The sequence below is a fragment of the Kribbella sp. CCNWLW201 genome (assembly GCF_037203805.1).
GTDB lineage: Bacteria > Actinomycetota > Actinomycetes > Propionibacteriales > Kribbellaceae > Kribbella.
Genome location: NZ_JBBCBQ010000013.1, coordinates 169,794 through 213,716, shown reverse-complemented (window position 1 = coordinate 213,716; position 43,923 = coordinate 169,794). Strand labels below are relative to the sequence as shown.

Here is a 43,923-nt window from a genome sequence, read left to right as displayed (position 1 = left end):
CTGCAATGGACCACACCCCACGGCTTCACCTTCCACGTCACCCCCACCGGCACCCACCGAGTACCGGCACCGGGCAGCCACCCAACTGCCCGACCTAGCTGAGGCTCTCCGCCAACGGTGCGAGCGAAGAGCTGCCGCCTTAGTCTGGGAAACCGGTGGTCAAGGGAGGGACGCGATGGCGGGAGTTTGGAGCCTGGGTGGTGAGGGGCGCTGGCGGCCTCTGACCTCCACCGGATTCGTGAGTGAAGCGGACCTTCATAGCCTGATCGAGGAAACACCAGCCATGCTGCCTCTCGCCGGCACACCAAGGCTCGCGGTCGTCGGCAGGGAAGTTATCTGCGGGCGGGAGCGCGCCGACCTCCTTGCGGTTGAGGTGGAGACGGGAAGACCGGTCGTCATCGAGATCAAGCTTGCATCGAACACCGATCGCCGACGGTCACTGACACAGGTGCTCGGCTATGCCGCTTACCTGCGTCGGCTCGATGGCAGCGGGCTGAACGCGCTCCTGCGAACTTACCTCGACGAACACAGCTACGGCTCCATCGCCCACGCAGCCAAGGCTGCGGCTGAGGCCGATCCCAATTTTGACGAGGCCACGTTCCAGGCTCAGTTCGAGGAGGCTCTCGCGGACGGACGGCTGCGAGCGGTGATTGTGCTCGACGAAGCACCAGCTGATCTGGTCGACCTGGTTGGCTACTTGCAGGATGTGACGAGCGATCGGTTGGCTCTCGACCTCGTTGTCGTGACTGCGTACGAAGTGGCTGGCCAGCGCATTCTCGTTCCACAGTTGATCGAGCCCGACCGCTCACAGCTGACCGCCGAACTGGCCGGTTCGAGCAAGCCAACGACCGCGAGCGAGATCGTCCGCGGATCGGACGCCTTCGCGGCAACTATCGAAACGGTGCCTCCTGACCAGCAGGCACCTTTGCGCCGACTCTTGGAGTGGGCTCGCGAACTGGAACGCGACGGTCTTGCGACGCTCTACACCTCGATCGGCAAAGGTCGATGGGTGCTGAATCCCCGATTGCCAGGGCAGTCGCGCGGGATGGTCTCGATCTGGAACGACAAGGGCCCCTACCTGTCGCCCTACCGCAGCGTTTTCGAACAGGAAGCGCCGAACACACTCGTCAAACTCGATCAGACGGCACCGAACGAGATCGGCCGAGGCAACTACATCAAAACCGCCTACGACGACAGTTTGCTCACGCTACTGCGCGAGGCCTACCTCGAGGCTAGAAACAGCCGAGCGTGATGCCCACGCGCCGCCTTGTGCTGCGGTGCGGCGGGTCCACAGCTGTCAATTACGGGCCGGCGAGTTTGGTTATTTCGGGGGTGGGGGTGGCGTGGAAGGCGCAGGCTCGGGGGTAGCCGGCCAGGCAGCCTCGGGTGGTCATGAGGGCTGTGTAGTAGTCGATGTAGCGGAAGCCGTAGGTCTCGCCTCGGGCGAAGGCCTGGTGACGGATGGCGGAGACCCAGCGGTAGAAGGCTTCGTCGGGGATCGGGACGTACATCGTTGGCTGGAAGCCTTCCATGTCTTCCCAGTTCTCGGCGTGCAGGAAGGTCCGGACCGAGTGGCGAGGTAGCTGAGGGTCCTCTGACGGATCCATCGGGAGGCCGGCCAGGAAGCGGGCGCGTTCGGACAGGCGGGCGGCGTGTTGGTGGTCGCGGTGGATGCTGTGCTTCCAGTGGGTGATCAGAGTGTCCGGTTGCTTCTCCCGGATGATGGTGGCCAGTTCCAGGGCGACCTCGTCCGTGTCGGGCAGGAAGCCGTCGCTGTGGTCGAGCACCATGAAGTCGGCGCCGATGGCGGTGGCGAAGGCCTCGCCCTCGGCGATCTTCTGCTTCTTGTACTCCGACGGCGAAAGCCGGGGGTGACCACGCTCCCCCGGCGTCAACGCGATGATGGTGGCGTTGGCCCCGTCCAGGACCAGTTTGGCCAACGTCGGACCGGCCGTCAGATCCATGTCTCCGATGTGCGCCCCGATGGCGAGCACTGTTCTGGTCACAGGCAACTCCTCACTTCACTTCAGGCCAGCCCGGAGGATGGTGAACTTGCGGGTGATGGTGAAGCCGGTCTTGAGATAGAGCTGCCCGGCCGCGGACTGCTCGCCGGTCCAGAGGAACCACGCACTGTGCGCGCCGAGCCCGGCCATCCGCTCCAGCGTCAGATGCAGCAGCACCTTGCCGAGCCCGGTGCCACGAGCGGCCGGGAGTACGCCGAAGGGTCCGAACCGATCGATCACGCCCTCGTACGCGCCGTGCATCGCCCACCCCAGCACGCGACCACCGGGATCACGCGCCAGCACGATCCGCTCCAGCGGCAGTCCGGCGACGACGGCTTCCCGGATCGCGCGTGCCCAGTCCGGGTTGAAGTCCGAGCCCGCGATCGCGATCAACGAGGTCAGCTCGTCTCCTGTCGGCGTACCGAAGCTGTAGCCCTCCAACCCGCGGATCAGCTCCCTGACCTCCGCGGGAATCTCGTACCCGACCAGACTCCGGTCCATCGCGACCGCGTCGTACTGCCGCTCGAAACCGAGAGCCGAGAGCAGCCGGAAAGCAGACGGATAGCGAGCGACGTCCAGACCGGGGAGGAAGTAGTTCGGCGTGTACGACGAGAAGAACGCAGAAGTCCTCCCCTCCGAACGGAGCCAATCGAGCGCCGAGGTCAGCAACTCGCGTCCGAGCCCACGGCCTCGGTGATCCGGATGCACGAAGAAGAACGGGATCCATCCCGTCGACGGCTCCAGGTCGTCACCGGCGGCGGCGACCAGCCGTCGTACGGCGTAGGCCGCGCCGATCACCTGGTCGCCGTCCGCGGCAATGTGAAGACCGGCGGGATCGAAGTTGCGGTCGAGCAGGAAAAGGTCACGGAACCGCGGATAACCGATGGGGTCCGCCGGCGCCGCTGCGGTCCACACCGAAGCGAGGGCGGGCCCGTCGCCAACTTCGAAGGCTCTGATCATCGCGCGGCCGACCACCACCCAGATCGTGGATCATGCAGGAACTGGGTAGAAAACTTACCTATCCATTCAGGCAGAGGTCAATGGATTACAGATCCGGTCAGGTCTGCAGTGTCGCGAAGTACTCGGAGACGCGAGCCTTGATCTCGTCCTGGGTGAACTCGCGGGTCTTCAGTTCTTCGAGCCAGCCGGCCATCACCTCGTTCGAGACGCTGAGCTCGAGGGCGATGTTGTCCGGGTCCCGGAAGTTCAGGTGGGACCCGAACTCCATGTCCCGGATCGGCGTATACGTGACCCCGAACTCGTCGAACCGGCGTTCCCACTCGACCAGTTCGTCGCGGCTCGACGCCAGCAGCCCGATGTGGTCGAGCCCGGTGGTGAGCTCGGTGAACGGAGCCGCCGTACCCGCCTGGTGCTTGGCCAGTCCCAGGATGAACCCGGTCGGCCGGTCGATCAGCGTGCGCACGGTGCCGAAGTCGAACAGCGGCATCAGCCCTAACACCTCGGTGTAGAAGCGCTCACTCCGGTCCAGATCCGTGACCGACAGGCAGAGATGGTCGATCCCCCCAAAGTTCGGCATCTCGTCCCCCTTCCCCTACCACCGACGGTAAGGGATCAACGGGAGGACAAGTAGGTCAGAACAGCCATCACCCGGCGGTTGTCGTCCTCCGACGGCGGCAGGTCGAGCTTGGCGAAGATGTTGTTGGTGTGCTTGCTGACCGCCTTCTCGGTGACGAAGAGCGCGCTCGCGATCGCCGCGTTCGAGCGCCCCTCAGCCATCAGCCCGAGCACCTCGGCCTCCCGCGGCGTGAGCCGGCCGATCGGCTCGTCCCGGGTGTTGCGGGCCAGTAGTTGGCCGATCACGTCCGGGTCCATCGCGGTCCCGCCGGCGGCAACCCGTCGTACCGAATCCAGGAACTCGGCGACGTTCGAGACCCGGTCCTTCAGCAGGTAGCCGACCGCACCTCCGCCGCCGGTCAACAGTTCGCGGGCGTACAGCTGCTCGACGTACTGCGACAGCACCAGGATCGGCAGACCGGGGACCTGGCGGCGGGCCTCGATCGCGGCCTTCAGGCCCTCGTCGGTGAACGTCGGTGGCAGGCGTACGTCGACCACGGCCACATCCGGCCGGTGTTCCACCAGGGCGGGCACCAGCCGGGGACCGTTGTCGACTGCCTCGACGACCTCGAAGTCGTGCGCCTCGAGCAGGCGGATCAGGCCGTCCCGGAGGAGGGCGTGGTCTTCAGCGATGAGGACTCGCAAGGCAGCTCCATGATCACGGTAGTCGGCCCGGCGCTCGGGCTGACCACGGTCAACGTACCGTCGAAGGCGGCCAGCCGCCGCTCGATACCGTACAGACCGCCGCCGGGCCGGATCACCGCACCGCCGATCCCGTCGTCACCGACCAGGATGTGCAGTTTCTCCTGCTCGTGGGTGATCTGGATCCAGGCGTTCGTCGCGGCCGAGTACTTCACCGCGTTCGCGAGCGCCTCGGCCACCGCGAAGTACGCCGCCGATTCGACCGGCGCGGGTGGTCGGCCGGGGATGTCGATGGTGACGTCGACCTTGAACGGGCAGGACAGCGCGAGCGCCTTGACCGCACCTTCCAAGCCGCGGTCGGCGAGCACGGGCGGGTGGATCCCGCGGACCAGGTCCCGCAGCTCGGAGAGCGCCGTACTGGCCGACTCGCGGGCCTCGGTCAGCAGGGCGGCTGCCTGGGCCGGGTCGCGGTTGACCATCTCCTCGGCCATGCCCAGGTTCATGCTGAGCGCGGCCAGCCGGGCCTGGGCGCCGTCGTGCAGGTCGCGCTCGATCCGGCGCAGCTCGGCCGCCTGGGTGTCGACGGTCTCGGCGCGGGACTCGGCCAGCTCGCGGACCCGCAGCGCCAGCTTGGCGCTCTCGGTCGGGCCGAGCAGAGAGCGGGCCATGAACGCGTTTGCCTTCAGCAACCGCTCACCGGCCGCCTGCCAGATCATGAAGGCGATCAGCGCGACCGGCGTGACCAGGAAACTGGTCCAGAAGTTGACCGTGAGCAGCCCGCCGAACGGCTCGGTGAAGACCCCTTCCGGGGTGACGCCGACCAGCAGCGGGTAGACCAGGTAGAACAGCGTGGCCAGGAACAGTACGGCGGACAGCAGGTTCAGGGTGAACCCGATGGTCGCGTTCACGATCAGCCAGACGATGTCACGCCAGGTCGCCGGGTCGGTCAGCGTGGTCCGCAGCCACATCAGGATGCCGGGCATCGGCGGCTTCTTGTACGGGCGCGGGATCGCCTCACCGGTGAGGCGGGCCAGCATGGTCCGGTGGCAGTTCGCGAACCAGCGGGTGGCCGGGACGAACACGAGCAGCATCGGGATGCCGACCCAGACCGCGATCAGCGGGACGGCCACCACGTTGAGCACGAAAAAGGCGATGCCGATCTCGGCCAGGATCGCCAGGAACAGCGCGATCCACGGCTGCGCCAGCTTGGGATAGCGCATCGGCGGCGCCTGGGTGGCGATTGTGGTCATGGATCCATCATGACCGAGGGTGAGTCCGGTCTCAGTGGTGTTAGCTCCACTGTCGCTGGGGAACTGTCTCCCCATCGAGTTCGGGTAGTAGCACTCATGTCTTCGGCTGTTAGTGCGATGAGGCTTGATGACGTACGCTGGCCGTGGCTGTACGCCTAGGCCCCCACCGCCGCTTTGAGACGAGGACCTGAATGGCTCAGCCATCGGTATCACCCCCTACTGTCACGCGCCCCGCCGCCAAGGGCAGCGACTTCGCTCCCCTCCTCCGCGAGATCAAAGCCGCCGGACTGCTGGAGCGGCGGACCGCGGCCTACGCGATGGCGATCGGGATCAACGTCTTCCTGATGGCCGCGACCTGGGCCGGGGTGGCGATCCTCGGCAGCTCGTGGTGGGTGCTGTTCCTGGCGATCCCGCTCGGCATCCTGAGCACGCGGGCCGCCTTCTTCGGGCACGACGCCGGCCATCAGCAGATCGCCGGCTCCCGCAAGCTGCACGACTGGATCGGCCTGGTCCACGGCAACCTGCTGCTCGGGATGAGCTACGGCTGGTGGAACGACAAGCACAACCGCCATCACGCGAACCCGAACCACACCGACAAGGACCCCGATGTCGGCGAGGGCATCCTGGTCTGGACGCTCGAGCAGGCCGAGGGCCGCACCGGCCTGCACGGCTGGCTGAGCCGCCATCAGGCGAAGATCTTCTTCCCGCTGCTCACCCTCGAGGGCTTCAACCTCACGGTCTCCAGCGTGCTCTACCTGCTCGGCCGCCGCCCGCGCCGCGAGGCCCGGCTGGAGCTCGGCCTGATCGCCGCCCACCTCGGCCTGTACTTCGGCGCACTCTTCGTGATCATGTCGCCGGGCCAGGCGGTGCTGTTCGCCCTGATCCACCACATGATCTTCGGCCTGCACCTGGGCAGCGTGTTCGCGCCGAACCACAAGGGCATGGAGATGCCCGATGCCGACACCCAGTGGGGTCACCTGGAGAAGCAGGTGCTGACGTCGCGCAACGTCAACGGCGGCCTGGTCACCGACTGGATGATGGGCGGCCTGAACTACCAGATCGAGCACCATCTGTTCCCGAGCATGCCGCGGGCCAACCTGCGATTCGCCCAGCCGATGGTCCGGGCGTACTGCGCCCAGATCGGCATGCCGTACGTGAGCACGACCCTGATCGAGTCGTACCGGATGGGCCTGAAGCACATGCACGAGGTCGGCAGCGAGCTCCGCGCGCAGCAATAGTCGCGGTACGGCGTCCGTCGTACCGACCGAATGCGGGATTCCCCTACCTGATCAGGAAAAATCTTCACGAAGTGCAGCGCCCCGGGTGATGGATCGGTTACGGTCTCTGCACTCGGGGCCGCCCACCTTGTGAGGAGACCTGCATGACCGAAAGATCCGGCTTGAGTCGTCGTGGACTGCTCGGCGCCGTCGCCGGAGTGACCGCCGCCACGGCTCTACCCGCCGCCCCTGCCTGGGCCGCGGACGACCTGCGGCCCGGTGCGGTGAACCGCCCGAATCTCGACCGGTACGACAAGCAGATCGTGTCGAACCTGTCGTCGGACAAGGCGCTGCGCCATCTGCAAGTTCTGTCCGAGCACATCGGACCGCGGATCGGCGGCACTCAAAGTGAGAAGCGGGCGGCTGACTACATCGCCGGCCAGTTGGACAAGTTCGGCTACAACACCAAGCTCGAGCCGTTCCCGGTGGCGGACAAGTTCATCGCCCAGATCGAGGACGTCCGCGACATCCTGCCGAACGACCTGTGCTGGCAGGCGGGTGCCGCTCCCGGCGGCAAGCTGGACGTCACCGTCGAAGGACCGGTCCGGGACGTCGGTCCGGCCACGGCGCCGGTGTGGCCGGCCGACGTCGCCGGTGCGATCGTGATCGCCGATGACACCGCGGCCGCGCGCCCGGCCTTGGTCGCGGAGGCCGCGGCGCGAGGCGCTGCCGGTGTCATCCTGTTGCCCGCCGACCTGGTGTTCCCACGCCGGGCGTCCGCGTTCCAGCCGGCCGGGCTGACCAACGCGCCGATCCCGGTGATCGGGGTGGCTCAGGTGCAGAAGCGGCTGATCCGCGAGGCACTCGCGGTGGTGAACTCGCTGCCGCTGCGGATCAGCACCAAGGCGCACCGCGGACTGATCTCGAACAACGTGATCGGCGAGCGGCGCGGCAAGGGCGGCGCGAACTCGCCGATCGTGGTGGTCAGCGGTCACTACGACTCGGTGATCGGTGCGCCGGGCGCGAACGACGACGGCTCCGGCACTGTGCTGACGTTGGAGCTGGCCCGCGTGTTCAGCCGGATCCCGACCAACGCGACCTTGCGGTTCGCGCTGTGGGGTTCGGAGGAGCAGGGCCTGATCGGGTCGCGGTACCACGTGGCTCAGTTGGCGCAGGACCAGCGGGACCGGCACGCGGCCGTGTTCCAGAACGACATGGTCGCGACCAGCTGGGACCCGGCGATCACGTACTGGCTGCTGTCCTTCACCGGCCTCGCCAACACGGCGACGGACGCGGTCCGGTCAGCTGGTCAGCGGCTCGGGTACGACCCGCAGATGGTCGGCCCGGTGCAGCGTGGCGCGTCGGACCACCAGTCCTTCCAGGAGGTCGGCATCGCGTCGGCCAACTTCTCCTGGCGGGGTGAGATCTCGCCGGCCTTCCTCGAGCCGCCGTACCACTCGCCCGAGGACACCATCGCGAAGAACGTCAGCCTGGAGCGGCTCCAGGTCTCGATGGAGCTGATCGGCACCGCGGCGTACGCCGTCGCCCGGGCCTGAAGCAGCGTGGGGCAGGTCCGGGTGACCTGCCCCACACGGCTAGCCTTGAGGCGCTATGTCGCGCCGGAAACCTTCCAAGTGGCAGCGGCCCGTCAGCGACCGGCCGCTGGTCGGCGGTACCCAGGGCCGGGAGGTTCGATCCGACGGCGACTGGATCGTCCGCCGCGTGTCCGGCTCCGGATCCTCCAAGTCGTACCGCTGCCCGGGATGCGACCAGCAGATCCCACCCGCCACCCCGCATGTCGTGGTCTGGCCGGAGAACCCCAGCCTGCTCGCCGCGATCGGCGGCGCCCAGTCCCTCGACGAGCGACGCCACTGGCACTCCGCCTGCTGGCAGCGCCGCCGGTGAGAGGTAAGAGATGAAGCTTCCGGTCACGTCGTACGGCGAAACTGGTACTCCGGTCGTGGTCATGCACGGCCTGTTCGGCTCCGGCCGGAACTGGATGACCGCGGCCCGGCGACTGTCCGGTGAGCACCGCGTGTTCGCCTTCGACCTGCGCAACCACGGCTCGTCGCCGCACACCGACACGATGAGCTACCCGGAGATGGCCGACGACGTCCGGGAGACGATCGAGTCGCTCGGCGTCGGTCCGGTCGCCCTGGTCGGTCACTCGATGGGCGGCAAGACCGCGATGCTCACGGCACTCAGGTACGCCGAGGTCGTCGAACGGCTGATCGTGGTCGACGCCGCACCGGTCGCCTATCCCCCGGCCTTTGTCGAGTACGCACAGGCGATGCGCACCGCCGACCTGTCCGCAGTCCAGCGCCGGGCCGACGTGGACGCCCAACTGGCGACCGCGGTCCAGTCCCCCGGCACCCGCGCGTTCCTCCTGCAGAACCTGATCCTCGACGACCAGGGTGCCCGTTGGCGCCCGAACCTCCCCGTGATCGAGGCCGCGCTCCCCGCGATCTCCGGCTGGCCGTCGGACGCGGAGGGCTTGCGGTACGACGGACCGACGCTCTTCATCTACGGCGGCAAGTCCGACTACGTCCAGCAGGACCACCGCGCCACCATCGCCTCGTACTTCCCCCGGGTCCAGTACGCCGAAGTCCCCGAGGCCGGCCACTGGGTCCATGCCGAGCGCCTGGACGACTTCCTCGCCGTACTGACCCCCTTCCTGCCCTAGCCGCGGCGGTACGTCCCGACCGCCGCTCGACCACGCTGTCCGAAGCCATCGGCGGTGGCCCCTGTGGCGACTACGCCGAGTCGGAGCCGTAAGTCCGGACGAGCTCGCGCAGCCAGTGCTCGGCGTGCACGGTCCAGGCCGCGCACTCGACCTCGTCGGCGTGCTCGAGCAACCGATGCCAGGACACCATCTTGTGGACCGTGTGCAGGGGCTCGGCGACCTCCAGTTCCCTGCGGAGCACGTCGAGCGGCGCCAGGTCCGACCACATCTCCAGGTACGCCGTCACGATCGCTTCGTCGACGTCCTCACGCACACTCGCCACGGTCGCGAACGGATGACCCCAGACCGAGTCACCGAAGTCGAAGAACCGGAACGGGCCGGCCGGATCGGGTCTGAACACGTTCCCCGCGTGCAGGTCGTTCTGATCGAGAGCCATCGGTACGACGCCCGGCAGCAACTTCTCCACCTCGGACACAGCGTCGGCCGCCCGTCGTACGCCGGTCAGCGTCACCGCATCCGGTCGGAGCGGATGATCGGCCGCGAGCCCGGTGAACCAGTCGGCGACGTGGTGCACGGCCCCGGACAGGTTGGACGGCGCGAGTGAGGTCAGACCGCTGCCGAGCAACGCGTCCTGCAGCGGAACGGTGTCGCGCTGGAGCCTGGCGTACTCGATCACGAGCCGGTGCCAGTCGGCGTCCCCCTGCTCACCGAGTGTCAGCCCTTGGTCCGCGGTCAGGAGCCAGCCACGCTCCGGGTCGATCGCGAGCGGCGCGACGACATGCTGCGGCAGCGCTTGCGCCATCGCTCCGACCAGTGCGGCCTCGAAGGCCTGACCGGGGTTGTTCTCCTTGAACCAGAACAAGCCTTGGTCGGTCGGATAGCACCAGACGGCGGCCCAGAACCGGATCTTGTACGGCACCGGCTCACCCGAGACCCCTATGGTGCCCAGCTGCTCTCGCACCCAGCCGTCCGCTTCGGCGAACCAGTCGTCACCGGTCCAGCGCCGTACCCACTGACCTTCGGCGTCGGGCATCAACGACCTAGGCTGCGGCGCGGGCCTCATCATCACCCGGTAAGACTAGGCCGCCGTTTCGGAACCAGCACGCAGATTATGGCGATGCCCAGCAGGACCCCGACGGCGCCGAGCAGAGTGCTGACCGGATGCGGTGGGTCGAAGTCCGGCTCGGTCGCGGCGGCGGCCAAGCACGTCAGCAACGTCAGGCCGAGCAGGCCGGTGGCCATCGCGGTCAGGCGGGCCAGGGCCGCGATCCCCGACAGGTCCAGCTTGGGGCCGCTGAAGCGAAGCCCGCGGGTGGGTTGGCCCGCGTGCTGACCCCAGTCGTCCAGCACATGACGTGGGATGGTGATCCGGTCGAGCGTGGCCAGGCCGCGGGTGAGGGATTCCGGGGTCAGCGGCTGGTCGTCGTACAGGATCAAGGCTGTGCTCGCGATCGCCAGCGAGACCGGGCGGGCGTCGAGCAAAGCCTGCATGGTGCGCGGATGCAGTACGGCAGTCAGGTAGCGGGCATCGTTGCCGATGACATCGAAGCTGCGATTGAACTCCGCACTCTCCAGCGTGATGTCGGACCTGGACAACCCACCCGGCCGAACCTCCATCGACGGCAGCGCGGCGGACAGTCTCGGCGCCACGAAGACCGACAACCGACGCCGCCGGCACAACAGCCCGTGCCACTGCAGCCAGCGCACCTCGAACGCCGTTCCGTTCGGAGTCTGTACGACGTTCCGCACGCTCCATGCCCGTCCGACCGGCAGAGGCAGCGCCGGCAACTCCAGCTCACGCGGATCGAGCAGCTGCCAGCCGTTGCGCTGGGCAACGTCCCGCAGTGCCCGCGTGGTTGCCTGCGGCCACGAGTAGACGAGGACCACGGCAGCGAGCACGAGTAGCGACAACAGCGGCAGTACGGCGATCACGACCGCCGGCCCCACGTCGTACGCGGACCAGATCAGCCGGACCAGTACGGCGCCGACCGCGGCCAACGCGATCCACCGGGCGACCGTCGCGGAGCCGGACGTGAGCCCGAGCAGCACCCAGACGACCGGTAGCACCAGGATCGCGACGAAGATCATCAACGACGACCAGCCGGGCCAATCGGCGCCGACCGCACCGGGCATCATGATCAAGCCGAGCCCGGTGACGACCAGCAGTAACGTCCCGCAGACCGCCACCAAGTCCCGCTGGTATCTCATCCTCCGCATGCCGGGGCAGTCTTCCAGCTCAGCGGTCCAGGGACTCCCCCGACGGCGACCGTCCGGAGTGTCCGCCACCCGACCCACGGACGGGCTGTGTCGACGAAGGGGGTCGCATCGTGTGCGGGGGCGCGATCCCGGAACTGGTCAGCCTCTGCAGATCGATCAGCCGCTGGTCGAGCCGGTTCTCGGGTGCCGGCTCGTGCGAGGTCGGCGCCGCGGCGGGCCGCTCGATCTGCTTGCGCATCGCGGACCGGACCATCTCGTCGACCGGAGGCTCCAGGTCGTCGCCGCGCTGACGCAGCGGGAGAGCGGTCTCGACGAAGCGCTGATGCTCGGCCGGTGTCGGCGGGCGGTTGCGCTCGGCAATGATCGTGTCGCGTGCGCCCGGCGGCTTCTCCATCGTGCCGTCGGCCTCGCGGTGGTTCTCCCACAGCACGTTGCCGTTCCGGTCGACCACGTAGATGTCGTCGACGTAGCCCTGGGACTCCAGCGCGTGGGCCGCATCGGGTACGCCGCGGTAGGCGTGATTGTGGTGTTCTTCCTTCACCCACCGGCCGACGCCGGTGTCATCCTTGGCCTGCTGGTACCGGTTCGCCACGCCGAGCGTGCTCTCGGCCTCGTTCGTCGCGACGTAGACGACCGTGACCCGGTAGCCGGCGTCCCGGAAACCGTCGATCCACGCCTTGGCCGCGTCCTCCGACTGCATCGGAGCGCTGGCGACGACGTCGTACTGCGGATCGGAGCGAAGATGGTCCAGCAGTTGGCCACGCAGCTCCGGCGGCAGGCTCCGGTCGACGATGTCGTTGCCGTTGACACCATTGGCCCGCATGATCGCGTCGTACCGAGGGTGCGCGGCGGGATCGTCGTCGAAGTCGTACGACGCCGTGCTGTCGGCACCGAGTGCGGCTTGGACGAGTTTCTGGTTGGTCGACTTGCCCGCACCCGGCTGCCCGGCGAGGAGCACCACCATCGGCGGCTGCCCGGGCGCCCTCGCGGGCAGCACCAAGGGAGTGATCTCGGCCTTCCGAAGGGCCAGGATCTCGGCGGCCTCCGCCGGGGTCAGTGCCGGATCGGCCGAGGTCATGCGTCGAGCTCGGCTCGCAACTGGCGCAGCAGCGCCGGGTACGTCTGGATCACGTCGCGCCGCTGCTGCGCCGACATCGTGGTGTGCCGGCGGAACTCGGCCTGGTAGAACGCGCGCTTCTCCGTCAGCTCGGCCTTACGCGCCGGGTCGGACTCCTGGCTGACCAGCGAGTTGTAGCACGACGCCACGCTCTGGATCAGGTTGCGGACGCGCTCCTGCTCCACCCGCTCCTCGTCACTCAACGGCGCGACATGGCGGCCGCCGAGTGCCTCGGTGATGTGCTTGCCCGGCTCGTCGGCCATGCTCGTTCCCTCCGTCGCTCCGCCAGCCCCAAGAGTAGCCGCGACTCAGGTGTAGTCGCGGAAGCCTCGGCCGGTCTTGCGGCCGAGGTACCCGGCGGTGACGAGGTGCTCGAGGAGCGGGGCCGGGGCGAAGCCGGGCTCGCGGAACTCCAGGTAGAGGGTGCGCTGGATGGCCAGCGAGACGTCCAGACCGACCACGTCGAGGAGCTCGAACGGGCCCATCGGGAGGCGGCAGCCGAGCTTCATCGCGGCGTCGATGTCGTCGACGTTCGAGTAGTGCGCCTCGAGCATCCGGACCGCGTCGTTCAGGTACGGGAACAGCAGCGCGTTGACGATGAACCCGGCCCGGTCGCCGCACCGCACCGGGTGCTTGCCGGCGGCAACGGCCAGCGCCGCGACCGTGTCGGCCACCTCGGCGGACGTGCTCACGGTGCTGACGACCTCGACCAGCTTCATCACCGGCGCCGGGTTGAAGAAGTGCAGGCCGACCACGTCGCTGGGCCGCTTGGTCGCCATCGCCAGGTCGATGACCGGTAGCGACGAGGTGGTCGTGGCCAGGATCGCGCCCGGCTTGCAGATCTCGTCGAACGTCTCGAACAGGGCCTGCTTGACGCTCAGCTCCTCGACCACGGCCTCCACGACCAGGTCGACGGTGGCCAGGTCGTCGAGTTTCGCCGTACCGACGATCCGGCGCAGGGCCGCGTCGCGCTCGTCCGACGAGAGCTTGCCGCGCTGGACGCCCTTCTCCAGCGAGCGTTCCAGGGCGGCCCGGACCCGGTCGACCTTCTCGGTGCCGCGGGCAACGTAGAGGACGTCGTACCCGGCCTTCGCGCAGACCTCGATGATGCCGACGGCCATCGTCCCGGAGCCGACCACGCCGACCTGGCGGACCGGACGGACCGGGGTGTCCTTCCCGTTCGGCTGCGGGGTGTGCTCGTCGTCCACCACGACCGGGGAGTCCGGGGACTCGTAGGTGTAGAAGCCGCGGCCGGTCTTGCGGCCGAGCAGGCCGGCGGTGACCATCTGCTTCAGGATCGGGGCCGGCGCGTGCAGGCGGTTGCGGCCCTGCTTGTACATCGTGTCGAGGATCTCGTACGCCGTGTCGAGGCCGATCAGGTCGAGCAGCGCGAGCGGGCCCATCGGGTAGCCGCAGCCGAGCCGCATCGCCGCGTCGACGTCCTCACGGGTCGCGTAGCGCGACTCCACCATCGAGACCGCGTGGTTCAGGTAACCGAACAGCAGCGCGTTGGCGATGAAGCCGGCCCGGTCGGCCGCGACCACCGGGACCTTGTCCAGCCGGCGGGCGAGCTCCTGCACCTCCTCGACCACATGCGGCTCGGTGACGACGGTCTTGATCACCTCGACGAACTCCTGCACCGGAGCCGGGTTGAAGAAGTGCATCCCGACCACGCGGCGCGGGCGCTCGGTGGCGACCGAGATCTCGGTGACCGACAGGCTCGAGGTATTGGTCGCCAGGATGGCGTCCTCGCGGACGACCTTGTCGAGCGCGGCGAAGATCTCCCGCTTCAGCTCGAGCCGCTCGATCACCGCCTCGACCACCAGGTCGCAGTCGGCGAGAGCGTCCATCGAGGTGGCGAAGGTGACCCGGTCGAACAGCGCCTGCTGCTCCTCGACCGACAGCTTGCCGCGCTTCACCGCCCGATCGGTCGAATGCTGGATGTGCCCGCGGCCGCGCTCGGCCGCCGCCTCGTCGCGCTCGACGCCGACCACGGTCAGCCCGTTGCGCGCGAACACCTCGGCGATCCCGGCGCCCATCGTGCCGAGACCGACCACACCCACCGTCTTCAAATCCCGAGCCATGGGCCGAACTATGCCAGTCCACCCAGTGGTCCGCCCATGAGCTGAGTCACCCGGGAGGCCAACCTCACACCTCCTCGAACACCACCGGCGACCCCAGCCACCCGTCCAGCAGCGTGCGCCTCCCGCCGGGCAGGACGTGGTACGTCGTCCCGTCGCGCACCCGCTCGATCGCGGCTAGTCAGCAGCACGATCCCCGCCCGCATCACGCGCGCCTCGCCAGCACGTGGAACCAGAACCCGATCTTCGACTCACCACGGCTGAGCTGCTCGACCTTCCAGCCGACGGCGGTGAGCAGGTCGCGCAGCGGTTCCTCCTGCCACATGACGAAGTGCCGCGGCAGGTCGAGGTTCCGGTTGGACCACTCCTCCCCCTTGCCCTCCCGGGTGGCGAAGGCGAGCACCGGAGCGGCCCGCGCCGCCTTCCGCAGTACCTCCGCGAGTTGGGCCCGGTCGAAGTGCAGGAACACCGCGTCGGCGAACACCGCGTCGTACGGGCCGCCGAAATCGTCGGTGATCGCGTTCAGCCGATCGGCGTCGTACCCGTCGGCGCGCATCATCTCGAGGAACGCCTGCGTCGCGTCGGTCCGCCGTACGACGAAACCGCGCCGCTCCAGCTCGATCGCGTCACGACCCGTCCCACTGCCGAGCTCGAGCACGCGTGCACCGGGCTCGAGGGCTTCGGCGAGCAGGTCGATCAGCAGCGCGTTGGGCTCGGTCGGAATCGACTCCCGGAAGCGCTCCGCGGCCTGCTCGTACGTCGCCAGCGTGACCTCGTTGTCGCTCGGCACCCGGGCCCACCCGTCGCCATTGTGCTCGACGATCGCCGGCAGCCGCAGCCCGAGATCCACCCCGAGCACGACCACGGTCTCGCCTCGATGCAGGTCCGCGATCGCCTGCAGCTCGTCGTCGGGACGCCGTACCAGCTCCGGTACGACGGTCAGCCGCACGCCGAGCCGCTCCGCCAGCCGCGCCCCGGCCGCCGCCTCGAACGGTCCCGCGTAGACCTGGGCGATCCGATCCTCGACCACCGCCTCCACCACATCGCCGGGCAACAGCAGGATCCGCGCGGGGCACATGAGGTTCATCCGCGCACGTACTCCAGTGCCTCGGCGGCATAGTCCGGCCAGACCGCGGACTGCGCCAGCGGGATCACCACCCACTCCTTCATCGGCCGGCCCATCCCCGGGTCGAACGGCTCGACACCGGGCAGCGCGAGCGCCTTCTCCCGGGGCTCGGGCGGGAGCTTGAACGTCATGGCGTCGCCGAACATCCCGGCGAGCACCTTCTTGCCGACCTTGAGACAGGGCATGCCGAACATGCTGCCCCGGATCGCTCCGGCCGACTCCAGTCCCGCCGCGACCGCGTCGTACTTCGCGACCGCCTCTTCGCTGACCTTCGGCATCATGCCGACCAGCCTGCCACTACCGACGGCCAGGCGGCATAGGTCACGGGGCGGTTGTGGACTACGGTGCTGTCTCGTGCGCTTGGTGATTGCTACCTGTTCTGTGGACTACTCCGGCCGGCTGACGGCCCATCTGCCGATGGCACCCCGGTTGCTGATGGTGAAGGCGGACGGCTCCGTGCTGATCCACGCCGACGGCGGCTCCTACAAACCGCTCAACTGGATGTCGCCGCCGTGCAAGCTGACCGAGTCCGACGGGGTCTGGAGCGTCACCAACAAAGCCGGTGAGGAGCTCCGGATCACGCTCGAGGAGGTGCACAGCGACACGGCGTACGAGCTCGGCACCGACCCCGGCCTGATCAAGGACGGCGTCGAGGCACACCTGCAGGAACTGCTCGCCGAGCACGTCCACACCTTCGGCGAGGGCTGGACCCTGGTACGGCGCGAGTACCCGACCGCGATCGGGCCCGTCGACCTCCTCTGCCGCGACGCCGACGGCGCGCATGTCGCGGTCGAGATCAAGCGCCGCGGCGAGATCGACGGCGTGGAGCAGCTGACCAGGTACGTCGAACTCCTGAACCGCGACCCGCTGCTCGCCCCGGTCCGCGGCATCTTCGCCGCTCAGCTGATCAAGCCCCAGGCCAAGGTCCTCGCCACCGACCGAGGCCTGGAGTGCCTGACCGTCGACTACGACGCCCTCCGCGGCATGGAGTCCGACGTACTCCGGTTGTTCTAGTCAGCAGGCGACCACCGCGTCCACCGTGAAGCCCTGGGCGACCACCGATCCGTCGGTGGTGAGGCGGACGGAGCCGGTCGGGGTGCTGATGCACGGTGACGTGGCGCCGTTGCGGTCCAGGCCTGTGTAGCGGGCCAGTTCGTTGCCTTCACCGTCGTACACGATGACGTAGTCGAAGTTCTTCTCCGTGTCGAGCAGGCTGAAGTGGAAGGCGAATCCGCCGGTCCCGTTGTCGTAGGTCCAGGTGCAGTCGCCGTTGTTGCCGTACGGGTGCGGCGACTCGAACGGGATCTCCGCGTCCTCGTCACCCACGCACGGTGGCGGAGGCGGTGTGGCAGGCGTACATCCGGCGTGGACACCGACGGCATCCCAGGCAGCCGCACCGGCCGCACCGCCGACCGCTGCGGTGGCGTTGCGGGCGTCGCAGAAGTTCGCGAACTCGGGCAGGCTGGTGAACGCCTGGTAGAACACCGACCTCGCGGTTGCCAGCCCCATGGCCGGCACGGTCACGTTGCAGTCCAGCGTGTGCGTGTGACCGCTGAGGCTACCGGGGGCGCAGCCCGCGTTCTTGCCGCCGTTGACGGCCAGGTAGTAGGCGTGGTTCGGGATCCCGCTGTTGGAGTGCACGCCGCCGTTGTCCGCCTCGGTGACGATGAACTCGCTGTAGTGGTCCGGATCCGCATCCTCCTGCGGGTCACCCATGTTCCGGAAGCCCGGCCTGATGTCGGGTGTCAGAATGACGTCCTCGCCGATCAGCCAGTCCGGTGACCCGGCCGGGTCCAGACCGTGCTGAGCCGCGTAGAACTCGATCGTGTTGCCCATCATGTCGCTGAAGGCCTCGTTCAGCGCACCGGACTCGTCCTCGTAGATGAGGTTCGAGGTGAACTCGGTGACGCCGTGGGTGAGCTCGTGCCCAACCACGTCGAGACCGCCGGACAGCGGGAGGCAGGTCTTGGCGTCGCCGTCGCCGTACGTCATCTGCTCGCCGTTCCAGAACGCGTTGCAGTACCGGTTGGCGAAGTGCACGGTCGAGATGATCGTCATGCCGTTGTCGTCGATGCTGTTGCGCCCGAAGACCTCGGCGTAGAAGTCGTCGGTGACGTTCGCGTAGTAGTGCGCGTCCACGCCGGGCGCCTGGCTCGGCGACCGCCACGTCGGCAGGTTGAAGTTCCAGTGGTCGTCTGCGTCGGTCATGATCGTGCCGGGCAGGACCTGCTTGTTGCCCGCGTCGTAGGTCTCCTGACGCTTGTCTTGCGAGCGCAGGAAGAACGTGCCGCCGATCCGGGTCGTGGAGAACACCTTGGTGTCGCCCTTCACACCGGTCCCATCGCCGTGCGCGACAGCGTCGTACTGCTTCTTCACCGCACCGGAGGAGGCGTCGACCCACTGCACCCAGCGCTGATCGGGTCGCTGACTGACGATCTGGTGGAAGAGCCGGCCGTCCCTGGGGTCGATCTTCAGGCTGGACGACCACTTACCGGCCGTGCCGACCCGCTTGGCCGCGATGCCGCGGGCGCTCGCGGTGGACACGGTCGCGCTGTTCTTGGCCTTCAGGCCTGGGAAGTACGCGCCGATCACGGCGTCGGTCCGGCCGGATTTGTCCTTCAGGACGGTCACCTGACCGCCGAGGACCTGCGCGGCACCGACCATCTGCTGATAGCGGGTCTGGGTACCGCCGCCGGCCCGATCGGCCGTCCAGAGCTTCACCATCCCCGACGGTACGGCGAAGGCGCGGGCGTCGGCCCCGGACAGGGCGATGGACCCGCCCCGGAGCGGTGTGGTGGCCGTCTGCCCAGCGGTCGCGGTGGCGCCGCCGGCAGTGACCAGTGCGAGGGCCGCGAGGGCGACCACGACGGTTGATCGGTGCATGACAGGGACCCTCCCCAGTCGAGCGGATATCGCCGGGGCGGCCGAACCCCAGCCCCGAGGGTCGTCCCGATACAGTGCCAGTCCTACGCTCGGCCTCCGGCACCGGCAAGACCGGGCGCGCCGAGCGAGGGATTTCCCTCGGGCTGGACGGCAGGAGTAAGGTCCACGCCCGGTACCGGTGTGATCACCTGTTGCCGAAACAGCGAAATTTGCCCGATTTCGGGCAGATCCTTTGCTTTGACCCGCGAAACGCTGCACAGTTGACGGGTGATCAGTGCGGCGGTTTCGAGACCAGAGGACGAACTCGCCGAACAGATCAGCCGGACCACCGGCCTTCCGCCGGACGACGCGCGCCGCGTGGTCGCCGACGTCCTGGCCTACTTCACCGAGACGACCGAGGAATACGTCCGGCGCCGGCACCGTGAGCTGCAGACCTACGGTGCCCGCAACGACGAGATCTTCGCCCGGCTCGGCACCGAGCTCCGGCACTGGCCGGTCCGCTCACCCGAACTCTCCGCCCGCCAGCTCCGACGGATCGTCTACGGCTGACGGGCACAGACACGTGCGTCCGCCGAGCGGCGGGCCCTCCTTCGACAACCTCCGAAAGGCATGAACACATGTGCGGAATCGTCGGGTACGTCGGCACCAAGCCGGCCGCGCCCATCCTCGTGGACGGACTGGCGCGGCTGGAGTACCGCGGCTACGACTCGGCGGGTGTCGCCGTACTCGGGTCGAGTGAGCTGAAGGTGCACAAGGACGCCGGCCGGGTCCGCGAGCTGGAGGCGTCGCTGCCGAAGCGGTTCGGCGGCAAGCTCGGTATCGGCCACACCCGGTGGGCCACCCACGGCGGCCCGAGCAAGGACAACGCGCACCCGCATGTCAGCGGCAACGAGCGGATCGCCGTCGTCCACAACGGCATCTTCGACAACGCGGCCGCGCTGCGCGCCCAACTGGAGGACGCCGGCGTCAAGCTGCGCTCCGAGACCGACACCGAGGTGCTCGCGCACCTGATCGAGCAGGCCGAGGGCGACACGCTCGAGGACAAGGTGCTGGCCAGCCTGCGCCGGATCGAGGGCACCTACGGCATCGCGGTGATCGACCTGGAGTTCCCGGACCGGATCGTGGTCGCCCGCAACGGCAGCCCGCTCATCCTCGGCATCGGCGACGGCGAGATGCACGTGGCCTCCGACGCGGCCGCGCTGATCCGCTACACCCGTCAGGTCGTGTACTTGGACGACGGCGAGCTGGCGACCGTCCGCGCCGACGGCTACCGCACCTTCACCCAGGACGCCCGGTCCACCACCAAGACCGCGAGCACGGTCGAGTGGACCGCCGACGAGTACGAGCGCGGCCTGCACGAGCACTTCATGATGAAGGAGATCCACGAGCAGCCGGACGCCGTCGGCCGGGCCATCCGCGGCCGCCTGGACGAGCGTTTCCACACCGTCCACCTGGGCGGTCTGAACATGGACGCGCGGGAGGCCCGGGAGATCAAGCGGGTCAAGATCCTCGGCTGCGGTTCGGCGTACTACGCCGGCCAGATGGGCGCGCAGTTCATCGAGGAGGTGGCCCGGATCCCCGCCGACGCCGAGCCGGCCTCGGAGTTCCGCTACCGCAACCCGGTGGTCGAGCGGGACACCCTGTACATCGCGGTGAGCCAGTCCGGCGAGACGCTGGACACCCTGGTCGCGGTCCAGGAGCTGAAGCGCAAGGGCGGCCGGGTGATCGGCCTGGTCAACGCGGTCGGCTCCAGCATCGCCCGCGAGGTGGACGGCGGCGTCTACCTGCACGCCGGCCCGGAGGTCTCGGTCGCCTCGACCAAGGCGCTGACCAACATGGCGGTCGCGTTCGCGATGCTCGGCATCCACCTCGGCCGGATCCGCGACGTCTCGCCGGCCGACGGCCGCCGGCTGATCGAGGGCCTGAAGAAGATCCCGGCGCAGATCGCCGAGATCGTCGCCCAGGAGGAGGAGCTGGCCAAGATCGCCGGCAAGCTGGCCCAGCACGAGAGCCTGTTCTTCGTCGGCCGGACCCGCGGCTACCCGGTCGCTCGCGAGGGTGCGCAGAAGCTGAAGGAGATCTCCTACCGGCACGCCGAGGCGTACCAGACGTCGGAACTGAAGCACGGCCCGCTGGCGCTGATCTCGCCGGACGTGCCGAGTGTCGCGATCGTGCCGCAGGACGAGCTGCTCGACCGCAACATCGGAGCGCTGCACGAGATCGGGGCCCGCTCCGGTCCGCTGTACGTCGTGACGCACCCGGGGGTTGAGGTGCCGGACGGGGTGGCGGCGAAGATCGTCGTACCGAAGAACGAGCCGGAGCTCGACCCGATCCTGCTCACCATCCCGCTGCAGATCATCGCGTACTACGCAGCCGTTGCCCTCGGCCACGACGTCGACAAGCCCCGCAACCTGGCCAAGTCGGTCACGGTCGAGTAGGTCCGGACCGCCAAGCCATCACAATCGCAACGCAGCAGCCCCCGCCACGCTCACCGTGGCGGGGGCTGCTGCGTTGTGATGGCCTGGCGGTCCGGCTATCCGATCTCGTTGACCTTGCGGTGCCGGCCGGTGCCCTTCGGCTCCGAGGCCGCCGGTGTCGCAGTGCTCGGGGAACCTGCGCTCTGGGCAGCACGAGACTTCGGCGCCGGTACTCCGCCGAAGGCGAGGTACGCCGGGTCGGACCGGCGCTCGAAGGGTGCCGGCCCTGCCTGCGGGCCGGACCACGTGGCACCGGCCTCCCGCCCGCGCTCGGCGCCCTGCCGCCGGTAGGGGTGCAGGTCGAAGTCGTGGACCAGCCGGCGGCAGACCTCGACGCCCCGCACGGAGTTGCCCGCCTCGTCCAACCGTGGCGAGAACACCACGACAGCGAGCCGCTTCTCCGGCACCACCATCATCACGTTGCCCGAGACGCCACTCTTGGACGGCAGGCCGACCTGATCGGCGAACTGGCCTGAGTCGTTGTACATGCCGCTGTGCTGCATCACGGACAGCACCCGCCCGACGGTGTCCGCGGAGAACACCCGCTCACCCGAGTACGGCGCGACACCACCGTTCGCCAGGGTGGCACCCGCCGCCGCCAGACGCTGTGCGTCCACCTCGAGCGAACAGATCTGGAAGTAGAAGTCGGCCGCCTTCCGGGGGCCGTCAGGGTCCTTCGGGTCCACCATCAGCATGTCCTCGGCGGCCATCAGGCTGGCCAGCGCGCGGTTCCCGTGCCCGGTGTCCCGCTCGGCCAGGAACGTCTGGTTGTCGAAGCCCGGTGGTTTGCCCATCATCTGGGCGAAGGTCTTCTTGACCCCCTCGAACCGCTGGTTCACCTCGCTCAGGGGATCGACCAGTGCGAGGGTCGCAATCGCCCCGGCGTTGATCATCGGGTTGTGCGGCTTGCGGCCCGCGCCCAGGGACAGCTTGTAGTCGTTGAAAGTCCCGCCACTCTGCTCCTGGCCCACCCACTGGTGCACGCCCTCGGGGCCGTGCTGCGTCAGCGCCATGGCGTAACTGAACGCCTTCGAGGTCGACTGGATGCTGAACCCGACGTCGGTGTCGCCGATCTGGAACACCTGGCCGTCCGCCGTGCAGATCGCGATCCCGAACTTGTCCGGGTCGGCGTCCCGAAGGGTCGGGATGTACTGGGCGACCTGGCCGTCCCGGTTGTCCAGCAGATCTCCGTAGATCTGCGTGATGCCCTGGCTGAGTTCCGCGAACTCCGAGTGCGGCAGCACCAGCCGGCCTTGCAGCGCCTTCGCGATCACGGGCTCCTGGGCGACGCTCGCGAACTGCTCCCACTCCAGCCATTCGGGCTGTCCCGGCTCGAAGGGGCGACCGGCGCTCAGTGCCTCGCTGACGGCGCGCTCGACCCGTGGATCGTCATTCGCGAGCCCGGACTCCTTCAGCTCCTCGAGCAGCTTCCACTTCCAGACCACATTCGTCCGGTCGGTGTCGAGGGAGCGGAACAGGCTCTCCATAGTGAACTCTTCGGCGGCCATGGGCTGCAGCCTTTCCGGTGGTTGTTTCCGGTGTGGATCCGCGCTGTTAACGCAGGATCAAACGCGCGTTGGCCAGTACCGGAAACTGTCCACTTCTGACCTGTCCGGGCGAGGTCGCGGCATCCCACCCTGGAGCCGACCGCCCCGCCCCAGAGAGGTCAGCCCATGCCGTATCCCCGGACCTGTTTCTCGCGGCCGTATCCGACTCGACGATCGGCCCGCTGGATCGGCATCATCGCCGGTCTGGCCCTGACCGCCGCCGTACTCGACACGCTGCCGGCCAAAGCCGCGCCAGCAGCCGAGGCCGACGCAGTGCCGGCCGCCAACGTCACCACGCAGACCCTGGGTGCGAACTTCGACACCTTCGTGCAGAACACCTTCACGAGCGACCAGTCGACGACGACCGAACTGAAGATCGGCACGTACGACGGCGGCTCCACCAAGGCAAGGTCGTACCTGCGGTTCGACAACCAGGAATGGCTGTGGGACAAGCAGATCCAGTCCGCCACCCTGAACCTGTGGGAACACCATTCCTTCTCCTGTACGGCGAAGGAGTGGCAGGCCTGGCGCACGCCCGACGTGACCAACACCGTCCGGTGGTCGAACCAGCCGACCTGGATCGAGAAGGTCGGTACGTCGACGCAGACCAAGGGGTTCTCCAGCTCGTGCGGCGACGGCTGGGTGACGATCCCGGTGACTGCCGCCTTCCAGCACACGGCGGCGAACCGGCTGTCGAAGACGACCATCGGTGTGCTGGCCGCGAACGAGACCGACAGCTACGGCTGGAAGCGGTTCAACTCCCGCGAGGCCGCGTCCAACCCGCCGTCGGTCACGATCGTCTACCAGACCAAGACGGCCGTGAACGCGCAGGCGACCGCACCCGAGACCGTGTGTGCGACCGGCGCCGACCGCCCGTACATCCGCAGCCTCAATCCACAGTTGCGCGCGCAGATCAGCGACGGCGTCGGCGCTCAGGTGTCCGCGACGTTCGAATGGAAGCCTGTCGGCGGAACCAGCAGCACTGCGACCGCTGGTCCGGGCGCGTCCGGTTCGTGGCTCGCGGCAACTGTCGGGCCATTGACCGAAGGCGGCAGCTACGCCTGGCGAGCGCAAGGATCAGACGGTACGACGGCCGGCGACTGGTCGCCGTGGTGCGAGTTCACCGTCGACACCGTCGCGCCGTCATCGGCTCCGACGGTGTCCTCGACGACCTACCCGGCGGGACAGTGGTCGGGCGGATCGGGGATCGCCGGGACGTTCAGCTTCGGCGCATCGGGGGTGTCCGACGTCGTCGCCTACGAGTACGGCGTGGACAGTAATCCACCTGATCAGGTCGTCAACGGTGGTGCAACCGCCTCGGTGTCGATCACGCCGACCGCGGATGGGCCGCACACGTTGTGGGTACGGACGCGTGACCGTGCGGGCAATCGGTCGCCGCTGACGTCGTACAACTTCTCCGTCGGTGGCGGGGCCGTGATCGCGCCGAGGAACGGTGATGTGAGTGCGGCGAAGACCTCGATCGTCGGCGTCGGTCGGTCTACAGCGACCGGGGTGACCTACCAGTGGCGTCGCGGCGACACCGACGCGTGGACGACCGTCCCTGCGGCTCACGTGACGGTGGCTGCCGGTGGTGGCGCTGTCAGCTGGCCGCTGTCGACTTCCGGTGGTGGTGAGTTCCCGAAGCTCAACTGGAACCTCGAGGCGACCCTGGCCGCCGCCGATGCGCAGTCGATTCCCCGGGATGGACCCGTGCAGCTTCGCGGCTCCTTCACCGGCGGTACGGCGGCCTCCTCGGGCGTGGTGAAGTTGACGTTCGACCGCAATCTGGCGGGTGCTGCTGCCAGTGTGGTCGGGCCTGGTGAGGTCAACCTGCTGACGGGCAACTTCACCATGTCTGACGCGGATGTCACGGTTGATGCCTATGGCAGCGATCTGACGGTCAGCCGGACGTACAACACCCGCCGGGCCGGTCAGACCGACCAGTCCGGCATGTTCGGTCCGGGCTGGATCTCTGGTGCGCTGGTTGACGAGGCGGAGACGCCGTACACCTCGCTGGGAGTGTTTGGGTCGCTGGTGCAGGTGGGGCTGCCTGACGGGGACACTGTGGGCTTCACCGCTCGCAACGGCACCGACTTCGATCCAGAGGTCGGGCAGGAGTTCCTTCGGCTGACCTACGCCAGCGCGACCGACTCCTACAAGCTGTCCGATCACGATGGCACGTCGGTGACGTTCTCGCGGGTGACTGGTTCTGCGGCTGGTACCTACTACCCAACGGCGACCACACAGCCCGGGAGCAATCAGACGACGACCTATGTGTGGGAGAAGGTCGTTGTCGGGGGCACCGAGGTCGTCCGGCCGACGCAGATGCTGGCGCCGGTGCCGGACGGTGTCAACTGCACCACTCTCTCGCGCGGGTGCCGGGCATTGAGCTTCACGTACGCGACCGCAACCACTGCGACCGGGTCGACCCTTGGTGACTACGCCGGGCGGGTTCGGCAGATCTCCTTTACTGCTTGGGATCCTGACACCGCTGCGATGCGTACTGTGCCGATGGCTGCGTATGAGTACGACAGCACCGGACGGCTTCGTGGTCAGTGGGATCCGCGGGTGGGGTCGGCAGGCAAGGAGACCTACACCTACCAGGCCGACGGGGTGCTGGCTTCGGTCAAGCCTGCCGGTCAGGAGCCGTGGCAGTTCAGCTACACGACGGTGGGCGGTGACGTAGGCGCCGGACGGCTGCACAAGGTCACTCGGTCGACTGCTACGACGACAGTTGGCTACAAGGTGCCGCTGTCCGGCGCAGGTGCACCGCACGACCTGTCACCTGAGCAGACCAAGCGCTGGGGACAGCTCGAGGCACCCACGGACGCCACTGCGATCTCTCCGGCCGACGAAGCTCCTGGCGGTTGGGGCCGGACCACGGTGAGCTACCTGGACGCCAACGGCCGATTGGTCAACGAGGCCAAGCCTGGCGGCACCATCAGCACCAACTGGTACGACGGGTTCGGCAACGTGATCCGCTCACTGACAGCAGAGAACCGAGCGCTTGCGCTGAACGACAGTGACAGCGCAGTGGTGGCGTTGGCGAGGTCGACGCTGAACACCTACTCGCTGGACGGGCTGCGCCTCGAGACCACAGCTGAGCCCGAGACCGACGTACAACTTGCCGACGGCACCCTGACGCGTGGCCGGCAGGTTGTGCGCAGCACCTACGACCAGGGCGCTCCGGCCACCGGCGGGCCGTACGACTTGGTCACGACCGAGGAGACCCTGGTCCGGCACTGGGGGACGAACGGCACCGCGATCGAGGCAGACCGCCGGGTCACCACGACCGGCTACAACTGGTCGCTCCGTGAACCGACTGTCACGACCACAGACCCCGGAGGACTCAGCCAGACCGTCCGCAACACCCTGGACCCGGTCACCGGGCTCGTGACGTCCACAACCCAGGCCGCAGGCGGTACGACGACTAACACGCCTGCCACCCGCAAGACGATCTACTACCGGGCCACAAGCGGCTCTGGCTATCCGGAGTGCGACCTGCGACCGGAGTGGGCCAACCTGCCCTGCCGAGTGCAGCCGGGTGGTCAGCCGACCAGCGGTCCAGAGTTGCCCGTGACAGTGACGACATACGACGTCTATCACCAGCCGCGGGTGAAGACCGAGAAGACCAGTGCGGGCACGCTGCGGACGACGACCACGTCGTACGACGCCGCCGGGCGGGTCTTGGAGACGGCCGTGTCGGCAACCATCGGAACGGCCGTGCCGATCCAGCGCAACGTGTACGACGCGGTGACGGGTGACCTACTGCGCAGCCAGTCTGTCGTGGGTGGCACGGTCACGGCGGAGGTCGTGCGCGGCTACGACACGCTCGGACAGCTCACGTCATACAAGGATGCTGACGGCAACGTCTCGACGACCGGATATGACCTGCTCGGTCGGGTGGCTACCAGCTTCGACGGCAAGACCACGCGCACCTACTCGTACGACGCACGTGGTCTGCTCACTGCGGTCGACGATGGCGATGCGGGCACCTACTCGGGTAGCTACGACGCGGACGGCCGACTGACGAGCGAGACGTGGCCGAACGGTGTGAAGGTCGAGACGTCGTACGACGAAAGCGGGAACGAAGCCGGTCTCACCTATAGCAAGCCGGGGTGCGCAGCAGCGGACTGCGTGCTGTTCCGGGAGTCGCTCACCCGCACACCGCATGGTCAGACAGCGAAGCGGGTGTCGACGCTGTCCAGCCAGAGCTACACGCACGACAAGGCTGGTCGGGTCACCGCGGTGGAAGACACCGTGGGTGAACAGTGCACGACTCGCACCTACGGCTTCAACGTCGCCGCCGACCGTCTGACGAGCTCGCAGTACGCACCGGCAGCGGATGGCTCATGCCAGTCGGGCACCGCTGCCTCTACTCGTGGCTGGACGTACGACGCCGCTGACCGCGTGACGTCAGCCGGCTACGCGTACGACGCGCTGGGACGGACTACCACCGTTCCGGCCGTCGACACCGGCGTACCCGCTGCTGGAGCCGCGACAATCGGCTACCACGCGAACGACCTCGTCGACACGATCACGCAAGGCGGACGCACCACCGACTACACCATCGACGTCGCAGGTGATCGGATCCGCTCGTGGACCGACAACGCGACCGGTGTGGTCGAGCAGAAGACCCAGCACTACGACAGCGACGACGACAAGCCGGTCTGGACGCAGGAAGGAACGGACCGGTTCACTCGGTACGTCGCCGGGCTCGCAGGGTTGACCGCAGTCGTCAACAGTGACAGCGGTGTGCCGGAGTGGCTGGTCACCGACCTGAGTGGGGACGTCGTTGCCACCATCCACGCTGGGGACACTTGGCTGTCCACGACGAGCGAGGCCGATGAGTACGGCGTCTCGCGGGATCCGGAGGCGGTCGGGAAGCAGCGGTACGGGTGGCTCGGTGGTGAGCAGCGCGCCGCGGACAGTCCGGGTGGTCTGGTGTTGATGGGAGTGCGGCTGTACAGCCCGGTGACCGGTCGGTTCCTGCAGACCGATCCGGTGTACGGCGGTAGCTGCAACGCCTACGAGTACACCTGCGCCGATCCGGTCGACACCTTCGACCTCGACGGCAAGAAGGCCAAGAAAAAGAAGAAGAAGTGGAAGTCGGACCTGCTCTTCTGGGTCGGGCCGCTCAAGCGGTTCGGCAAGGCGGCCGCGAAGAAGGCGAAGTGGCTGTGGAACGGCTACAAACGGGGCTACGTCGGGTTCCACAAGTGGTTCTACAAGCAGCACCGCAACGTGGCCCGGTGGTCCTGGAAGTGGACGAAGCGGGGGTGGCGGAAGCTGTTCGGCTGATCCTCGTCTAGTCGTCAGACAGGTTGATGACTTGTATGATGACTGGATGCCGAGTGATCAGATCCGCCACGTCCGTCTCTCGTCCGTCGTCCTCCCGCTCGACCGGCCGGTCAGCGATGCCAAGGTGCTGACCGGCCGGCAGAAACCGATGACCGAGATCGTCTTCCTGTTCGCCGAGATCGCGACCGAGCAGGACCAGCGCGGGATCGGGTTCAGCTACTCCAAGCGGGCCGGTGGGCCGGCGCAGTACGCCCACGCGAAGGAGGTCGCGGCCGGGTTGATCGGTGAGGATCCGTCGGACATCGCGAAGGTGTACGACAAGCTGCTCTGGGCCGGCGCGTCGGTCGGCCGGTCCGGGGTGGCGACGCAGGCGATCGCGGCGATCGACATCGCGTTGTGGGACCTGAAGGCGAAGCGGGCCCAACTGCCGCTGGCCAAACTGCTCGGGGCGCATCGCGACTCGGTCCGGGCGTACAACACCTCGGGCGGGTTCCTGCACGCGCCGATCGAGGAGGTCAAGGAACGCGCGTCCAAGTCGCTGGCGGACGGGATCGGCGGGATCAAGATCAAGGTCGGCCAGCCGGACACCCGGATCGACCTCGAGCGGGTCCGCGCCGTCCGCGAGCACCTGGGCGACGACGTACCGCTGATGGTCGACGCCAACCAGCAGTGGGACCGGCCGACGGCACTGCGGATCGGGCGGGTGCTGGAGGAGTTCGGCCTGGTCTGGATCGAGGAACCGCTCGACGCGTACGACGCCGAGGGACATGCGCAACTGGCGGCCGCACTCGACACCCCGATCGCGACCGGCGAGATGCTGTCCAGCGTCACCGAACACGTCCGCCTGATCGACGCTCGGGCCGCCGACATCATCCAGCCGGACGCACCCCGGATCGGCGGCATCACCCCGTTCCTCCGGCTGGCCGCCCTGGCCGACCACAACGGCCTCCAACTCGCGCCCCACTTCGCCATGGAGATCCACCTCCACCTGGCGGCGGCGTACCCTCGCGAGCCGTGGGTCGAGCACTTCGAATGGCTCAACCCCCTGTTCAACGAGCGCTTGGAAACCCTGGACGGCCGCATGCTCGTCCCCGACCGCCCCGGCCTCGGCTTCACCGCCTCCGACCAGTGCGCCGCCTGGACGGTAGACGCGTGCGAGTTCGGCACCCCATGAGCGCGGAGAAGCGCCCGCTCCACGCGCAAGTGGGGAAGCCCACCGCCACCACCCCCACCACAGATCGCGCGCGCGATCTGGACCGTGGCAGCGGGCGGGGGCTGGCGCATGAGTTGGTGGAGCGGTTGAAGGAGCGGATTCTCAGTGGGGCGATTTCTCCTGGGGAGAAGTTGCCGGCGGAGAGCTCGTTGGTGGAGGAGTTCGGAGTGAGTCGGACGGTGGTGCGGGAGGCGGTGTCGCGGTTGCAGGCGGCTGGGCTGGTGGAGACCTTCCAGGGGCGTGGATCGTTTGTGCTGGAGGTCCCGGAACGGCCCTCCGGGCTCCGGGAGGTGCGGTCGCATCGGGATGTGCTGGAGTTACTCGACTTCCGGATCGGGGTGGAGAGCGAGGCGGCCGGGCTGGCGGCGGGGCGCCGTACCGATCATCAACTGAAGGCGATCGAGCGAGCGCTGGCCGACTTCCGGCGGATCGGTGACGATCCGAGCCGGTCGGTCGAGGCGGACTTCGCGTTCCATCTCAAGGTCGCGGCGGCGGCCGGGAACCGCTTCTACCGCGAGCTGATCGGCTCACTCGGCCCGATGATGATCATGCTGCCGCGCACCCGCCTGGACCCGGCCTACGAGATGTCGGACGCCGCCCACCTCAACCGGGTCGCGCTCGAGCACGAGAACATCTACGCCGCGATCGCCCGCTCCGACCCCGAGGCCGCCCGGGCTGCGGCCCGGGTGCACCTGTCGAACACCCGGCACCGCCTCCAGCAATAACCCCGCGCCCGCCCGCCACCGAAGCCAACGTGCACCCGCACACGCGCCACCGAAGCCACCGTGCACTCGGGTGATCGAGTGTGTGGACCGTGGTGTTGGAGAGCGCTCACCGGCAACCGTCTCCTTCCACTCGATGAAGGCGGCCGGGAAGCGGCGCGCTACCACCGAGCCGTGTTCGGGGTGAAGTCCGGCTCCACGGTTCGCATGTACGACGTGTCGTCGCGCTTGCGGATGCCGGCCGACAGGTATTGCTCGTGCAGCCGGCCGAGCTCGTCGAGGTCCAGCTCGACGCCCAGGCCGGGTCCGTCCGGCACTCGTACGCTGCCGTCGACGAAGGAGAGGACACCCGGCTTGATCAAGTCCTCGGTCTTCCATGGGTAGTGCGTGTCGCAGGCGTAGGTGAGATTCGGCGTGGCCGCGGCCAGGTGCGTCATCGCGGCCAGGCTGATCCCGAGATGCGAGTTGCTGTGCATCGACAGCCCCATCCCGAACGTGTCGCAGATCCCGGCCAGCAACTGCGACCGCCGCAACCCACCCCAGTAGTGGTGATCCGACAGCACCACCTGCACGGCGTCCGCCAGCACCGACGGCTTCAGATGCGCGAACGCGATCACACACATGTTGGTCGCCAGCGGGATGTCGATCTGCGCGGCAACCGCGGCCATCCCGTCGATCGTCTCGGTCGGATCCTCCAGGTACTCGATCACGCCGGCGAGCTCTTTCGCCACCCGCACCGAGGTCTCGACCGTCCAGGCACAGTTCGGATCGATCCGCAGCTTGTGTTCCGGGAACGCCGCCGCCAGCGCGCGCACCGCCTCGACCTCCTGCGACGGCTCGAACACCCCGCCCTTCAACTTGATCGCTGTGAATCCATAGTGATCAACCATTGATCGTGCTTGATCAACGATTCCAGCTGGATCAAGAGCCGCACCCCAGGAGTCCGGCTCACCACCCGGATGCGCGGCCCACTTGTAGAACAGGTACGCACTGAACGGCACCGACTCCCGCACCGCGCCACCCAGCAGGTCGACGACCGGCCGCCCCACCTCCTTGCCCTGCAGATCCAGCAGCGCGACCTCGAACGGCGACAGCACGACATCCGCCGGGTCCTGCAGGTTGAGCATTCCGCCGACCTGAGCAGCACCCTCGCCGGCCGTCAGTACGTCGACCACCAGCCGCCGCAACCCGTTGACGTCGAAGATGTCCAGCCCCGGCAGTACGTCGGCCACCGCACGGAGCCGGACCAGATGAGCGTCATCGGCGTACGTCTCCCCCAGCCCGACGCTCCCGCTGTCGGTGTGGACCTGCAGAATCGCGCGCAACGCGAACGGCTCGTGCACCCCGACCACGTTGAGCAGCGGCGGGTCGGCGAACGCGACCGGCGTGATCTCAACCCGGGAAACCTTGCTCACACCAGCTCCTTGTCCCGCGACTTCTTGCGTACGACGTACCGCACGGCCGGCAGCGCGAGTACGACGATCAGCGCCACGAGCACCGTCCCCGAGATCGGCCGGGTGAAGAACCCGGCCGGGTTGCCGCCGAAGATCAGCAACGACTGCCGGACCGCGATCTCCATCACGCTGCCGAGTACGAACGCCAGCACCAGCGGCCCGGGCTCGAACCCGAACTTCTTCATCAGGTAGCCGACCACACCGAAGACGATCACGAGGAAGACGTCGAACACCTGGTTGGCCACCGTGTACACACCCAGCAGCGTGATCAGCACCGTGATCGGCGCCAGGATCGCCGGCCGCACCCGCAGGATCCGGACGAACAGCCCGACCATCGGGATGCTCATGATCAGCAACAGGATGTTGCCGATGTACATCGAGTTGACCACGCCCCAGAACAGGTCCGGGTGCTCCGACACCAACTGCGGTCCCGGCGGGATGCCCTGGATCAGCAGCGCGCCGAACATCAGCGCCATCGTCGCGTTGGCCGGGATACCCAACGTCAGCAACGGGATGAACGACGAGGTGGCCGCCGCGTTGTTCGCCGTCTCCGGCGCCGCGACACCCTCGATCGCGCCGCGACCGAACCGTTCCGGCTGCTTGGCCCGCCGCTTCTCCACCGCGTAGGCGACCAGCGACGAGAGCGTGGCGCCACCACCCGGCAGCACGCCGAGAACGAACCCGATCACCGAACCGCGACCGATCGCACCTCGCGACTGACGCAGATCCTGACGCGACGGCCACACGTTCGCGACCTTGGCCGGCGCCTGCACCTTGTGGTGCCGCTCCTCCAGGTTGTAGAGGATCTCGCCGAGTCCGAACAGCCCCATCGCGATCGGCACGAAGTCGATGCCGTCAGCAAGGTTCAGGCTGTCGAAGGTGAACCGGCTGGCGCCGGTGAACGTGTCCCGCCCGACCGTTGCCAGCAGCAACCCGAGCCCGGCCGCGATGACCGACTTCAGCCGGCCGCCGTTGCCCACGGTAGCCACCAGCAGTACGCCGAACAGCGACAGCGCGGCGTACTCCGGTGGACCGAAGTCGAGCGCCACCTCGGCCACCAACGGCGCCAGCAGCGTGAGCCCGATGATCGAGACCGTGCCGCCGATGAACGACCCGATCGCCGCGATGCCGAGCGCCGTACCGGCCTTGCCTTGTTTGGCCAGGGCGAAACCGTCGAAGACCGTGACCACGGAGGAGGCTTCACCGGGTAGGCGAAGCAGGACGGACGTGATCGTGCCGCCGTACTGGGCGCCGTAGAAGATGCCGGCCAGCATGATGATCGCGGAGACCGGCTCGACGCCGTACGTGATCGGCAGCAGGATGGCGATGGTGGCGGCCGGGCCGAGACCGGGCAGCACGCCGATCAGCATGCCGATGACCACACCGGCCAGGCAGTAGAGCAGGTTCGCCGGCTGGAGTACGACGCCGAAGCCGTCGACCACTGGATTGAAGAAGTCCATCAGATCAGCCTTGGCAACGGAATCTGCAACAGCAGCACGAACAACACATAGAACGCGGCCACCGTGCAGACGCTGATGATGATCGACAACCCCCACGACTCCTTGCCGAGGAACCGCAGCCACACGAACGTCAGCAGCAGCGACGGGATCTCGAACCCGATCAGCGGGAGAGCGAAGGCGAGCAGCACCAGCGTGAGTACGGCGATCGCCGTACTCACGCTGGCCCGGGAGAACTTCTCGGTGTCGGTCCCCTGCCGCCCGGTCAGCGCCAGCACCACCGACAACACGGTGATGACGACGCTGACCACGAACGGCCACAGGCCCGGCCCGGGTTGAGTGAGCTGCCCGAGCCCGAGCTTCAAAGAACCGATCAAGCCCGCCAGACCGATCAGCCCGGTGACGACTGCCGCACCCAGTTGGGACCACGGCCCGGCGGGCGGCGGACGGTCCTCAGCCAGTTCCGCCTTCAGCGCCTCCTCGTCGAAGACTTCGGACATCTACTTCTTGCCCGCCAGCGAGATGCCGTACTGGTCGAGCTGTGCCTTGTACTTCGTCGCGTACTCGTCGAGGATCTTGCGCACCTCGTCCGGCGTGACCTCGATCGGCGTCAGGCAATGCCCGTCGTTGAACTTCTTGTACGTGTCGGTCGCGTAGACCTTCTTGGCCGCCTCGGCCAGCTTCGTCTTCACGTCGTCCGGCGTACCTTTCGGCGCGGTCAGGAACCGGTACTGCGACACGACGACGTCGTACCCCTGTTCCTTCGCGGTCGGGACCTCGGGCAGGAACTTGATCCGCTCGGGCGAGAACACCGCCAGCGGGACGACCTTCTTCGCCCTGATCTGCTCGATGCTGTCGCCGACCTGGATCGTTGCCACGTCGACCTGACTGCCGAGCAGCGCGGTCAGCGCCGGGGCACCGCCGTCGAACGGTACGTCGGTGGCCGGGATGCCGGCCTGCTTGAAGGCCAGCGTGGACGCAAGCTGCGCGCCGGTGCCGACACCGGTGGTGCCGTACTTGATGTTCTTGCCGGTCTTCTTCAGGTCGGCGATGGACTTGTAGCCCGAGCTGAGCGGCGCGATCAGGAGGTAGTCGTCCTGGGAGATGCCGCCGATCAGGTCGAAGTCGTCGAGTTTGACCGCCTCGTTCGCGGACACCGCGAGCGGGGTGATGGTGAACAGCGACGCGTTCTGGACGGCGATCTTGTACCCGTCCGGCTTGGCCGACTGCAGTTCCTTGGCGTTCAGCGCGCCGTTCGCACCGGGCTTGTTCACCACCGGCACCGAGACACCCAGCTCCTTGCTGAGTCCCTCCGCGATGGCCCGGGTGATCAGGTCGGTGCTGCCGCCGGGCGAGGCGCCGACGCTCATCTGGATGTTCCCGGTCGGATAGTCGCCCGCACCGCCGGTGGAGGTCGTCTTCACTCCTCCACAAGCGGTCAGTACGACGGAAGCAGTCAGGCCGGCGGCCGCGCTCACCAGGGCGCGGCGGCTCAGCTGGGTGGACATCATCGGAGATCCTCCTCCTTCGCGGGGAGTGTTTGGGCGGGCCGATTGCCGTGAGCGTAGGGAGGCCCGATAATGCGTGTCCAAGGCCGATAAGGCATCGAGTGATACCTTTCGGGAATCATGTTCTCGCTCGACCAGTTGAGCGCCTTCGTGGCGGTCGCCGAGGAGTTGCACTTCGGCCGAGCCGCCGAGCGGCTCAACATGACCCAGCCCCCGCTGAGCCGGCAGGTGCAGAAGCTGGAGCGTGCGGTCGGGGTCCAGCTGCTCGAACGCGACAACCGTCGCGTGGTGCTGACCGAGGCCGGCCGGGCCTTCCTGACCGAGGCGCGCCGGGTGCTGGCGCTGGTCGAGACCGCCGGTGATCTGGCCCGCCGGGTCGACCAGGGCGCGGCCGGGACACTGCGCCTCGGGTTCACCGCGACCTCCGCGATCAGGACCCTCGGCCCGTTCCTTCGCCGGATGTCCGAGGAACTGCCGGACGTGGACGTGATCCTGCACGAGCGCGTCACCCCGGCGCAGATCGACGGCCTGCTCCGCGGTGAACTGGACCTCGGGCTCGGCCGGCCGCCGTTCGACGCGCAGGTGCTCGACTCGCGGGTCGTGTTCCGCGAGCCGCTGTGTGCCGTTGTCCCGGGCAATCATCGGCTCGCCCTGCTCGGCCGGCCGCTGACCCCGGCCGACTTCGCCGGCGAACAGGTGATCAGCTACTCGCCGACCCAGGCCCGCTACTTCCACGAACTGACAGTCCGGTTCCTGGCCGACGCCCATCCCCGGATCGAGCAGCGGGTGCAGCAGATCCTGACCGTGATCCTGCTGGTCGCGGCCGGCCGCGGGGTCGCTCTGGTGCCCGCCTCGGCCCGCAGCCTCGGCGTCGAGGGGGTCACGTTCTGCGAGGTCGGCGTACCCGGAGAGCCGGTCGAACTGCACGCGATCTGGAACCGCGCCTCGACCAACCCGGTCCTGCACCGCGTGCTCACGATGCTCCCAGAGCATCAATAGATCCAAAAATGATCTTGGACAGGCATCTGAACGGGTTCTTAGCCTGACCGCGTGACCCACTACTCCCCCAGCGAACTGGCCGCTCAGCTCAAGACCGGGCTCCTCTCCTTCCCGGTCACGCACTTCAACGACGACCTGAGCTTCAACGAGACCGGGTACCGCGAGCACCTGGCCTGGCTGAGCCAGTACGACGTGGCCGGCCTGTTCGCGGCCGGCGGCACCGGGGAGGGCTTCTCACTCACCCCGGCCGAGATCGACACCGTCGTCCGCGCGGCGGTGTCCGAGGTCAACGGCAAGCTCCCGGTCATCGCCCCGGCCACGGGCGGTACGGCGACCGCGATCGCCCAGGCCCAGGCCGCCGACGCCGCGGGTGCGGACGGTGTCCTGCTGCTTCCGCCGTACCTGACCGAAGCGGGTCAGCGTGGTTTGATCGAGCACGTGTCCGCCGTCTGCCGCAGTACGTCGCTCGGCGTCACCGTCTACAGCCGGGCCAACGCGATCCTCAACGACTTCTCCGTCGCCGAGCTCGCGGACCGCAACGAGAACCTGGTCTGCCTCAAGGACGGTGTCGGGAACATCGAGCTGATGACCCGCACCTACGCCCGGGTCGGCGACCGGCTCACGTACATCGGCGGCCTGCCGACCGCGGAGACCTTCGCGTTGCCGCTGCTCCAGCTCGGCGTCAGCACCTACTCCTCGGCGATCTTCAACTTCGTGCCTGAGTTCGCCCTCGGTTTCTACGCCGACGTGCTGGCCCAGGACCGCGAGACCGTCTACCGCAAGCTCAACGAGTTCATCCTTCCGTACCTGGACATCCGAGACCGGACGAAGGGGTACGCCGTCTCGATCGTCAAGGCCGGCGTCACCGCGATCGGCCGCTCCGCCGGCCCGGTCCGCCCACCCCTGCAGAACCTCACCGACGAAGAACTCGCCCAACTCACCGACCTGATCGGCAAGATCAAGTGACACCCACGATCGCGTCCGTCGAGGTCGTCCCCGTTGCCGGGTACGACAGCATGTTGCTCAATCTGAGTGGCGCGCACGGACCGTTCTTCACCCGCAACGTGGTCATCCTGACCGACAGCTCCGGCAACACCGGGGTCGGTGAGGTCCCCGGTGGCGGGAAGATCGCGTCGACGATCTCCGAGGCCGCGGAGTTCCTGGTGGGCAAGGAGATCTCGCGCTATCGCCAGCTCCTGCGGACGGTGTCCCAGACGTTCGCCGACCGCGACTCCGGCGGCCGTGGTCTGCAGACCTTTGACCTGCGTACGACGGTGCACGCGGTGACCGGGATCGAGTCGGCGCTCCTCGACCTGTTCGGGCAGCATCTCGGCGTACCGGTTGCTGAGCTCCTGGGCGACGGGCAGCAGCGAGAGAGCGTGCCCGTGCTCGGCTATCTCTTCTATGTGGGTGATCCCGCCCGCACGGATCTGCCTTATCTGACCGGTGACGGGTTCGGTGATCGGTGGTCGCAGTTGCGGCGCGCCGAGGCGGTCACGCCGGACGCGGTGGTGGCGTTGGCCGAGGCGGCGCAGGAGCGATACGGGTTCGCCGACTTCAAGCTCAAGGGTGGCGTGTTCGCCGGCGCGGAGGAGATCGAGGCGGTGACCGCGTTGGCGAAGCGGTTCCCGTCGGCGCGGATCACGGTCGATCCGAACGGCGCCTGGCCGGTGCGCGAGGCGATCGCGTTGTGCTCGGGGCTGGACGACGTACTCGCGTATGTCGAGGACCCGTGTGGCGCCGAGCCGGGGTTCTCCGGCCGCGAGACGATGGCGGAGTTCCGGCGGGCAACAGGTCTGCGTACGGCGACCAACATGATCGCCACCGACTGGCGCGAACTGGCGCACGCGATCCGGGCCGGTGCGGTCGACATCCCGCTGGCAGATCCGCACTTCTGGACGATGGCCGGGTCGGTGCGGGTGGCGCAGTTGTGCAACGACTTCGGGCTGACCTGGGGGTCGCACTCGAACAACCACTTCGACATCTCGCTGGCGATGTTCACCCACGTCGGTGCGGCCGCGCCGGGTGACGTCACCGCGTTGGACACGCACTGGATCTGGCAGGACGGTCAGGCGTTGACAAAGGAGCCGCTGCAGATCGTCGACGGTGCGATCGCCGTACCGACGACTCCTGGACTCGGCGTCGTACTGGACCGGGAGGCATTGCAGGCCGCGCACGAGCTCTATCTTTCGCATGGGCTCGGGGCCCGGGACGACGCGATCGCGATGCAGTACCTGATCAAGGACTGGTCCTTCGACCCGAAGCGGCCCTGTCTGGTGCGCTGATGTTCACCTGGTGTTGCCCGGGGTAGGTTTCGATCGGTTGCAGTCGTCCAGACCTCGCCGGAGGAATGTCAATGCGCTGGCAGAAGCCACTCGCCGCTGCTGTTGTCCTGACCGCTCTCACCACCACGTTGACCGCTTCGGCAACGCCAGTCAGTGGTGGTGGTGATTGCTCGCCGGACGCACGGTTCCTCGGGTTCAGCGACGCACTGGACAAGACGACGTTCGACGGCCAGCCGGTCGCCGGACTGTCCGCGCTCAACGTGACCGGCCGGGACAGCGCGGTGGCGTTGGTGGACAACGTCGCGACCACGCCGGCGCGCGTCTTCGACCTGAAGATCAGCAGCAAGCCGACGGTCAGCGTGGACGGGATGACGATCCTGCGGCGGCCGGACGGTACGCCGTACACGGGTGCCGACTTCGACGGCGAAGGACTGGTCGTCGAGCGGGGTGAGCGGACGATCCTCGCGACGTCCGAGCGGGAGCCGTCGATCCGCCGGTTCCGGTTGTCGGACGGGCTGCAGCTCGGCTCGCTGCCTGTGCCCGCACGGTTCCAGGTCGCGCCGGCCGGTGAGGCGACGACCAACGCGACCTTCGAGTCGCTCGCGGTGTCGCGCGACGGGCTGTCGCTGTTCGCGGGGATGGAAGGGCCGCTCGCTCCCGACGGCCCCGGCCGGAACCGCATCATCCGGTACGCCGGCCTGCCGGGACACGATTACACGCCGGTCGCGCAGTACGCCTACAAGACCGACCCGGGTCTGTCGCTGGTCGAGCTGGCCGTGGTGGACCGGGACGAGCTGGTGTCGATGGAGCGCACCTTCACACCGGGTGTGGGCAACACGATCCGCGTGTTCACCGTGTCGCTGCGTCGCGCCGCGGACGTGACCGCGCAGGCCTCGCTGGCGGATGCGCCGGACAAGGTGTTCCTGCAGAAGAAGCTGCTGTTCGACCTGGTCAACTGCCCGCCGTCGGGTGCAGTCGCCAAGCAGCCGCAGCCGAACCCGCTGCTGGACAACGTGGAGGCCCTCGCCCTCGGCGGTTACCTGCCCGGTGGCCGGCGGCAGCTGTATCTGCTGTCGGACGACAACAACGGCGCCACCCAGATCACCCGCTTCTACTCGCTGGCAGTCGACCTGGATTGACGCACGCGTCACAATGTGTGAATGCGCGTGATCGTGGTGGGTGCGGGCGTGATCGGGCTGAGCTGCGCCGTCCGGCTGGCCGAGGGTGGGTACGACGTGGCCGTCCTCGGCCGCGACCTGCCGTTGGAGACGACGTCGGCGGTGGCGGCCGCGATCTGGTACCCGTACCTGTCCGCGCCCGAGGACCGCGTCGCCGCCTGGTCCAGGACGTCGTACGACGAGTTCGCCAAGCTGGCCGAGATCGAGCCGTCAGTCCGGATGCGGCACGGGCGCGAGTTCCTGGTGCACCGGATGCCGGATCCGCGCTGGGCCGACGTACTGCCTGATCTGACGAGGGTCGCGTCACCGCCGACCGGGTTCGAGGATGGGTGGTCGTTCACCGCGCCAGTGATGGAGATGCCGCTCTACCTGCAGTCGCTGGTCAAGCGCCTCGAGCACGCCGGCGGCACGCTGACCCGCGCGGCGCTGTCCGCGCTACCCACCACGGCCGACGTGGTGGTGAACTGCACCGGTCTCGGGGCCCGCCTCACGGCGTCGGACCCGACTGTCACGCCGATCCGCGGGCAGGTGATGACGGTCGAGCAGTGCGGGTTGACCGACTGGCTCATCGCCGACCGGGCGCCGGACGACCTCACCTATGTCATCCCGCGCGAGAAGGACGTCGTTGTCGGCGGCACCAGCGAGCCCGGCAACTGGAACCTCGCCGTCGACCCGAAGACCGCGGACCAGATCATCGCCCGCGCCTCCGAACTGGTCCCCCAACTCCGCAAGGCCAAGGTCCTCCGCCACCGTGTCGGTCTCCGCCCGTCCCGCCCGACCATCCGCTGCGAACTCGTCCGCACCACCACCGGCGAGCCGGTCATCCACTGCTACGGCCACGGCGGCTCCGGCGTGACGCTGTCCTGGGGCTGCGCCAATGAGGTCTTCGAGCTGATCCATGGCATCTGACCGGCCGATCATCCTCGACGGCGGCATGTCCAACGCGCTGGAAGATCGGGGCAACGACCTCTCCGACGCGTTGTGGTCGGCGCGGCTGCTGCGGGACGCCCCGGAGGAGATCGCCGCGGTCCATCGCGCGTACTACGAAGCCGGCGCGATGGTGGCCACGACCGCGAGCTACCAGGCAAGCGTGGCGGGCTTCGGGCGCTTCGGAGTCGCGCGGGACGAGGCTGAGCGGTTGATCGGCGACAGCGTCCGCATCGCCCGCGAGGCCCGCGACTCGTATGCCGAGGGCGGACTGGTGGCGGCATCGGTCGGGCCGTACGGCGCTGTGCTCGCGGACGGCTCGGAGTATCGCGGCCGGTACGGCGTGAGCGCGGCGACCCTGAGGGACTTCCACGGCCCTCGGCTGGAGTTGCTGATCGGTGCCGGTCCCGATCTGCTGGCGATCGAGACGATCCCCGATGTGGACGAGGCGATCGTGCTGGTAGACCTGCTGCGCGAGCTTGACTTCCCGGCCTGGTTCTCCTACTCGATCGCAGGCTCGCAAACCCGGGCCGGTCAGCCGCTGGCCGACGCCTTCGCAGTAGCCGCCGTCGACCAGGTGGTTGCAGTAGGCATCAACTGCTGCGCACCAGAAGACGTCCAGACCGCGGTCGAAACAGCCGTCGCAGTCACCGGCAAACCGGCCGTTGCCTACCCCAACAGTGGTGAGTCGTGGGACGCGGGCGGACGCCGCTGGACCGGCGACGCATCGAACAGCGCGAGCCTCGCCTCAGGTTGGCTCGACGCCGGAGCCACATACATCGGCGGCTGCTGCCGAGTCGGCCCGGCCGACATCCGCGCTTTGTCTCAGGCAGTCAGCTAAGTTCCGCCGTGCCCCGGGGCCGTACCGACCAACGGGTAGTGGTCCCGCTCAACCCGACCAACTCCACCCACCACCCGCCTGCGCACGCCCACGCCGTCCGAACACCACCCGTCTGTCGGTACCCGACCACCACCGCCCACGCCACTGAAGCCACCGTGCGGCCGCCTCATCGAGTGGAACCAGTTGGACATCGGAAAGCGCTCGCCGATAGCACAGACCCCACACTCGATGGTCGATCGCACGGTGGCTTCAGTGGCGGAGGTCTGGGTGGGGTGGGCGGCGATGTGGCGGCTAGACGCCTAGGACCTGGCACAGCAGGTCGAGGGCGCCAGGGTAGGCGTGGTCGGGTGGGGTGCCGTAGCCGACGATTACTGCTTGGCGGGTGGCTGGGGTGGGGTTGAAGTGGTAGGTGCTCAGAGTGGTGAGGCCGAGGCCTTGGCGGGCGGCCCGGGTGACGATGTCTTCGGCGTCGCCGGGGACGTCGAGGAGGACGTGCAGCCCGGCGGAGATGCCGGCGACCTTGACCTCGGGTGCGCGGACGGCGAGGAGTTCGACCAGGCGGTCGCGGCGACGGCGGTATTGCAGGCGGGAACGTCGTACGTGCCGGTCGTAGTGGCCTGAGGCAATGAATTCCGCGAGGGTCAACTGGTCCAGCGTCGCGGTCTGGTAGTCCGCGGTCCGTTTGGCCGCGACCACCGGCTCGATCAGCCGCTGCGGCAACACCATCCAGGCGAGGCGCAGCCCCGGCGCGAGACTCTTGCTCGCCGTCCCCGTGTACACGACCCGCTCGGGATCCAGCGCCTGCAAGGCACCCACCGCCTGCCGGTCGTACCGGAACTCACCGTCGTAGTCGTCCTCGATCAAGACCGCCCCGGCCTCCCGGGCCCATTCGACAGCCGCCGTACGACGCTCAGGCGCGAGCGGAACGCCCGTCGGCATCTGGTGCGCGGGCGTGAGCAACGCACCCTGTCCCGACAAGCCGGAAACCCGTGCACCCAACTCGTCGACCGGGACCGGCACCGGTTCGAGACCGCGCGACCGGATCACGTCCAGGTGCAACGCGTACCCGAACTCCTCCACCGACACAGTCGTCCCGCCCTGCGTCTTCAGCACCTCGCTGAGCAGGCTCAACGCCTGCACATACCCCGAGCAGATCAGGATCCGCTCCGGATCGGCCCGTACGCCGCGAGCTCGGGCAAGGTAGTCGGCGAGCATCCGCCGCAACTCGATCCGTCCGCGCGGATCGCCGTACCCGAAGGCCTCATTGGGTGCCGCCGGCAACGCCTTCCGCGCCGCGGCCAGCCACTCACCGCGCGGGAACGTGGACACATCCGGCGCGCCCGGCGTCAGGTTGTACCGGAAGCTCTTTGCCTCGGACAACGAAGGAGACAACGGCGGTACGGCGTCCGGCGGCGTGCTGGCGCGGTTGGCGACGACCGTGCCGGACCCTTGACGCGCGGTCAGCCAGCCCTCGGCGACCAGCTGCCCATAGGCGTCGGCGACCGTGTTCCGGGCGATCCCGAGGTCGCGAGCGAGCGACCGTGACGACGGCAGGCGGGTCCCGGCCGGCAACCGCCCGGTCCGGATCGAGTCGTGCAGCGCCCGGACCAGGTCGTTACGCCCTCGCGTCGCCGCCAGATCCAGATGCAGGTCCGCCCCTGAATCCTCCATGAACCGGACCTTATCCGGGACCGGTGAGCGACTCTTCGAGCATGTCGATCATCGCCGCGTGGCGCTTGTCCGCGGTGTCGGACCGGCCGAGGGCGATGATGTCCAGGAACACGCTGCTGACGATGAGTTCCGCGGCGGTCCGCACCCGGTCCGGGTCGGCGACGATGTCGTCGGCACCGCTGAGTACCTCGGCGACGGTAGCGGCGGCCTCGTCGAACAGCTCGGCTGCCCGGGCTGCGATCTCGGGACGGGCCTGGGCCTCGCGGAAGACGATCAGCCGCACCGAGCGGTTGCGTTCCAGTTCATCGGCCATCACGGTGACCACCGCAGTCAGCCGCTGGTGAACCGAGCGCCCCCGCGCGGCGGTTCGGAGCACCTCGGCGGGTGTCGGCCGCTCGCGGACGATCGAGAGCAGGAGGTCCGTCTTGGTGGCGAAGTGGTAGAACACCAGACCGGACGGAACTCCCGCCTCGTGGGCGATCCGCGCTGTCGACGTCGCGTCGTACCCGCATTCGGCGAACAGCCGCTCGGCGGTTTCGATGATCGCCTGCCGCTTGGTGCTGGGTGCGGCGGCGTGCGTGGTCATGGTTCGCTCCGTCCAGCGGCAGGCCGGTGATCCCCCTTCAGGTCCGCGGCTGCCTCGGCGGCGCGCCGGAGTGCCTTGAAGACGTAGTCCGGCACCCGCAGACCGCGCCGGTGGGACCACAACAGCTCATGCTCGACCCGTCCGATCTGGCGGGCGTAGTGCTTCAGATCTTCGGGGTCGCCGGTGCTCATCTCCAGCGCGCGCATGACCTCACCGAACTCCGCCTGCTGCCGATCGTTGTAGACGCCGACCGGCTCGAAGGTCCGCCGCCGCAACGCGCGAACCAGCCCCTTCTGCCAGGAACCCAGCTGCGTCCACAGCTCGCGTGCGGCGATCTGGTAGTACGCGAAATGCCCCGGTTCCTGCCGCTTGATCGGCGCGACCACGGTGGCCGCGATCGCCTTCTCACCCAGCTCGGCCAGGCCGGCGTGAAGCTTGTTGTAGGCAAGCACCGCCGACCGCTCGGTGGCCAGCCCGGTCAGGTAGTAGAGCATCCGGCTCACGTCCTGTACGCCGGGCACCTTGCCGAGGGCGCCGAGCAGCTTGAGCTTGAAGGACACATCGGTCAGGTTGGGCTCGGACGCGTCCAGACCGGCCAGCACCTGCAGCCGATCGAGGATCAGCCCGTGATGCGTCTCCTGCGGAAGCCACACATCGGCGTAGAAATGCCGATCCACCTCCGGCGGATCGGGCAGCAGGATGTTGAGCTCGAGCACGTTGCGCTCCACCTCGAGCTCGACCCGCGACATGAAGGACAGCACCGGCCCGAACCGCTCCGCGAGCGCGTTGGGCCGTTTCATCGTGTAGTCGACACTGTCGAGCGGGATCGGCGGATGCTCCTCCCCCAGCCGATCGACATGGTCGGCCAACTTCACCTGGTTTCGCCGGCGTTTCCCCCGCCGAGCGACAGACACATCCACCAGCGCCATTGCGGCACCTCACCCCATCGAAGGAATGTCCGAT

Annotated in this window: 38 protein-coding genes; 17 read left to right on the top strand and 21 right to left on the bottom strand. The window is 68.1% G+C overall.

What is annotated here, in order from left to right:
- Positions 1–238 precede the first annotated feature (238 nt).
- Positions 239–1,252, top strand: coding sequence for a hypothetical protein (locus tag V9K99_RS38380; protein WP_337012139.1), 1,014 nt, complete (start codon positions 239–241; stop codon positions 1,250–1,252).
- A 49-nt stretch (positions 1,253–1,301) separates the two neighbouring features.
- Here the strand turns inward: V9K99_RS38380 and V9K99_RS38375 are convergent, their stop codons facing one another.
- From V9K99_RS38375 to V9K99_RS38355, 5 genes are all read right to left on the bottom strand, one after another.
- Positions 1,302–2,006 carry a PIG-L deacetylase family protein gene (locus V9K99_RS38375; protein WP_337012137.1) on the bottom strand — a complete coding sequence of 235 codons (705 nt, stop codon included), beginning with the start codon at positions 2,004–2,006 and terminating at the stop codon, positions 1,302–1,304.
- Positions 2,007–2,021: 15 nt separating this feature from the next.
- Entirely contained in the window at positions 2,022–2,963 is a 942-nt protein-coding gene (locus V9K99_RS38370) for a GNAT family N-acetyltransferase (protein WP_337012135.1), read from the bottom strand.
- Positions 2,964–3,060: 97 nt separating this feature from the next.
- Positions 3,061–3,540: a VOC family protein gene (locus V9K99_RS38365; RefSeq protein ID WP_337012133.1), complete on the bottom strand. Its 480-nt coding sequence runs from the start codon at positions 3,538–3,540 to the stop codon at positions 3,061–3,063.
- A 35-nt stretch (positions 3,541–3,575) separates the two neighbouring features.
- Positions 3,576–4,223 carry a response regulator transcription factor gene (locus tag V9K99_RS38360; RefSeq protein WP_337012131.1) on the bottom strand — a complete coding sequence of 216 codons (648 nt, stop codon included), beginning with the start codon at positions 4,221–4,223 and terminating at the stop codon, positions 3,576–3,578.
- Positions 4,175–5,470: a sensor histidine kinase gene (locus V9K99_RS38355; RefSeq protein WP_337012129.1), complete on the bottom strand. Its 1,296-nt coding sequence runs from the start codon at positions 5,468–5,470 to the stop codon at positions 4,175–4,177. The genes V9K99_RS38360 and V9K99_RS38355 overlap by 49 nt, the downstream gene beginning before the upstream one ends.
- A 191-nt stretch (positions 5,471–5,661) precedes the next feature.
- On the opposite strand from V9K99_RS38355, the gene V9K99_RS38350 reads away from it, so the two are divergent.
- The 4 genes from V9K99_RS38350 to V9K99_RS38335 all read left to right on the top strand — a co-directional run bounded on the left by V9K99_RS38350 (position 5,662) and on the right by V9K99_RS38335 (position 9,370).
- Entirely contained in the window at positions 5,662–6,708 is a 1,047-nt protein-coding gene (locus tag V9K99_RS38350) for a fatty acid desaturase family protein (protein WP_337012127.1), read from the top strand.
- A gap of 143 nt (positions 6,709–6,851) precedes the next feature.
- Positions 6,852–8,243 carry a M28 family peptidase gene (locus V9K99_RS38345; protein ID WP_337012125.1) on the top strand — a complete coding sequence of 464 codons (1,392 nt, stop codon included), beginning with the start codon at positions 6,852–6,854 and terminating at the stop codon, positions 8,241–8,243.
- Positions 8,244–8,298: 55 nt separating this feature from the next.
- The gene (locus tag V9K99_RS38340; RefSeq protein ID WP_337012123.1) at positions 8,299–8,592 is read left to right on the top strand and encodes a hypothetical protein; all 294 of its coding nucleotides are present in this window, start codon (positions 8,299–8,301) and stop codon (positions 8,590–8,592) included.
- A gap of 10 nt (positions 8,593–8,602) precedes the next feature.
- Positions 8,603–9,370: an alpha/beta fold hydrolase gene (locus tag V9K99_RS38335; RefSeq protein ID WP_337012121.1), complete on the top strand. Its 768-nt coding sequence runs from the start codon at positions 8,603–8,605 to the stop codon at positions 9,368–9,370.
- Positions 9,371–9,440: 70 nt separating this feature from the next.
- Here V9K99_RS38335 and V9K99_RS38330 read toward each other — a convergent pair whose 3' ends face one another.
- The 7 genes from V9K99_RS38330 to V9K99_RS38300 form a co-directional block, all read right to left on the bottom strand.
- Positions 9,441–10,403 (bottom strand): hypothetical protein, encoded by a 963-nt coding sequence (locus V9K99_RS38330; protein ID WP_337012119.1) that lies wholly within the window; start codon positions 10,401–10,403, stop codon positions 9,441–9,443.
- Between the two features lie 32 nt (positions 10,404–10,435).
- Positions 10,436–11,587, bottom strand: coding sequence for a hypothetical protein (locus V9K99_RS38325; RefSeq protein WP_337012117.1), 1,152 nt, complete (start codon positions 11,585–11,587; stop codon positions 10,436–10,438).
- A 19-nt stretch (positions 11,588–11,606) separates the two neighbouring features.
- Positions 11,607–12,665 (bottom strand): zeta toxin family protein, encoded by a 1,059-nt coding sequence (locus V9K99_RS38320; RefSeq protein ID WP_337012115.1) that lies wholly within the window; start codon positions 12,663–12,665, stop codon positions 11,607–11,609.
- Complete coding sequence (locus V9K99_RS38315) at positions 12,662–12,967, bottom strand: hypothetical protein (RefSeq protein WP_337012113.1); 306 nt, start codon at positions 12,965–12,967, stop codon at positions 12,662–12,664. The genes V9K99_RS38320 and V9K99_RS38315 overlap by 4 nt, the downstream gene beginning before the upstream one ends.
- Positions 12,968–13,012: 45 nt before the next feature.
- Positions 13,013–14,788 carry a 3-hydroxyacyl-CoA dehydrogenase family protein gene (locus V9K99_RS38310; protein WP_337012111.1) on the bottom strand — a complete coding sequence of 592 codons (1,776 nt, stop codon included), beginning with the start codon at positions 14,786–14,788 and terminating at the stop codon, positions 13,013–13,015.
- 202 nt (positions 14,789–14,990) lie between these two features.
- Positions 14,991–15,872 carry a class I SAM-dependent methyltransferase gene (locus V9K99_RS38305; RefSeq protein WP_337012109.1) on the bottom strand — a complete coding sequence of 294 codons (882 nt, stop codon included), beginning with the start codon at positions 15,870–15,872 and terminating at the stop codon, positions 14,991–14,993.
- Positions 15,869–16,192 (bottom strand): hypothetical protein, encoded by a 324-nt coding sequence (locus tag V9K99_RS38300; RefSeq protein ID WP_337012107.1) that lies wholly within the window; start codon positions 16,190–16,192, stop codon positions 15,869–15,871. Before V9K99_RS38300 ends, V9K99_RS38305 begins: the two co-directional genes overlap by 4 nt.
- 73 nt (positions 16,193–16,265) lie before the next feature.
- On the opposite strand from V9K99_RS38300, the gene nucS reads away from it, so the two are divergent.
- Positions 16,266–16,925: an endonuclease NucS gene (gene nucS, locus V9K99_RS38295; RefSeq protein ID WP_337012105.1), complete on the top strand. Its 660-nt coding sequence runs from the start codon at positions 16,266–16,268 to the stop codon at positions 16,923–16,925.
- Here the strand turns inward: nucS and V9K99_RS38290 are convergent, their stop codons facing one another.
- A complete protein-coding gene (locus V9K99_RS38290; protein WP_337012104.1) occupies positions 16,926–18,794 on the bottom strand; it encodes a M4 family metallopeptidase in 1,869 nt (622 codons plus the stop codon).
- Positions 18,795–19,061: 267 nt separating this feature from the next.
- Between V9K99_RS38290 and V9K99_RS38285 the strand changes: the two genes are divergently transcribed.
- A complete protein-coding gene (locus V9K99_RS38285; protein WP_337012102.1) occupies positions 19,062–19,343 on the top strand; it encodes a hypothetical protein in 282 nt (93 codons plus the stop codon).
- A 68-nt stretch (positions 19,344–19,411) separates the two neighbouring features.
- Positions 19,412–21,232, top strand: a complete 1,821-nt coding sequence (glmS, locus tag V9K99_RS38280) for a glutamine--fructose-6-phosphate transaminase (isomerizing) (RefSeq protein ID WP_337012100.1) — start codon at positions 19,412–19,414, stop codon at positions 21,230–21,232.
- 95 nt (positions 21,233–21,327) lie between these two features.
- On the opposite strand, the gene glsA is transcribed toward glmS, so the two are convergent.
- A complete protein-coding gene (gene glsA, locus V9K99_RS38275; protein WP_337012099.1) occupies positions 21,328–22,779 on the bottom strand; it encodes a glutaminase A in 1,452 nt (483 codons plus the stop codon).
- A 165-nt stretch (positions 22,780–22,944) separates the two neighbouring features.
- Here glsA and V9K99_RS38270 point away from each other — a divergent pair, with 165 nt between their 5' ends.
- Genes V9K99_RS38270 through V9K99_RS38260 form a run of 3 tightly spaced genes read left to right on the top strand, consistent with a single transcriptional unit; the run spans position 22,945 to position 30,057 of the window.
- Complete coding sequence (locus V9K99_RS38270; protein WP_337012097.1) at positions 22,945–28,119, top strand: DNRLRE domain-containing protein; 5,175 nt, start codon at positions 22,945–22,947, stop codon at positions 28,117–28,119.
- Positions 28,120–28,165: 46 nt separating this feature from the next.
- Entirely contained in the window at positions 28,166–29,293 is a 1,128-nt protein-coding gene (locus V9K99_RS38265; RefSeq protein WP_337012095.1) for an L-talarate/galactarate dehydratase, read from the top strand.
- Between the two features lie 29 nt (positions 29,294–29,322).
- Positions 29,323–30,057 carry a FadR/GntR family transcriptional regulator gene (locus V9K99_RS38260; RefSeq protein WP_337012141.1) on the top strand — a complete coding sequence of 245 codons (735 nt, stop codon included), beginning with the start codon at positions 29,323–29,325 and terminating at the stop codon, positions 30,055–30,057.
- A 158-nt stretch (positions 30,058–30,215) separates the two neighbouring features.
- Here the strand turns inward: V9K99_RS38260 and V9K99_RS38255 are convergent, their stop codons facing one another.
- Genes V9K99_RS38255 through V9K99_RS38240 form a run of 4 tightly spaced genes read right to left on the bottom strand, consistent with a single transcriptional unit; the run spans position 30,216 to position 34,476 of the window.
- Entirely contained in the window at positions 30,216–31,469 is a 1,254-nt protein-coding gene (locus tag V9K99_RS38255) for a glucarate dehydratase family protein (protein ID WP_337012093.1), read from the bottom strand.
- Positions 31,466–32,968, bottom strand: coding sequence for a tripartite tricarboxylate transporter permease (locus V9K99_RS38250; protein ID WP_337012091.1), 1,503 nt, complete (start codon positions 32,966–32,968; stop codon positions 31,466–31,468). The genes V9K99_RS38255 and V9K99_RS38250 overlap by 4 nt, the downstream gene beginning before the upstream one ends.
- Positions 32,968–33,465, bottom strand: a complete 498-nt coding sequence (locus tag V9K99_RS38245) for a tripartite tricarboxylate transporter TctB family protein (RefSeq protein WP_337012089.1) — start codon at positions 33,463–33,465, stop codon at positions 32,968–32,970. The genes V9K99_RS38250 and V9K99_RS38245 overlap by 1 nt, the downstream gene beginning before the upstream one ends.
- The gene (locus V9K99_RS38240) at positions 33,466–34,476 is read right to left on the bottom strand and encodes a Bug family tripartite tricarboxylate transporter substrate binding protein (RefSeq protein WP_337012087.1); all 1,011 of its coding nucleotides are present in this window, start codon (positions 34,474–34,476) and stop codon (positions 33,466–33,468) included.
- A 117-nt stretch (positions 34,477–34,593) separates the two neighbouring features.
- On the opposite strand from V9K99_RS38240, the gene V9K99_RS38235 reads away from it, so the two are divergent.
- From V9K99_RS38235 to mmuM, 6 genes are all read left to right on the top strand, one after another.
- A complete protein-coding gene (locus V9K99_RS38235) occupies positions 34,594–35,472 on the top strand; it encodes a LysR family transcriptional regulator (protein WP_337012085.1) in 879 nt (292 codons plus the stop codon).
- A gap of 51 nt (positions 35,473–35,523) precedes the next feature.
- Entirely contained in the window at positions 35,524–36,438 is a 915-nt protein-coding gene (kdgD, locus tag V9K99_RS38230; protein WP_337012083.1) for a 5-dehydro-4-deoxyglucarate dehydratase, read from the top strand.
- Positions 36,435–37,757 (top strand): enolase C-terminal domain-like protein, encoded by a 1,323-nt coding sequence (locus V9K99_RS38225; RefSeq protein WP_337012081.1) that lies wholly within the window; start codon positions 36,435–36,437, stop codon positions 37,755–37,757. The genes kdgD and V9K99_RS38225 overlap by 4 nt, the downstream gene beginning before the upstream one ends.
- Positions 37,758–37,828: 71 nt before the next feature.
- Positions 37,829–38,896, top strand: coding sequence for an esterase-like activity of phytase family protein (locus tag V9K99_RS38220; RefSeq protein WP_337012079.1), 1,068 nt, complete (start codon positions 37,829–37,831; stop codon positions 38,894–38,896).
- Positions 38,897–38,917: 21 nt separating this feature from the next.
- On the top strand, positions 38,918–39,844 hold the full coding sequence (locus tag V9K99_RS38215; RefSeq protein WP_337012077.1) for an FAD-dependent oxidoreductase: 927 nt from the start codon (positions 38,918–38,920) through the stop codon (positions 39,842–39,844).
- Positions 39,834–40,703, top strand: coding sequence for a homocysteine S-methyltransferase (gene mmuM, locus V9K99_RS38210; protein ID WP_337012076.1), 870 nt, complete (start codon positions 39,834–39,836; stop codon positions 40,701–40,703). The genes V9K99_RS38215 and mmuM overlap by 11 nt, the downstream gene beginning before the upstream one ends.
- Positions 40,704–40,994: 291 nt before the next feature.
- Here the strand turns inward: mmuM and pdxR are convergent, their stop codons facing one another.
- Genes pdxR through V9K99_RS38195 form a run of 3 tightly spaced genes read right to left on the bottom strand, consistent with a single transcriptional unit; the run spans position 40,995 to position 43,889 of the window.
- Complete coding sequence (gene pdxR, locus V9K99_RS38205) at positions 40,995–42,374, bottom strand: MocR-like pyridoxine biosynthesis transcription factor PdxR (protein WP_337012075.1); 1,380 nt, start codon at positions 42,372–42,374, stop codon at positions 40,995–40,997.
- Between the two features lie 10 nt (positions 42,375–42,384).
- Positions 42,385–42,960, bottom strand: coding sequence for a TetR/AcrR family transcriptional regulator (locus V9K99_RS38200; RefSeq protein ID WP_337012073.1), 576 nt, complete (start codon positions 42,958–42,960; stop codon positions 42,385–42,387).
- The gene (locus V9K99_RS38195; protein WP_337012071.1) at positions 42,957–43,889 is read right to left on the bottom strand and encodes a GTP-binding protein LepA; all 933 of its coding nucleotides are present in this window, start codon (positions 43,887–43,889) and stop codon (positions 42,957–42,959) included. The genes V9K99_RS38200 and V9K99_RS38195 overlap by 4 nt, the downstream gene beginning before the upstream one ends.
- Positions 43,890–43,923 lie beyond the last annotated feature (34 nt).

What these genes read in the sequence shown, in the direction of transcription:
- V9K99_RS38370 (WP_337012135.1), bottom strand. Translation starts at nt 2,963, where the DNA reads ATGATCAGAGCCTTCGAAGTTGGCGACGGGCCCGCCCTCGCTTCGGTG.
- V9K99_RS38365 (WP_337012133.1), bottom strand. Translation starts at nt 3,540, where the DNA reads ATGCCGAACTTTGGGGGGATCGACCATCTCTGCCTGTCGGTCACGGAT.
- V9K99_RS38355 (WP_337012129.1), bottom strand. Translation starts at nt 5,470, where the DNA reads ATGACCACAATCGCCACCCAGGCGCCGCCGATGCGCTATCCCAAGCTG.
- V9K99_RS38350 (WP_337012127.1), top strand. Translation starts at nt 5,662, where the DNA reads ATGGCTCAGCCATCGGTATCACCCCCTACTGTCACGCGCCCCGCCGCC.
- V9K99_RS38345 (WP_337012125.1), top strand. Translation starts at nt 6,852, where the DNA reads ATGACCGAAAGATCCGGCTTGAGTCGTCGTGGACTGCTCGGCGCCGTC.
- V9K99_RS38340 (WP_337012123.1), top strand. Translation starts at nt 8,299, where the DNA reads ATGTCGCGCCGGAAACCTTCCAAGTGGCAGCGGCCCGTCAGCGACCGG.
- V9K99_RS38335 (WP_337012121.1), top strand. Translation starts at nt 8,603, where the DNA reads ATGAAGCTTCCGGTCACGTCGTACGGCGAAACTGGTACTCCGGTCGTG.
- V9K99_RS38330 (WP_337012119.1), bottom strand. Translation starts at nt 10,403, where the DNA reads ATGCCCGACGCCGAAGGTCAGTGGGTACGGCGCTGGACCGGTGACGAC.
- V9K99_RS38325 (WP_337012117.1), bottom strand. Translation starts at nt 11,587, where the DNA reads ATGCGGAGGATGAGATACCAGCGGGACTTGGTGGCGGTCTGCGGGACG.
- V9K99_RS38320 (WP_337012115.1), bottom strand. Translation starts at nt 12,665, where the DNA reads ATGACCTCGGCCGATCCGGCACTGACCCCGGCGGAGGCCGCCGAGATC.
- V9K99_RS38315 (WP_337012113.1), bottom strand. Translation starts at nt 12,967, where the DNA reads ATGGCCGACGAGCCGGGCAAGCACATCACCGAGGCACTCGGCGGCCGC.
- V9K99_RS38310 (WP_337012111.1), bottom strand. Translation starts at nt 14,788, where the DNA reads ATGGCTCGGGATTTGAAGACGGTGGGTGTGGTCGGTCTCGGCACGATG.
- V9K99_RS38305 (WP_337012109.1), bottom strand. Translation starts at nt 15,872, where the DNA reads ATGAACCTCATGTGCCCCGCGCGGATCCTGCTGTTGCCCGGCGATGTG.
- V9K99_RS38300 (WP_337012107.1), bottom strand. Translation starts at nt 16,192, where the DNA reads ATGATGCCGAAGGTCAGCGAAGAGGCGGTCGCGAAGTACGACGCGGTC.
- V9K99_RS38290 (WP_337012104.1), bottom strand. Translation starts at nt 18,794, where the DNA reads ATGCACCGATCAACCGTCGTGGTCGCCCTCGCGGCCCTCGCACTGGTC.
- glmS (WP_337012100.1), top strand. Translation starts at nt 19,412, where the DNA reads ATGTGCGGAATCGTCGGGTACGTCGGCACCAAGCCGGCCGCGCCCATC.
- glsA (WP_337012099.1), bottom strand. Translation starts at nt 22,779, where the DNA reads ATGGCCGCCGAAGAGTTCACTATGGAGAGCCTGTTCCGCTCCCTCGAC.
- V9K99_RS38270 (WP_337012097.1), top strand. Translation starts at nt 22,945, where the DNA reads ATGCCGTATCCCCGGACCTGTTTCTCGCGGCCGTATCCGACTCGACGA.
- V9K99_RS38265 (WP_337012095.1), top strand. Translation starts at nt 28,166, where the DNA reads ATGCCGAGTGATCAGATCCGCCACGTCCGTCTCTCGTCCGTCGTCCTC.
- V9K99_RS38250 (WP_337012091.1), bottom strand. Translation starts at nt 32,968, where the DNA reads ATGGACTTCTTCAATCCAGTGGTCGACGGCTTCGGCGTCGTACTCCAG.
- V9K99_RS38245 (WP_337012089.1), bottom strand. Translation starts at nt 33,465, where the DNA reads ATGTCCGAAGTCTTCGACGAGGAGGCGCTGAAGGCGGAACTGGCTGAG.
- V9K99_RS38240 (WP_337012087.1), bottom strand. Translation starts at nt 34,476, where the DNA reads ATGATGTCCACCCAGCTGAGCCGCCGCGCCCTGGTGAGCGCGGCCGCC.
- V9K99_RS38235 (WP_337012085.1), top strand. Translation starts at nt 34,594, where the DNA reads ATGTTCTCGCTCGACCAGTTGAGCGCCTTCGTGGCGGTCGCCGAGGAG.
- V9K99_RS38220 (WP_337012079.1), top strand. Translation starts at nt 37,829, where the DNA reads ATGCGCTGGCAGAAGCCACTCGCCGCTGCTGTTGTCCTGACCGCTCTC.
- V9K99_RS38215 (WP_337012077.1), top strand. Translation starts at nt 38,918, where the DNA reads ATGCGCGTGATCGTGGTGGGTGCGGGCGTGATCGGGCTGAGCTGCGCC.
- mmuM (WP_337012076.1), top strand. Translation starts at nt 39,834, where the DNA reads ATGGCATCTGACCGGCCGATCATCCTCGACGGCGGCATGTCCAACGCG.
- pdxR (WP_337012075.1), bottom strand. Translation starts at nt 42,374, where the DNA reads ATGGAGGATTCAGGGGCGGACCTGCATCTGGATCTGGCGGCGACGCGA.
- V9K99_RS38200 (WP_337012073.1), bottom strand. Translation starts at nt 42,960, where the DNA reads ATGACCACGCACGCCGCCGCACCCAGCACCAAGCGGCAGGCGATCATC.
- V9K99_RS38195 (WP_337012071.1), bottom strand. Translation starts at nt 43,889, where the DNA reads ATGGCGCTGGTGGATGTGTCTGTCGCTCGGCGGGGGAAACGCCGGCGA.